The sequence below is a fragment of the Actinomadura sp. J1-007 genome (genome assembly GCF_009793335.1).
Lineage (GTDB): Bacteria > Actinomycetota > Actinomycetes > Streptosporangiales > Streptosporangiaceae > Spirillospora > Spirillospora yumaensis.
This window is the reverse complement of sequence record NZ_WING01000002.1, coordinates 170,546-226,968: the sequence shown is the minus strand read 5'-3', so window position 1 is coordinate 226,968 and position 56,423 is coordinate 170,546. Positions and strand designations below refer to the sequence as shown.

At 72.8% G+C, this 56,423-nt stretch carries 52 protein-coding genes, 3 pseudogenes and 1 riboswitch (2 of these 56 running past the window's edge); of the genes and pseudogenes, 29 read left to right on the top strand and 26 right to left on the bottom strand.

Annotated elements, in window-relative coordinates; genetic code table 11:
- Positions 1-636, top strand: partial view of a histidine phosphatase family protein gene (locus GEV43_RS35040; protein WP_309240098.1) — the 3' portion only. The gene continues 84 nt to the left of window position 1, outside the view; the window shows 636 of its 720 coding nt (coding positions 85-720); its start codon lies off the left edge, out of view; it ends in the stop codon at positions 634-636.
- Between the two features lie 49 nt (positions 637-685).
- Here GEV43_RS35040 and GEV43_RS35035 read toward each other — a convergent pair whose 3' ends face one another.
- Positions 686-2,068, bottom strand: coding sequence for a helix-turn-helix domain-containing protein (locus GEV43_RS35035; protein ID WP_160825088.1), 1,383 nt, complete (start codon positions 2,066-2,068; stop codon positions 686-688).
- A 711-nt stretch (positions 2,069-2,779) separates the two neighbouring features.
- Between GEV43_RS35035 and GEV43_RS35030 the strand changes: the two genes are divergently transcribed.
- From GEV43_RS35030 to GEV43_RS51940, 6 genes and pseudogenes are all read left to right on the top strand, one after another.
- A complete protein-coding gene (locus GEV43_RS35030; protein WP_160825087.1) occupies positions 2,780-2,959 on the top strand; it encodes a hypothetical protein in 180 nt (59 codons plus the stop codon).
- 71 nt (positions 2,960-3,030) lie between these two features.
- Complete coding sequence (locus GEV43_RS35025) at positions 3,031-3,945, top strand: hypothetical protein (RefSeq protein ID WP_160825086.1); 915 nt, start codon at positions 3,031-3,033, stop codon at positions 3,943-3,945.
- Entirely contained in the window at positions 3,932-4,180 is a 249-nt protein-coding gene (locus tag GEV43_RS47065; protein ID WP_164717251.1) for a hypothetical protein, read from the top strand. Before GEV43_RS35025 ends, GEV43_RS47065 begins: the two co-directional genes overlap by 14 nt.
- Entirely contained in the window at positions 4,102-4,689 is a 588-nt protein-coding gene (locus tag GEV43_RS35020) for an SDR family oxidoreductase (protein ID WP_309240097.1), read from the top strand. Before GEV43_RS47065 ends, GEV43_RS35020 begins: the two co-directional genes overlap by 79 nt.
- Before the next feature lie 33 nt (positions 4,690-4,722).
- A pseudogene (locus GEV43_RS35015) lies at positions 4,723-5,754 on the top strand (threonine aldolase family protein); the annotation flags it as partial.
- Positions 5,755-5,943: 189 nt separating this feature from the next.
- Positions 5,944-6,552, top strand: a complete 609-nt coding sequence (locus GEV43_RS51940) for a beta-ketoacyl synthase N-terminal-like domain-containing protein (protein ID WP_241684147.1) — start codon at positions 5,944-5,946, stop codon at positions 6,550-6,552.
- On the opposite strand, the gene GEV43_RS51935 is transcribed toward GEV43_RS51940, so the two are convergent.
- On the bottom strand, positions 6,449-6,850 hold the full coding sequence (locus GEV43_RS51935) for a hypothetical protein (protein WP_241684146.1): 402 nt from the start codon (positions 6,848-6,850) through the stop codon (positions 6,449-6,451). The genes GEV43_RS51940 and GEV43_RS51935 overlap by 104 nt on opposite strands.
- Between GEV43_RS51935 and GEV43_RS56575 the strand changes: the two are divergent.
- Positions 6,774-7,132 (top strand): annotated as a pseudogene (locus GEV43_RS56575) (hypothetical protein). The gene GEV43_RS51935 and the pseudogene GEV43_RS56575 overlap by 77 nt on opposite strands.
- A gap of 85 nt (positions 7,133-7,217) precedes the next feature.
- On the opposite strand, the gene GEV43_RS35005 reads toward GEV43_RS56575, so the two are convergent.
- On the bottom strand, positions 7,218-8,225 hold the full coding sequence (locus tag GEV43_RS35005) for an MCE family protein (protein WP_160825084.1): 1,008 nt from the start codon (positions 8,223-8,225) through the stop codon (positions 7,218-7,220).
- A 271-nt stretch (positions 8,226-8,496) separates the two neighbouring features.
- Between GEV43_RS35005 and GEV43_RS35000 the strand changes: the two genes are divergently transcribed.
- Positions 8,497-9,474, top strand: coding sequence for an oxygenase MpaB family protein (locus GEV43_RS35000; RefSeq protein ID WP_160825083.1), 978 nt, complete (start codon positions 8,497-8,499; stop codon positions 9,472-9,474).
- Here GEV43_RS35000 and add read toward each other — a convergent pair.
- On the bottom strand, positions 9,471-10,469 hold the full coding sequence (gene add / locus GEV43_RS34995; protein ID WP_160825082.1) for an adenosine deaminase: 999 nt from the start codon (positions 10,467-10,469) through the stop codon (positions 9,471-9,473). The two genes, GEV43_RS35000 and add, sit on opposite strands and share 4 nt — an antisense overlap.
- A 198-nt stretch (positions 10,470-10,667) precedes the next feature.
- Between add and GEV43_RS34990 the strand changes: the two genes are divergently transcribed.
- Positions 10,668-11,768: a lysylphosphatidylglycerol synthase domain-containing protein gene (locus GEV43_RS34990; protein WP_160825081.1), complete on the top strand. Its 1,101-nt coding sequence runs from the start codon at positions 10,668-10,670 to the stop codon at positions 11,766-11,768.
- Positions 11,769-11,772: 4 nt separating this feature from the next.
- Here the strand turns inward: GEV43_RS34990 and GEV43_RS34985 are convergent, their stop codons facing one another.
- Both GEV43_RS34985 and GEV43_RS34980 read right to left on the bottom strand, forming a co-directional pair.
- Entirely contained in the window at positions 11,773-12,582 is an 810-nt protein-coding gene (locus GEV43_RS34985) for an amidohydrolase family protein (RefSeq protein WP_160825080.1), read from the bottom strand.
- The gene (locus GEV43_RS34980) at positions 12,572-13,147 is read right to left on the bottom strand and encodes a TetR/AcrR family transcriptional regulator (protein WP_160825079.1); all 576 of its coding nucleotides are present in this window, start codon (positions 13,145-13,147) and stop codon (positions 12,572-12,574) included. Before GEV43_RS34980 ends, GEV43_RS34985 begins: the two co-directional genes overlap by 11 nt.
- 777 nt (positions 13,148-13,924) lie before the next feature.
- Between GEV43_RS34980 and GEV43_RS34975 the strand changes: the two genes are divergently transcribed.
- Positions 13,925-14,965: an alpha/beta fold hydrolase gene (locus tag GEV43_RS34975; RefSeq protein WP_206681548.1), complete on the top strand. Its 1,041-nt coding sequence runs from the start codon at positions 13,925-13,927 to the stop codon at positions 14,963-14,965.
- Positions 14,966-15,390: 425 nt separating this feature from the next.
- Here GEV43_RS34975 and GEV43_RS34970 read toward each other — a convergent pair whose 3' ends face one another.
- Entirely contained in the window at positions 15,391-15,834 is a 444-nt protein-coding gene (locus GEV43_RS34970; RefSeq protein WP_160825078.1) for a MerR family transcriptional regulator, read from the bottom strand.
- Positions 15,835-15,869: 35 nt separating this feature from the next.
- Entirely contained in the window at positions 15,870-16,145 is a 276-nt protein-coding gene (locus GEV43_RS34965; protein WP_160825077.1) for a hypothetical protein, read from the bottom strand.
- Between the two features lie 475 nt (positions 16,146-16,620).
- Here GEV43_RS34965 and GEV43_RS34960 point away from each other — a divergent pair, with 475 nt between their 5' ends.
- Together GEV43_RS34960 and GEV43_RS34955 are read left to right on the top strand one after the other, a co-directional pair.
- Positions 16,621-17,295, top strand: a complete 675-nt coding sequence (locus GEV43_RS34960) for a methyltransferase domain-containing protein (protein ID WP_160825076.1) — start codon at positions 16,621-16,623, stop codon at positions 17,293-17,295.
- Positions 17,296-17,534: 239 nt separating this feature from the next.
- The gene (locus GEV43_RS34955) at positions 17,535-18,029 is read left to right on the top strand and encodes a cupin domain-containing protein (RefSeq protein WP_160825075.1); all 495 of its coding nucleotides are present in this window, start codon (positions 17,535-17,537) and stop codon (positions 18,027-18,029) included.
- A 5-nt stretch (positions 18,030-18,034) separates the two neighbouring features.
- Here the strand turns inward: GEV43_RS34955 and GEV43_RS34950 are convergent, their stop codons facing one another.
- Both GEV43_RS34950 and GEV43_RS34945 read right to left on the bottom strand, forming a co-directional pair.
- Positions 18,035-18,919, bottom strand: a complete 885-nt coding sequence (locus tag GEV43_RS34950; protein ID WP_160825074.1) for a hypothetical protein — start codon at positions 18,917-18,919, stop codon at positions 18,035-18,037.
- Between the two features lie 75 nt (positions 18,920-18,994).
- The gene (locus tag GEV43_RS34945; RefSeq protein ID WP_309240229.1) at positions 18,995-20,329 is read right to left on the bottom strand and encodes an MFS transporter; all 1,335 of its coding nucleotides are present in this window, start codon (positions 20,327-20,329) and stop codon (positions 18,995-18,997) included.
- Positions 20,330-20,717: 388 nt separating this feature from the next.
- Here GEV43_RS34945 and GEV43_RS34940 point away from each other — a divergent pair, with 388 nt between their 5' ends.
- Positions 20,718-21,236 (top strand): TetR/AcrR family transcriptional regulator C-terminal domain-containing protein, encoded by a 519-nt coding sequence (locus tag GEV43_RS34940; RefSeq protein WP_160825072.1) that lies wholly within the window; start codon positions 20,718-20,720, stop codon positions 21,234-21,236.
- 28 nt (positions 21,237-21,264) lie between these two features.
- On the opposite strand, the gene GEV43_RS34935 is transcribed toward GEV43_RS34940, so the two are convergent.
- Positions 21,265-22,005 (bottom strand): alpha/beta hydrolase, encoded by a 741-nt coding sequence (locus GEV43_RS34935; protein ID WP_375539118.1) that lies wholly within the window; start codon positions 22,003-22,005, stop codon positions 21,265-21,267.
- Between the two features lie 183 nt (positions 22,006-22,188).
- Between GEV43_RS34935 and GEV43_RS34930 the strand changes: the two genes are divergently transcribed.
- The 3 genes from GEV43_RS34930 to GEV43_RS34920 all read left to right on the top strand — a co-directional run bounded on the left by GEV43_RS34930 (position 22,189) and on the right by GEV43_RS34920 (position 26,844).
- Positions 22,189-25,137 (top strand): leucine--tRNA ligase, encoded by a 2,949-nt coding sequence (locus tag GEV43_RS34930; RefSeq protein WP_160825070.1) that lies wholly within the window; start codon positions 22,189-22,191, stop codon positions 25,135-25,137.
- Positions 25,138-25,241: 104 nt separating this feature from the next.
- Positions 25,242-25,889, top strand: coding sequence for a hypothetical protein (locus GEV43_RS34925; RefSeq protein WP_160825069.1), 648 nt, complete (start codon positions 25,242-25,244; stop codon positions 25,887-25,889).
- A 37-nt stretch (positions 25,890-25,926) separates the two neighbouring features.
- Positions 25,927-26,844 carry an LLM class F420-dependent oxidoreductase gene (locus GEV43_RS34920; protein ID WP_160825068.1) on the top strand — a complete coding sequence of 306 codons (918 nt, stop codon included), beginning with the start codon at positions 25,927-25,929 and terminating at the stop codon, positions 26,842-26,844.
- 139 nt (positions 26,845-26,983) lie between these two features.
- Here GEV43_RS34920 and GEV43_RS34915 read toward each other — a convergent pair whose 3' ends face one another.
- Positions 26,984-27,361: a VOC family protein gene (locus GEV43_RS34915; protein WP_160825067.1), complete on the bottom strand. Its 378-nt coding sequence runs from the start codon at positions 27,359-27,361 to the stop codon at positions 26,984-26,986.
- Entirely contained in the window at positions 27,358-27,990 is a 633-nt protein-coding gene (locus GEV43_RS34910; RefSeq protein WP_241684144.1) for a TetR/AcrR family transcriptional regulator, read from the bottom strand. Before GEV43_RS34910 ends, GEV43_RS34915 begins: the two co-directional genes overlap by 4 nt.
- 536 nt (positions 27,991-28,526) lie before the next feature.
- A riboswitch (cobalamin riboswitch) is annotated at positions 28,527-28,666 on the top strand.
- Between the two features lie 66 nt (positions 28,667-28,732).
- Between GEV43_RS34910 and GEV43_RS34905 the strand changes: the two genes are divergently transcribed.
- The 4 genes from GEV43_RS34905 (at position 28,733) to GEV43_RS34890 (ending at position 32,635) form a co-directional block, all read left to right on the top strand.
- Positions 28,733-29,647, top strand: coding sequence for an ABC transporter substrate-binding protein (locus GEV43_RS34905; RefSeq protein WP_309240096.1), 915 nt, complete (start codon positions 28,733-28,735; stop codon positions 29,645-29,647).
- Positions 29,648-29,724: 77 nt separating this feature from the next.
- Entirely contained in the window at positions 29,725-30,753 is a 1,029-nt protein-coding gene (locus GEV43_RS34900; RefSeq protein ID WP_160826005.1) for an iron ABC transporter permease, read from the top strand.
- Positions 30,754-30,802: 49 nt separating this feature from the next.
- Positions 30,803-31,627 carry an ABC transporter ATP-binding protein gene (locus GEV43_RS34895; protein ID WP_160825065.1) on the top strand — a complete coding sequence of 275 codons (825 nt, stop codon included), beginning with the start codon at positions 30,803-30,805 and terminating at the stop codon, positions 31,625-31,627.
- A gap of 24 nt (positions 31,628-31,651) precedes the next feature.
- Positions 31,652-32,635: an adenosylcobinamide amidohydrolase gene (locus tag GEV43_RS34890; RefSeq protein ID WP_175250968.1), complete on the top strand. Its 984-nt coding sequence runs from the start codon at positions 31,652-31,654 to the stop codon at positions 32,633-32,635.
- A gap of 187 nt (positions 32,636-32,822) precedes the next feature.
- On the opposite strand, the gene GEV43_RS34885 is transcribed toward GEV43_RS34890, so the two are convergent.
- The 4 genes from GEV43_RS34885 to GEV43_RS34870 form a co-directional block, all read right to left on the bottom strand.
- Complete coding sequence (locus GEV43_RS34885; protein ID WP_160825063.1) at positions 32,823-33,989, bottom strand: MBL fold metallo-hydrolase; 1,167 nt, start codon at positions 33,987-33,989, stop codon at positions 32,823-32,825.
- 190 nt (positions 33,990-34,179) lie between these two features.
- Positions 34,180-35,214 carry a hypothetical protein gene (locus GEV43_RS34880; protein WP_160825062.1) on the bottom strand — a complete coding sequence of 345 codons (1,035 nt, stop codon included), beginning with the start codon at positions 35,212-35,214 and terminating at the stop codon, positions 34,180-34,182.
- Positions 35,215-35,258: 44 nt separating this feature from the next.
- The gene (locus tag GEV43_RS34875) at positions 35,259-36,845 is read right to left on the bottom strand and encodes a class I adenylate-forming enzyme family protein (protein ID WP_160825061.1); all 1,587 of its coding nucleotides are present in this window, start codon (positions 36,843-36,845) and stop codon (positions 35,259-35,261) included.
- A gap of 57 nt (positions 36,846-36,902) precedes the next feature.
- Positions 36,903-37,505, bottom strand: a complete 603-nt coding sequence (locus GEV43_RS34870) for a TetR/AcrR family transcriptional regulator (RefSeq protein ID WP_309240228.1) — start codon at positions 37,503-37,505, stop codon at positions 36,903-36,905.
- Between the two features lie 204 nt (positions 37,506-37,709).
- Here GEV43_RS34870 and GEV43_RS34865 point away from each other — a divergent pair, with 204 nt between their 5' ends.
- Genes GEV43_RS34865 through GEV43_RS34850 form a run of 4 tightly spaced genes read left to right on the top strand, consistent with a single transcriptional unit; the run spans position 37,710 to position 43,352 of the window.
- Positions 37,710-39,314, top strand: coding sequence for a carboxyl transferase domain-containing protein (locus tag GEV43_RS34865; protein WP_160825059.1), 1,605 nt, complete (start codon positions 37,710-37,712; stop codon positions 39,312-39,314).
- A gap of 17 nt (positions 39,315-39,331) precedes the next feature.
- Positions 39,332-41,284, top strand: coding sequence for an acetyl/propionyl/methylcrotonyl-CoA carboxylase subunit alpha (locus tag GEV43_RS34860; RefSeq protein WP_160826004.1), 1,953 nt, complete (start codon positions 39,332-39,334; stop codon positions 41,282-41,284).
- Positions 41,284-42,207, top strand: a complete 924-nt coding sequence (locus tag GEV43_RS34855; RefSeq protein WP_160825058.1) for a hydroxymethylglutaryl-CoA lyase — start codon at positions 41,284-41,286, stop codon at positions 42,205-42,207. The genes GEV43_RS34860 and GEV43_RS34855 overlap by 1 nt, the downstream gene beginning before the upstream one ends.
- The gene (locus tag GEV43_RS34850; protein ID WP_160825057.1) at positions 42,204-43,352 is read left to right on the top strand and encodes an acyl-CoA dehydrogenase family protein; all 1,149 of its coding nucleotides are present in this window, start codon (positions 42,204-42,206) and stop codon (positions 43,350-43,352) included. Before GEV43_RS34855 ends, GEV43_RS34850 begins: the two co-directional genes overlap by 4 nt.
- Before the next feature lie 78 nt (positions 43,353-43,430).
- Here the strand turns inward: GEV43_RS34850 and GEV43_RS34845 are convergent, their stop codons facing one another.
- On the bottom strand, positions 43,431-44,843 hold the full coding sequence (locus GEV43_RS34845) for an amidase (protein ID WP_160825056.1): 1,413 nt from the start codon (positions 44,841-44,843) through the stop codon (positions 43,431-43,433).
- Positions 44,844-45,274: 431 nt separating this feature from the next.
- On the opposite strand from GEV43_RS34845, the gene GEV43_RS34840 reads away from it, so the two are divergent.
- The gene (locus GEV43_RS34840) at positions 45,275-46,729 is read left to right on the top strand and encodes a DHA2 family efflux MFS transporter permease subunit (RefSeq protein ID WP_309240095.1); all 1,455 of its coding nucleotides are present in this window, start codon (positions 45,275-45,277) and stop codon (positions 46,727-46,729) included.
- A 158-nt stretch (positions 46,730-46,887) separates the two neighbouring features.
- Here the strand turns inward: GEV43_RS34840 and GEV43_RS34835 are convergent, their stop codons facing one another.
- Positions 46,888-48,423 carry an AMP-binding protein gene (locus GEV43_RS34835; RefSeq protein WP_160825055.1) on the bottom strand — a complete coding sequence of 512 codons (1,536 nt, stop codon included), beginning with the start codon at positions 48,421-48,423 and terminating at the stop codon, positions 46,888-46,890.
- 59 nt (positions 48,424-48,482) lie between these two features.
- Entirely contained in the window at positions 48,483-48,713 is a 231-nt protein-coding gene (locus GEV43_RS34830) for a DUF397 domain-containing protein (RefSeq protein ID WP_160825054.1), read from the bottom strand.
- 193 nt (positions 48,714-48,906) lie between these two features.
- Between GEV43_RS34830 and GEV43_RS34825 the strand changes: the two genes are divergently transcribed.
- Positions 48,907-49,560 (top strand): ATP-binding protein, encoded by a 654-nt coding sequence (locus GEV43_RS34825; RefSeq protein WP_160825053.1) that lies wholly within the window; start codon positions 48,907-48,909, stop codon positions 49,558-49,560.
- Positions 49,561-50,138: 578 nt separating this feature from the next.
- Here GEV43_RS34825 and GEV43_RS34820 read toward each other — a convergent pair.
- Both GEV43_RS34820 and GEV43_RS34815 read right to left on the bottom strand, forming a co-directional pair.
- On the bottom strand, positions 50,139-51,563 hold the full coding sequence (locus tag GEV43_RS34820) for a trehalose-6-phosphate synthase (RefSeq protein WP_309240094.1): 1,425 nt from the start codon (positions 51,561-51,563) through the stop codon (positions 50,139-50,141).
- A 318-nt stretch (positions 51,564-51,881) separates the two neighbouring features.
- Positions 51,882-52,349, bottom strand: a complete 468-nt coding sequence (locus tag GEV43_RS34815; protein ID WP_160825051.1) for a DoxX family protein — start codon at positions 52,347-52,349, stop codon at positions 51,882-51,884.
- 83 nt (positions 52,350-52,432) lie between these two features.
- Between GEV43_RS34815 and GEV43_RS34810 the strand changes: the two genes are divergently transcribed.
- Complete coding sequence (locus tag GEV43_RS34810; protein WP_160825050.1) at positions 52,433-52,894, top strand: MarR family winged helix-turn-helix transcriptional regulator; 462 nt, start codon at positions 52,433-52,435, stop codon at positions 52,892-52,894.
- Positions 52,895-53,012: 118 nt separating this feature from the next.
- Positions 53,013-54,185 (top strand): FAD-binding protein, encoded by a 1,173-nt coding sequence (locus GEV43_RS34805; protein WP_160825049.1) that lies wholly within the window; start codon positions 53,013-53,015, stop codon positions 54,183-54,185.
- 51 nt (positions 54,186-54,236) lie between these two features.
- Here the strand turns inward: GEV43_RS34805 and GEV43_RS34800 are convergent, their stop codons facing one another.
- The 4 genes and pseudogenes from GEV43_RS34800 to GEV43_RS34785 all read right to left on the bottom strand — a co-directional run.
- A complete protein-coding gene (locus tag GEV43_RS34800) occupies positions 54,237-54,815 on the bottom strand; it encodes an HDIG domain-containing metalloprotein (protein WP_160825048.1) in 579 nt (192 codons plus the stop codon).
- Between the two features lie 3 nt (positions 54,816-54,818).
- Positions 54,819-55,340 carry a YbaK/EbsC family protein gene (locus GEV43_RS34795; RefSeq protein ID WP_160825047.1) on the bottom strand — a complete coding sequence of 174 codons (522 nt, stop codon included), beginning with the start codon at positions 55,338-55,340 and terminating at the stop codon, positions 54,819-54,821.
- A gap of 158 nt (positions 55,341-55,498) precedes the next feature.
- Positions 55,499-56,142, bottom strand: a pseudogene (locus tag GEV43_RS34790) (response regulator).
- Positions 56,133-56,423, bottom strand: partial view of a histidine kinase gene (locus GEV43_RS34785; RefSeq protein ID WP_309240093.1) — the 3' end only. It continues 945 nt past the right edge of the window; 291 of the gene's 1,236 nt are visible here — the last part of the coding sequence; its start codon lies off the right edge, out of view — the gene reads right to left on this strand; the stop codon is at positions 56,133-56,135. The pseudogene GEV43_RS34790 and the gene GEV43_RS34785 overlap by 10 nt, the downstream one beginning before the upstream one ends.

Sequence of the window (56,423 nt, the reverse complement as noted above, 5' to 3'; positions counted from 1 at the left end):
CATCCCGAACGCGACGCCGACATCCCCCTGTCGGAGACGGGGCGGCGGCAGGCCGAGGCGCTCGGCCGGCGGCTCGCCGCCCTCCCCGAGGACGAGCGCCCGACCGCCGTCCTGTCCTCCCCGTTCCTGCGGGCGCTCGACACCGCCCGCATCGCGCTGGCGCAGACGCCGTACGCCGCGTCCGGCGGGCTGGAGCCCCGCGTGGACGAGCGGCTGCGCGACCGCGACCAGGGCGCCTTCGAGGGCCTCACGCACGTGGGCATCCGGCGCCGCTTCCCCGACGAGGCCGCGCGCCTGGCGCGCGTCGGCAAGTTCTACTACCGGCCGCCCGGCGGCGAGTCGTGGACCGACCTCGCGCTGCGGCTGCGCGCCTTCTACCGCGACCTCGCGGCCGAGGAGCCCGGCGGCCGGGTCCTCGTCGTGGCCCACGACGCGATCATCGTGATGTCCCGCTACCTGGTGGAGGAGCTGTCGGAACGGGAGGTCCTCGCCATCGAGAAGGAGCCCGTCGCCAACGCGTCCCTCTCCCGCTGGCGCGGCGACGGCCGTGCGATGCGCGCGGTCACCTACAACGACCGTTCCCACCTGGACGAGGCGCCGGCCACCACGGTGCCCGACGCCTCGGCCTCCTCCTGACCCGTCCGGGCGCGCGCCGGGGCCGGGGGGCGCGGACGGCCGGCGTCCGCTAGGCGTCGCCGTCGAGGAGGCGGGCGCTGCGGGAGGCGACGGCGGCCAGCCGCGGGTCCCCGGCGGGCAGCACGGCGCGGAGCCGTTCGAGCACCTCCGGGTCGGCGCGCCCCGGGTCGGTCTGCGCGTACGCCCACAGCGCGCCGGCGCCGCCGCGGTCGAGCAGGTGCCGCCGGGTGCGGACGGCGAGCTCGTCGCGTTCGGCCCGGATCGCGGGCGCGTCCGAACGGGGCAGCAGCTCGCCGCCGTAGAGCCGCGCCGCGGACACGGCGTCGCCCTCGTCCAGCAGCCGGCGCACGGTGAGGAAGTCGGCGTCGACGGCGCACGACAGCCGGTACGGCTTGGCGCGGACGAGGTCGCCGAGCTGCCCGCGCAGCCGGTGGATCTCCGCGCGGACCGTGACCGGGCTGCCCTCGTCCCCGTACAGGTGGCGGGAGAGCCGGTCGCCGTTCAGGCCCCGCGGGTTGAGCGCGAACAGCGCGAGGATCTCGGCGTGCCGGAGCGTCAGCGGGATGCGCCTGCCGTCGAGCAGGGCGTACGGCTGCTCGGTCCCGAGGAGCGTGAGGGTCAGCAGCGGCCTCGCGCCCGCGCCGCCCGGCGCGCCCGCCACGTTCGGCGCGCCCGGCGTCCCCGTCCGTACGGGCCGGGGGGCGGCCGGGCCGTCGGACGGCCGCAGGACGAACACCTCGCCGAGCGGTTCGGCGATCGCGGGCCGCCCGTCCGGGAGGGCGATCTCGCCGCCCGCGACGGGCACCGCGACGCGCCGCCCGTTCCAGCCGTCCGGCTCGGCGGCCAGGATCCGGCCGGTGGCGGTGGCGAGGACGCCGCGCGCGCCGCGCAGGGCGCGCAGGTGCGGGAGGAAGCGCTCGCGCAGGCGCTCGTCGCGCAGCCGCATCTCCAGTTCGAGCCGCGACTCGGCGAGCCGCGCGGCGGCGCCGACGAGCGCGACCGCCGCCGGATGCAGCGCCTCGACGGTCGCGCTGACGTCGACGCAGCCGATCACCCGCCCGGTGTCGGGGTCGGTGATCGGCGCCCCGGCGCACGACCAGCGGTGCAGAACGTGCGCGACGTGCTCGGACGCGTAGACGTACTCGGGGCGTCCCGTGGCCAGCGGCGTGCCGATGCCGTTCGTGCCGACCGAGCCCTCCGCCCAGCAGAAGCCCTCCAGCAGCCCGATGCGCTCGGCCTGCCGCCGCGCGGTGGGCGGCCCGTCCGTCCACAGCGCGTGCCCGGCCTCGTCGGTGATCACCATCAGGTGGTCGGCCTCGTCCGCGACCTGCCGCAGCAGGTCCCGCAGCATCGGCAGGTGCGGGTCGAGCGGATGCGCCGCGCGCGCGTCGGCGACCCGGTCGCGGTCGTACACCAGGGGCGCGGCCTGCACGCCGGTGTCGACGCCCGCCTCCCGCGACCGCCGCCACGATTCCGAGATCGGCGGGCGCGCCGCGGAAGCGCCGTCCTCGGCACGCGGCCCCGCCCCGCCGGGGCGCGCATGCCCCGCGCCGGGCCATCCGCTCGCCCGAACGGGCGGGAACCCGTTCACCACGTCCCGCGCGCCGCCATCATCGGCCCACCCGGGGCGACCCCGGCCGTCTCCCGCCCTGTCTGCCGACCGGCTCATTCTGTGGCGCTTCCGGACGACCGTTAATCTGGCTGGTCGGGCGCCGGCCGTCCGCGTCATACGGCGCGGGGCCCGCTCCGTGGGGGCCGTGCGCCGCGGCGAGCGCTGTGCGGGGTTCCGGAATCGGGTCTGTGGGGTCCTCGGACGCGCGTGGAACGGGTACCGCCGAGTCCTGCACCGCCATCGGTCTCTTCCTCGGAGTGAGAATCTCTGATCGGTTTGAGGATCGGCCCTAACCCTTTACGGCGCAACCGGTTCCCGGGAACCGGTCAGCCTCGGCGTTCGCACCCAGGGTGACCGGACGGTCGCAACGTGCGTGCAACGTCGCGGCGCCTAACGTACTGCCACCGCCGGGATCCGGCCGCGGCGGCCTGCGGCGTTCCGCCGTCGTGAGCGCGTCCGGGGGGGACGCACACGGGACGGCGCGTCGAGGCCGCCGCGCCGGCGTCCCGGCGGCCAGGGGAGGGATTCACCATGCTGTGCCTGACCTGCCGGCGCGTGCGTCCGGCGGAGACCCGCGCGGACTACACCACCGAACGCGCGCGGCTCATCGTCCAGCACGGCCTGTGCTCGTGCGCGCACCCCCGCGCGCCCCGTGCGCACCGGGTCGCCCGGGACGCTCTCGTTCACCCGAAGGACACCCGTCGACCGTGAACCGTTTCCGCCCGGTTCGCCTAGAGTTTAGGAGGAATCCCCGCGTCAAGATCCCCAAGTAGAGGAGCATCATGACCGTGATCTCGGGTCTCGTCCGCCGCGCCGCCGCGGAGGCGGAGCGCCATCTGCGCGGGGGGCTCGACCACCTCGCCAGACTGGGACGGGACCTCGAACGCACGGCCGGGCTCCGCAGCCTACCGCCCGCCCACGAGGAGCGGATCCGGCGCCTGGAGGAGGCCCTCGCCGACCAGGACGCGGGCCTCGCCGCCGTGCGCGCCGAGCTCGACTCGCTGGTCGTCCAGCTCAACGACCGGCTCCTGCCGCGCATCGACGAGCGGATGGACGACAACGAACGGGACCTGGCGGGACTCGCGACCGGCCTGATCCGGACGGGCAAGGACACCGCCGCCAACCGCGGCCATCTCGAAACCCTCGACCGCCGGTTCACCGACCTGCGCGGCAAGCTCGCCCAGATGGAGCAGCGGGCGGGCCTGTGGCGCGACCTCCAGGCCACCATGGCGCGCCTCGGCGACGACATCGACGCCCTGCGCTCCCGGGTCGAGACCCGTACGGACCGCCCGCTGCCCGTACCCGCGCCGGGGCCCGCGGAGCACGCCGCCGAGGCGACGGACCTCGCCGGGGAGCGCACCGATGGCCGCACCGATGGTCGCGCCGCGACCGAGAGCGTCAAGGAACGCCTGAGCGGCCACCTCATCGAACGCGTCGCCGAGCACGCCGCCGACCGCGTTCCGGGGCACGCGGGCAAGCACGCGGCGGAGCACACGGTCGAACGCGTCGCGGGCCGCGTCCCGAGCGGGTCGGCGAACGTCCCGGCGACGGCGCCTCGTTCGGCACCGGCTCCGGCGGCGACCCCCGCCTCTGACCGTCCCCCACGATGCCCGCCGGGACGTCCCGCGCACCGTTCGAGGGGACGGTTCGCGGGCGGGGGACCGGCGGGACGACAATGGGGGCATGGGCATGACTGAGGGTTCCAACGCCGCTGATCGCGTGGTCGTGGTGGCGGGTGCGAGCGGTCCGGCCGGGCGGGCGGCCGTGCGGCGGCTGGCGGCGGACGGCTCGCGCGTCGTCGCGGCGGCGCGCACGCCGGGGACGTGGGACGAAGACCGCGTCTCCCCGCCGCCGTGGACCTGCTGGACGCCGACGCGACGCGGGCCTGGGCGGACGGCGTCGCCGCCGAGCACGGGCGCGTGGACGGGCTGATCCACCTCGTGGGCGGCTGGCGGGGCGGCGGGTCGTTCGCCGACACCGACCTCGCCGACTGGGCGTTCCTGCACGGCGCGCTGATCCGCACGTTGCAGCACACCACGCTCGCCTTCCACGACCACCTGCGGAAGGCGCCCGCCGGACGGGTCGCGATCGTGTCGCAGCACGCCGCCCAGCGCCCGACGCAGAACGTGGCCGCCTACGCCGCCGCGAAGGCCGCCTCCGAGGCGTGGACGCTCGCGCTGGCCGACTCGTTCGCCCACGCGACGAGCGGGAACGCGGGCGAGGGCGGCGCGGGCGGGGGCTCGGCGTCCGGGGCGTCCGGGCCGGCGGCTAGCATCCTCGTAGTGAAAGCCCTGCTCACGGACGCGATGCGTGAGGAGAAGCCGGACGGCGCGTTCCCCGGGTTCACGCACGTCGACGACCTCGCGACGGTCATCGCGGGCCTCTGGGACCGCCCCGCCAGCGAGCTGAACGGAACACGCCTTGACCTCTCCCACCCCTGACCACGCCCCGGCCCCGCGACTGCCCCCGCCGCCCCGGCGGCGCGCGGATTCGCGAGCGACAACCAGGCGAGCGTCCACCCCGACGTCCTCGCCGCGCTGGCCGCGGTGAACGACGGGCACCAGCCCGCGTACGGCGGCGACACCGCCACCGCGCGCCTGCGCGAGGTGGTCCGCGGCCATTTCGGGGAACGCGCCGAGGTGTTCCCGGTGTTCAACGGCACGGGCGCCAACGTCGTGTCGTTGCAGGCGATGTCGGAGCGCTGGAGCGCGGTGGTCTGCCCCGAGTCGGCGCACATCAACAACGACGAGGGCGGCGCCGCCGAGAAGGTCGCCGGGCTCAAGCTGATCCCGGTCCCCGCGCCGGACGGGAAGCTGACGCCGGACCTGGTCGACCGGTACGCGCGCGGCTTCGGCAACCCGCAGCAGGCCCAGCCGGCCGTCGTGTCGATCACCCAGACCACCGAGCTCGGCACCGCCTACACCGCCGGGGAGATCGCGGCGCTCGCCGCGTGCGCGCACGAGCGCGGGATGCTGCTGCACATGGACGGCGCGCGGATCGCCAACGCGGCGGCGACGCTCGACCTGCCGATGCGCGCGTTCACGACCGACGCCGGTGTGGACGTGCTGTCGTTCGGCGGCACCAAGAACGGCCTGCTGCTCGGCGAGGCGATCGTCGTCCTGCGGCCGGACGCCGTGCGCGGCATGGTCTACCTGCGCAAGGCGGCGATGCAGCTCGCGTCCAAGATGCGGTACCTGTCGGCGCAGCTCGTCGCGCTCCTCGACGGCGACCTGTGGCTGCGCAACGCCCGGCACGCCAACGCGATGGCGGCCCGCCTGGCGGACGCCGTCCGCGACCTGCCGGGCGTGGAGATCCGGTACGCGGTGCAGGCCAACTCCGTGTTCGCGGTCATCCCGAAGGACGTGGCCGAACGGCTCCGCAAGCGGTTCGCGTTCTACACGTGGGACGAGCGGACGGGCGAGGTCCGCTGGGTGTGCTCGTTCGACACCACGGAGGCCGACGTCGACGCGTTCGCCGCCGCCCTCGCCGAAGAACTCTCCACCTGAGCCACCCGCCGCCCGACCGCCACATCGCACGCCCCCGCCGCACGCCCCGCTGTGCGCCCACACCGCACGCCCGCGCCGCACGCCCGCGCCGTGCGGTCGTGTTCGGCGGGATACCAAGCGAGCGCTCAGTTGGTCGCCGGGCTATCGTGGTGCCGAACTCGATTCGGTGCTTAACAGGAGGCGAGCCGGATGGCCAACCGCACCTTCGTCGTCGGCGTGGGCATGACCAAGTTCGAGAAGCCGGGCTCCCGCGACTGGGAGTACCCGGACATGGCCAAGGAGGCCGTCGGCAAGGCACTGGAGGACGCGGGCGTCGCCTACGGCAAGGTGGAGGCGGCGTACGCGGGGTCGATGTACGGGGCCATGGGCCAGCGCGCGCTCTACGAGACCGGCATGACCGGCATCCCCGTGATGACGGTCGCCAATGCCTGCGCGACCGGTTCCAGCGCGCTGTTCCTCGCCCGGCAGGCCGTGCGCGGCGGGCTGGCCGACTGCGCGCTCGCGCTCGGCATGGAGAAGATGCAGAAGGGCTCGCTCGGCGCGGGCGTCGGCAAGTCGAAGGTCACCATCATCGACCACCACCTCAACTCCATGGTCGAGGGCCGCCCGTGGGAGATGGACAAGGCGCCGATGCCGCAGATGTTCGGCAACGCGGGCCGCGAGCACATGGAGAAGTACGGCTCGACCCCGACCACTACGCGTGGATCGGGTGGAAGAACCACAAGCACTCGGTGCACAACCCGTACGCGCAGTTCCAGGACGAGTACTCCCTGGACGACGTCCGGAACGCGACGATGATCTTCGATCCGCTCACCAAGCTCCAGTGCTCCCCCACCTCGGACGGCGCCGCCGCCGCGCTCGTCGTCAGCGAGCGCTTCGTCGACGAGCACGGCCTCGGCGACCAGGCCGTCGAGATCGCCGGGCACCACATCGCCACCGACACCCCCGACAGCTTCGAGGACCACTCGTCCATCCAGGTCGTCGGGTTCGGCTGTTCGCAGCGTGCGGCCCGCAAGGCGATGGACGAGGCGCAGGTCGCGATCGACGACGTGGACGTCATCGAGCTGCACGACTGCTTCAGCGCCAACGAGCTCATCACCTACGAGGCGCTCGGCATGGCGGACGTGGGCGAGGGCCACAAGCTCGTCGACGACCAGGCCACCACGTACGGGGCAAGTGGGTCGTCAACCCGTCCGGCGGCCTCATCTCCAAGGGCCACCCGCTCGGCGCCACCGGCATCGCCCAGTGCGCCGAGCTCACCTGGCAGCTCCGCGGCAAGGCGGGCGGGCGCCAGGTCGAGGGCGCCCGCGTCGCCCTCCAGCACAACATCGGGCTCGGCAGCGCGTGCGCCGTCGCCGTCTACAAGCCCGCGTTCTGACCGGTCGTTCCCGGAGCCCCCGCCCGCCGTCCGCGGCGGGGGCTCCCGCCGTCCGTCCGCGGCGGGCGGGGGCTCCCGCCGTCCGTCAACGCCAGGTGCACAGGTCGACGAAGATCTCGCACAGGTCGACCGACATGATGCCGATGCCCCTGGCCAGGATCGAACCCTCCGGCCCCGGCACGTGCACGACGCCTCCGAGCCCGCTGAAGAACTGATCGAGAACGTTCAGCAGCACGGGGATGTCGCCCTGCCTGCGGCCCATCACCTCCGCGACCCGCCCGAGGCCGTCGATCGTCTCGCCGATGGCGCCGCCCTTCCGCGCCAGCGTGCCGCCGACCCGTTCCGCGAGGCCGGCCGTCTCGTCCAGCAGGCGCCCCAGCCGGTCGGGCCGCCCGTGCACGGCGGGACCGAGCCGGTTCAGGTCCCCGGCGATCCCCGTGACCGTCCCTCCGCGGCCGGCGAACGTACCGGACAGCCCGGTCAGGTCGGACACCAGCGCGCGGAGCTCGGCGCGGCGCGCGTGGAACGCGTCCAGCACCGCCGAACCGTTGACCACGGTCCTGCGCAACGCCGGGCCCTGCCCGTCCAGGCCGCTCCCGAGCGTGCGCAGAAGCGTCTCGACGTCCTCCGGGGCGACGGCGCGCGACAGCTCGTACGCGGGCCCGGCGATGCCGGTCGCCTCCCGCGGATCGACCGTGCGGGCGATCGTCGCGCCGTCCGGGAGCACCCTGCCGGGCGGGCCGGGCTCCAGCGTCAGGTCCTTCGGCCCGAACACCGACACGGGCTCGATCGCCGCCACCGTGCCCGCCGTGACCCGGACGCCGCGTTCGACCCGCATCCCGACCGCGACGCGCCCGTCGGGGAGCAGCCGCGCCGACTCGACGCGGCCGACCGTGACGCCGCGCACCTTGACGTCCGACCTGCCCGGGTCCAGCCCCTGCCCCGCCGTCCTGAACGTCGCGCGGAAGCGGTGCGCGCGCCCGCCCGGCGGCGCCGACGCGACCGCCACGACCACCGCGGCGAGCACCATGACGGCGATCCCGAACGCGGCGTGGAGCGTCCGGCTGCGTTGCGAGAGGTGCTCATCGCTCATGGCGCGGTTCATGGTCGGCTCCCGGCGGGCAACGGCGGGCGGCCACCGGACCACCCCGCCCGGAGCCCGGTCACCGCCCGAGGGACCGCCATTGCACCCGTTCGCCGGGGGCGCGGGCTATGCGGAACGTGACGAAGGTCGCCCCGTCAGGCTGTGACCGGACTCACAAAGCACCGCGCCGACCTGCGGGACGACGATCTGACGTGCGACAAATATTGACTCACGTCTCATCTCGCTCCATGCTGATGAGCAGATGGTCACTGGAGGTGCGATGCCCGCCCCGTTCCCCCGCCCGGCGTTCATCCGCCGCGCCCCCGCCCTCCCACCCGTCGGCACGGCCACCGGAACGGCCGCCGGAACGCGGGGCGCCGCGCCGCCGGCGGCCGGGAAGAACGCGGCCGCGCCGCTCGGCCCCGGCTCCCTGCTGTGGAAGTACGCGTCCGACATGCGCTCCCTGCTGCCGGGCGCCGCCGCCGGGCTGATGCAGCTCCTGCACCCGGGGATCGGCGCGGGCGTGTCCGAGCACTCGGCGTTCTTCGACTCCCCGTTCGACCGGATCCACCGCTCCGTACCGCAGATCTGGGCGACGATCCTCGCCCCCGACGGCGACGCGCGCGGCAGGGGCATCCGCGACCTGCACCGCGCCATCGGCGGCGTCGACGAACGCGCACGCCGCTACCACGCGCTCGAACCCGAGACCTTCTGGTGGGCGCACGCCACGTTCACATGGGAAATCTTCAAGGCCGTCGAGGTTTTCCACCCTGAAACGCTCAGCGCTGAGGAGCACGACCAGCTCTACGCCGAGACCGTCACCTGGTATTCGCGCTACGGCGTCAGCATGCGACCCGTTCCGCCGGACTACGCCGCGTTCCAGTCGAAGTTCTGGCACATCTGCGCGGAACGCCTCGAACTCACGCCCGCCGCGGCGCGCGCCCTCGACATCGCCAAGAACGGCTCGGACACCGTCACGCTCATGCCCGTGGGAGGCAGGGCCGTAGAAAAGGCGGGCCGCATCGTCGCCGAACGCCCGCTCCGCCTCGTCACGTTCGGCTGCATGCCCTCCATCGTGCGGGAACGCTTCGACATCCCCTGGGGCCCGTTGGACCAGGCCCGTTTCTCCGCCCTGGCCCTGACGAACCGGCAGGGCTACCGCATGGTCCCCACCGGCCTCAACCACTGGGCCCTGCGCAGCATGCTCCGCTACATCGGCTCCCAGACCCGCGACCACCGCTACCGCCCGGCCGCCTAGACCTCCGCGTACGCGTGGACGAGGACGTCCCGTACCCGGCGCTTGACGTCCTCCGGGGCGAACGCTGCTTCCAGCGCGTCCAGGTTCATCTGCGCGAAATCCGCCTGCGTCCAGCCGAGAACGTCGCGCAGCCGCTCGTACTCCCGCGTCAGCCGCACGTTCGTGACCGCGCGGGCGTCGGTGCTGATCCCCACCGGAACGCCCGCCTCGCGCAGCCGTCCGACCGGATGCTCCTCAAGAGACGGCACCGCGCTGGTCTGTACGTTGCTCGCGGGGCAGATCTCCAGGTGGACGCGCTCCTCCGCAAGCCGTGCCAGCAATTCCCGGTCTTCCACGCTGTGGACGCCATGGCCGATGCGCCGGGTGCCGGTCTTGTCGAGGGCCTCCCGCACGTTCTCCGGGCCACCGGACTCCCCCGCGTGCACCGTCACGCCGAGCCCTGCCTCCCGCGCCAGCGCAAACGCGGGAACATGCCCGTCCAGAGGGAAACCGATTTCGTCCCCCGCGATGTCGAGCCCCGCCACGGGCCCCGACCCTGCGTGCCGTACGGCGAGGCGAGCCGTTTCGAGACTCCGCTCGGTGTCGTAGTCGCGCAGCGTGCAGAGGATCAGCCGCGCGTCGATCCCCGTCGCCGCCGCCTGCGCGGCCGTCTCCTCCGCCACGTACGCCACGACCTCGTCCCCCGACATGGAACTGTCAGCGGCGTGCACCAGCGGCGCGAACCGCAACTCCACGTACGCGACGCCGTCCCGGGACATCTGCTCGAAGACGTCTTGCACCGCGATCCGCAACGCCCGTTCGCTCTGCAACAGCGCCCGGTAGTTCATCGTGTAGCCGAGGAAGTCCGCCAGCGACGGGCACCGCTCGGGCCCGACGAAGTCGCGCGCGTACCGCTCGCGCGTGATCCGCGGATCGATCCTGCGAACGGCGCCGTAGCTCAGGCAGCAGTCGAGATGACTGTGCAACTCCACCTTCGGAAGGGTCGTGAGATCCATCCGCCCAACGCTAGTCATACGTACCACTCCCCCGCCATCGCATTTCCCGAGTCCCACCTCCCGCCGCGTGCCTTGCGGTCGGGCGGGCGGCGCGAAGGGGCTTCGGGCGGGCATGCCGTTCCCAATCTCTGGTACGCGTTCCTCTGGATGGAACGTCCCGGTCGCATAACCTTCAGCCGGAAGGCCGACAAACAAGGTGTGGAGACCATCGCCGCCGGCGCTGAACGCGCGGCGCCCGCCGAGCGCCCTGTTCTCGGCGGCGACGCCGCGGAACCCGACCCGACCCCCGCGAGCATCCGGCTCGTTCCCCCGAGCCGCGGGGCCTGGCGTGCTTCCCGCGTCCGCTGGGCGCTCGCGGGCGTTCTGCTGACGACGCTCGCCGCGATCCTGATCGTGACCCACGGCCAGGGACCGGTGCGTTCCGCGGTGTCCGCGTTCAGGAACGTGCGGTGGGAGTTCCTGCCCGCGCTCATCGTCCTGTCCGTACTGCACTACGTCTTCGCCGCGATCGCCTTGCGCGGCGCGTCCGGGCGGAGCCTTCCCCTTTACACGACGACGCTGGCGCAGTTCACCGCGGCGGCGGCCAACCGCGTCACTCCCGGCGGCCTCGGGGCGGTCGCCGTCAACACCCGCTACCTCGTCTGCCGCGGCATGCCGCTGCCCCGCGCCGCCGTCGCGGTCGCCGTGCTCCAGGTCGCCGGCGTCCCGGCCGACCTCCTGCTGATGGCGGCCGTCCTCGCGCTCGGCGGCGGCGACGACCGGATGCTCGACGCGATGGGCGAGCACGCCGCGCAGGCCGCCGACCTCGTACCGCCCCTCCCCCTCCTCATCGCCGTCGGCGTGCTCCTCCCCGCGGCCGTGCTGTACGGGCGGCGCGCGATGCGTTCGGCCGTCGTCGCACGGGCGATGGACGGCCTCCTCGAACTGTGCCGCCGTCCCCGCGACCTGGCGCTCACGCTCGCCGCGTCGGCCGCCACCACCTGCGTCATGGGCGCGGCGTTCGGGCTCAGCGTCCTCGCCGTCCCGGGAACGGCCGCCGGGCCGGGCGACCTCCTCCCGCTCCTCGCGGCCTACCTGGTCGGCGCCGCCGCGAGCTCCGCGCTCCCCTCACCGGGCGGCGTCGGGTCCACCGAGGCCGCCCTGCTGGCCGCGCTCGCGGCGCTCGGGGTGGCGGCCGGTCCCGCGCTCCAGGCGGTCCTGCTGTTCCGGGCCGTCACGTTCTGGGCGCCGGTGCCGATCGGCCTGCTGGCCTGCCGGACCCTGCGCCGTTCCCCGCGCCCCGCGCCCTTTACAATGTAGATCACTAAATCGCGAAGACCTTCCGCGCGTTCCCGGACAGGAAGGCCGTACGCGCCGCGTCGTCGAGCCCGAGCTCCTCCAGCCCCCGCAGCGCCCGCTCGGGCGTGATCATCGGATAGTTGGTGCCGAACAGGACTTTGTGGTGCCGGTCCTGCGCCATGTACCGCACCAGCTCCGGCGGATAGCGCCGCACGGTGTAGGCGGACGTGTCGATGTAGACGTTCGGATGCTTGCGGCACACCGCGACCATCTCCTCCGTCCACGGATAGCCGATATGGCCGCCCACGATGACGAGTTCCGGGAAGTCCAGCGCGACCTGGTCGATGTACGGGATCGGCCGCCCGGTCTCACTCGGACGCAGCGGCCCGGTGTGCCCGACCTGCGTGCAGAACGGGATTCCCAGCTCGACGCACTCGGCGAACAGCGGATAGAAACGGCGGTCCGTCGGCGGCAGTTCCCAGAGCCACGGAACGACCCGCAACCCCTTGAAGCCGAGCTCGTTGACGCAGCGCCGCAATTCCCGAACGGCCTCCATCGGCTTCCGCAGATCCACGGACGCGATCCCGTGAAGCCGCCCCTCCGCCGCCGCGACGAACCCCGCCACCTCGTCATTGCTCACCAGGGCGCCCTCGGGCCCGTACCAGGCGCTGATGAGCCCGGCGTCCACTCCCCCGGCGTCCATCGCTGCCACGGTCACCTCGACCGGGACCTCCTCCTCGGGCGGCTCCTGCCCCGTCCACCGCCAGAGCGAATCGAGCATCTCGTGCTTCAGAAACCGGACCGTCCCATGCTGCATCCACGCGTCAACGACCATGTGCCTCTCCCGCGAGCGACCGCCACGCGGCCTCGCCCAGCCTCTCGATCAGCTCGTCCCCGGGCTCGGGGACCGCACCGTTCAGCCACAACCGGCTGAGCTCCTGCGCCGGCCCCAGCCACAGCACGAACGCTGTGACGAGGTCCAGCTCCGGCAGCGCCCCGTAATGCGCGTGCGCCCGCCACCAATTCCGCACCTCACCGAAGAACGCTTTGTTGCGTTCTTTCAGCTCACCGCCCTCCGGCGGCCTCTCCGTGAAAAGAAAGCGCGCCCGCGCGACGTTGTCCATACACCATCCGACATGGAACGCGACCGCGCCGGCCACTCCCCCGCGCGCGTCCGGATGCCGCCGCAGCTCTTCGAGGAACGCCTCCTGATAAAGCCCGATGCACTCGACGAACAACGCCTCCGCGACCTGCTCCTTGCCCGCGAAGTGGTGGTAGAAGCTCCCCACGCTGACGCCGCTCGCCTGCCGTACCCGGCTCAACGTCGTCCCCGCGGCCCCATCCCGCCCGAACAGCTCCAGAGCCGCCCGCAACACCCGATCCCGCCCGTCCACCCCCATAGAACAACATTCTGGCACCTCAGAACATCCTTCGGCCAGCCACACCCCTCCTTCCAGCCACACCCCCTACGAGCCGCCACTCCCCGCCCCGCCCACACCGCCGCCCCCCACCCCGCAGCCCCCGTCCCACAATCCCCTCAACCTGCCGCGCCGTTCCGCCCCGTAGACCTCCGCGCCCCCACAGAGGCGCAAGACCAGACCGTCCAACCACCCTCAGACCTCAACCTGACGCCTCCCCCTCCCCTCACCCACAGAGCTCTGCGCATTCATAAAGGCCGGCGGCTCGGTCCCCAAGACCGTGCTGGTGGCGCCGCCCGCGACGGCGGGATGCTGTGCGTCCGCTCGTTCATCCCCGTACGCCCGCACGCCGCGCTCGGCGTGCTCGGCGAAACCAGACCGTCCACCCCCAACGCCCACGCGGTGGCCCAGCCACGCGGCCACAGGGCCACGCGCCGCCCTCACCACCCTCAGCGCATTGGCCGACGACAATCCGCGACTCGCTCGCATAGCCCGGCTCGTGCCGCCGCCCCATGCTGCGCAAGCCAGGCCGTCGCATCGAGACGGAAGGCCGCCCAAAAGTCACGCTCTCGATCCGCAGCCCCGCCCCTGCCCTGCCCTCACTGAAGGGCAATGACAAAGTCGTCCACCTGATGATCGTCACCTGTCGTCCGAATTACTCGCCGTTATCTAACGCGAAGCGGAAACGGCACCGACATCCAGTCGCTTCCAGACCGTACGGAACGGCCGCATGGAAAAGTGGTGCTGGACCTACCCCCCATGGTGGTGCTGGACCTCTGGGGCGTGAAACGGACCGTTCGTACCGTCGTGCTCATGACGAATGCCGCAAATGAAGAACAAACCAGTGCCACCAGGCGGACGGCTTTGCGCGGGCTGGGACTCGCGGCGGGGGGCATACCGCTGGCCGTCGGGCTCGGTGCCTCGCCGGCCGCAGCAGATCCGCGGCGGGGAATCACCACCTACGTGCTGGTGCACGGTACCCACAGCGCCGGCGCGTTCTGGACGCCGATCGCACGGGAACTGACGCTGCGCGGTCACCGCGTCGTCATGGTGGACCAGCCGCTACATGGCGCGGAGGCGTTCGTGCCGGAGTCGTATCAGCGGCAGGATCTCAAGGCGATGGCAGACGAGCCCTCCCCGCTGAAGGGCCTCGGACTGGACGATTACGAGGCGCGCGTCACCGGCATCGTGCGGCGGGCGGCACGGAACGGCCCGGTGGTGCTGGTCGGGCACAGCCTTGGCGGCGTATCGGTCAGCCGTGTCGGCAACGCGGTCCCGCATCTGCTTCACCACATCTGCTACATGGCGGCCTTCTGCCCCAGTCGCGTCCTGCCCACAGCGGACGCCTGCACGGCGGCACCCGAGAACGCCAATGCCGTCAGCCCGGTCGAGCTGATGGTGGGCGACCCGGACCGGCTCGGTGTACTGCGCCTGAACTTCCGAACGGGCGACAGGCGTCAACTGGCCCTCCTCAAGGAAATGATCTGCGCGGACCTCCCCGACACCGACTTCCGCCGACTACTGGCCGGCATGCAGACCGACGAGCCAATCGCCGCTTACGCCGGTCGAGCGGTCGGCAGGGCTGGGAGCTGGGGGCGCATTCCCCGCACCTACCTGCGTTTCGGCAAGGACCGCACGATCGCCACCGCGCTCCAGGACAGAATGATCGCCGAAGCCGACGTGCTCACACCCGGCAACCGCTTCCGCGTGCACAATTTCGCAGATGCGTCCCACGCCGGTCCGCTGGACCCGACCCCGATCACAGAAGTCCTGGACACGCTCGCAGGCCAGAAGGCATAGGCCACCCGAAGAAACCACAGACCAAAAGTCTCTCTACCCGCCAGCACCAAAACCCCGTCCAGCCCGCAAACAAGCACTCTAGAACGAGGCCAATAGCCCAACCAGGCCATGACAAGCACCCCAGCGAGGCCGATGACCCAACCAGGCCGTGGACAACGTCAACTCCCTACCGGCACCATCCCCACGCACTCTCGTTCGATACGGATCTCCGACCGGCGGCAAGGGCATCGAGAGAATTTCCGCGACCCAGAGCGTGGCGTTCCAGACGGGCCAGCCGGGGAGCCGGGCGACCAGGGCGACGCCCGCGCCGAGAGGGACGAAGTGAAGGGCCTGGACGAGACTGAGCAGGATTCCCAGACAGGCCACCTTGAAATCGCCGGGCATTCGGGGCGAGGCCATGCCATGAGCGAGGCCCATGCCCCGCCTCAGTGGGAGTGGGCCTCTTGAAGCGATGCCCCCGCAAGGCGGGCGGCGAGGATGGCAGTAAAGTTGGGACAGTCGTAGAAGTCCTCGTGCGGGCAGGCCAGCCCGTGCGCGATCGCGGTACGGGCCGCTTGGGCCTGAGCGATCCGTTCGTCGAGCTCGGCGAGCTTGCGCTCCTGGAGTTCCTGCCAGGCGCGGGACTTTTCAGGTCGGGGCGTGACGAGCGCTTTGACCTCACGCAGCGTGAAACCAACATCGCGGAGCAGCAGGATCATCCCGACCAGCTCCACGGACGAGGCCGGATAGCGCCGCTGACCTGAAACCCGGGCCGGGACTGGAATGAGGCCCAGATCCTCCCAGTAACGCAACGCCGACGTGGCGACCCCGGTCGCCTTGGCCAGCTCGCCGATCGTCAATCGCTCGTCCGCCATATTGACTTCAAGCATACTTGAAGCCCTTGGCCGGCAACCACGACAACGAATCACTCAAGCAACACCCCATCACCTCGCCTGCAAGCCAATCCGACCAACCGGATAGCGCGGCCGGGCCAGATGTCGCGGCCGCCCGGATGGCGCTGCCGGTCGGATGGCGCTGCCGGTCGGATGGCGCTGCCGGTCGGATGGCGCTGCCGGTCGGATGGCGCTGCCGGTCGGATGGCGCTGCCGGTCGGATGGCCGTACGGGTGATAGCCGGACAGGTCATCGCGGGCGCTGACCGTACGGGCGCTGACCGGATGGATGCTGGTCGAGCGGGTCATGTCCGAACGCATCCTGGCGGGTACTGGCCGCACGGGTCATGGCCGCACGGGGTCATGGCAGGTGCTGGCCGTACGAGTGCTGGCCGCACAGGCCATCGCGGTCCTGGCCGGACGGGTCAAGGCCGCACGGGTCACCGCGGGTGCTGACGTACGGGTCAAGGCCACACGGGCCATCGCGGGTCCTGGCCGTACGAGTGCTGGCCGCACAGGCCATCGCGGTCCTGGCCGCACGGATCAAGGCCACACGGGTCACCGCGGGTGCTGACGTACGGGTCAAGGCCGTACGGGTGCTGGCCGCACGGATCCTGGCCGGACAGGTCACCGCGGGTGCTGGCCGCACTGGTCCTGGCCAGACAGGCCATCGCGGGTGCTGGCCGTACGGCTCCTAGCCGGACAGGTCACCGCGGGTGCTGGCCGCACGGGTCATGGCAGGTGTCCGCTGGGCGGATCATGGCTGGGCGGGTCATCGCGGGTGATGGCCGGACGGGTGATGCCCGAACGAGTCAAGGCCACACGGGTCATGACAGGTCCCCGCGGACGGGTGCTGGCCAGACGGGTGTCCTCCGGGTACTGGCCGGGCGAGTCCTGGCTGACGGGGCATGGCTCATCGCGGCTTCAAGCTGAAGCGCAACCTCTAGGTGGTGTGTTCCCTCCTCGACATGCGCCCCGGCGCCGGGGACTGGAAATCGGCTTTGGGCCGGGCATCGCCCTCGCCGAGGTGGTCTGCCGTGCCGCTCGCGGGAGCGTCTACGGCGTCGACCATTCCGACGTCATGGTCAGCCAGGCCGCCGAGCGGAGCGTGGCTGGCATCCGCGCCCGACAGGGCGAACTCGCACGCGCTTCAGCCGACCGTTTGCCGCACTTCGGCGAGCTGTTCGACGCGAGCGTCGCCGTGAACTTCCTCGGCTTCTGGTCCGACGCGCCCGACCTGCTCAGCGAGTTGCGCGGGCTGCTCCGTCCGAGCGGGCGCATCGGGCTCGCCGGTTCGCCCCGCCGCCCCGATGCGATTGCCGGCATCACTGTGCAGGCTGATCGCGAACTTCACGACCTTCTCACCCGGTCAGGCTTTACCCAGGTCCGCTTGGGAAGTGGCCTCGTACCGCCGGGCACCTGCGTTCTCGCCGCCGATCCGTCAGGTGAGCGGCCCTGACGACGTGGTCTTCAGCGAGCCGATACCCCGTTGAGAGCTTGGCTCGGCGGGGGGAACCGCTCTGCGGGACGTTTCGTTGGGAGCGGGCTCGTTGTTGAGGGGGCGTTGATTGGGTGGCTTATCTACTCCCTTCGTTGTATGCGCTGCCGCGATTCGTCGGGTTAGCGTGCGGTTGTGGCCGGACGGCGCGGGGGGCGGGGTTCCGGGGTGCGCCGGTTGGCGCGGGAGGGGATGGCCTCATGACCGATCGAACGTTCGAGGTGCCTGGCGGGATCACCGCGCATGTCCTGCGGAGCACACGTGAGACGGACGGTGCGCTCTTCCAGGTGGAGATCGAACTGGCCCCCAAGGCCAAGGGGCCGCCGCCGCACGTTCACATCGGGCAGGAGGAGTCGTTCACTGTTACGGAAGGCGTCCTTTCGGTGCGGTCGGGCAGGGAGTGGCTTCGTCTAGCGGCTGGGGAGACCGCGACTGTGCCGTCCGGTACGGTGCACGCTTTTCGGAACCGCACGGCGGAGCCGACGCGCATGGTCACGGAGATGACGCCGGCACTCGTCTTCGAGCACATGCTGCGGGTTCAGTCGGAGTCGCGCGTGCCTCCCCTTCTGCGGATCGCCGCGATCAATCATGGGCCGGACGCGTCGTTCTTTCTCGCCGGGCTCCCGATCGCGCTCCAGCGTCCTATGTGGAACGTCCTAGCCGTGATCGCGAAACTCGCGCGGCGGGATTTCTAGCCTTCTCACCACGCGCGTCTCGGGCGGGACAGGCGTGCGAGGTGGGCGGCTATGCGTTGCATGACAGCGTCGTCCGGTTGCCAGCCTCGGTGGAGCAGGGCGGTGAGCAGGGCTTCCAGGTAGGGGCCCGGGCGGGCGAGGAAGTCCTTGGTGACGGGGATGACCTCCCATCCCATCTGGGTGGCGAGCCACCGGCGGCGGTGCGCGTCGTGGGTGCGGGCGCGGATGCCGGTGTGATGGCGCTCGCCGTCGTACTCCAGGCCGACGCGGAACTGCTCGTAGCCCAGGTCGATGTAGAGCGGTCCGCCCCGGGGGCCGGGCACGGGGACCTGTGTCGCGGGGCGGGGGAAGCCCGCTTCGACGACGCGCACCCGGACCCAGCTCTCCCCCGGCGATCCGGCGCCCCGGTCGCCGAGCCGCAGCACCTCGCGCAGGCGTCTGGCGTCGCGGTAGCCGGGGAGGGCGCGGGCCATGGCCTTGAGGTCGTCGTGGTCGACGCCCCGGCGGAGGAACTGGTCGAGGGCGGCGACCGCCTCGTGGCGCGGGAGCCAGCGGGCGCAGTCGAGGGCCGTCCGGTCGAGGGACGTGACGCGCACTCCGGACTCCTCGACGATGTGGCCGCTCGGGAGCTCGGCGTCGAACGACGTGCCGGGGCCGGTGAGCTCGACGTGGCTGCCGGCGGCGGTCGTGCCCGGAGCCAGGACGTCGAGGCGCCAGATCCAGGCCGCGGTGCGGCGGGCCACCGCGATCTCGGGCGGCAGCAGGCGGGAAGCGAGAGCGGCCCGGACCGTGAGGGGCAGCGGACGGGCGGCCTCGCGGGTCGGGACGGCGCCGGGTGTGATCGGGACGAGGTGGGCATCGGCTGCTCGCTTCCAGGTCGAGGGGGCCATGTCCATCGATGATGGGTCCCGCCGTCAGGTCGGGCCAAGCCGGAATCGAGGCTGTGGATAACTTCCCCGACAAGATCATGTCGCTTGCCCGGGGCGGCGGATGAGCAGGTACGTCAGCGTCGCGCCAGCGAGAGCGACGACGGCGGCTACGGCGAACAGGTCGTTCAGGCCGTTGGCGAAGCCTGCGGGTGTCGGAGCCCGGCCGCTCAGGACGGCGCCGTACGCCGCGATGCCCACGGCGGAGCCGACCTGCATGACGGTGTTGTTGACGCCGGAGGCCATCCCGAGCCGCCGCTCGTCGGCGATGTCGACCGCGAGTCCGCCGAGGGTGGGGAGGGCGATGCCGCAGGACAGGCCGGCGAGTGCCAGCCCCGGCGCGAGGTGCGTCCAGGACGAGCCGGACGTCAGGCCGTGCATCAGGGCGAGTCCAGCGGCCAGGGCCAGCAGCGCTCCGGCCACGAGGAGCCCCTTCGGCAACCGGTCCATGAACGCTCCCGCCAAGGGGCCCGCCACGAGGATCGGCACGACGAGCGGGAGGAACGACAGGCCGGTCTCCAGTGCCGAGTAGCCCAGTTGCTCCTGGAACCACAGCGAGAGGTAGACGAGCAGGGCGAAAACGCTCGCCTGGACGGTGAACGAGCCGATCTGCGTGCCGGTGAACGCGCGCGTGCGGAACAACGAGAGTTCGAGCATCGGCTGGGTGCGCAGCCGTTCCACGAGGACGAACGCGGCGAGCGCAGCGGCGGAGAGGGCCAGCATGGACAGAATCCGGACGCTGCCCCAGCCGAAGTCCTCGCCGCGCAGGAGCGGGAGGACGAGGAACGTGAGCGCGACGGCGAGGAGGACCGTCCCGCCGAGGTCGAGACGCCGGTGCTCGTCCAAGCGCTCCGCGCGGGGCAACCTGCGAAGCCCGATGGCCAGGGTCGCCGCGGCGACGGGCAGGTTGACGAGGAAGATCCAGCGCCAGCCGAGCCCGGAGACCAGCGCGCCGCCGACGACGGGGCCGAGCACGACGGCCAGCCCCGCCGCGGTGCCGCGCACGCCGAACGCGACGCCCCTCCTGCGCCCTTCGTAGCACTGGGCGATCAGCGCGAGCGTGGTGGCGAACATGAGCGCGCCCGCGAGCCCCTGCACGGCGCGGGCGGCGATGAGCACCGACATGCCGGGCGCCAGGCCGCACGCGAGCGAGGACGCCGCGAAGAGGGAGACCCCGGCCAGGAACGCGCGCCGCCTGCCCCAGCGGTCGGCGAATGAACCGGCTGTGAGCTGGAACGCCGCCATGGCGAGCGTGTACGCGTTCATCACCCACTGCACGGCGCCCAGTCCCGCGTGGAACTCCTCGCGGATGTCGGGGACGGCCACGGTGGTGACCGTCGCGTCCAGCATCAGCATGAACACCGCCGCGACGATCGCGACCAGCGGCCACCACGAGTCGGCGTCCGGCGTCCCGGGCTCCGGCGGCCCGGCGGTCGGGCCGGCCCCGTCGCATCGCGCCCGCGCATCCGGCGACGGTTATCGGATCTCTGATCCGCCACGGCATCCTCCCTAGCAGTTGTAGAGGGAACCTAACAGTGCTAGGCGTCCCTTGCAATGCTAGATTGGCGGAGGCTCGAAGGGGGCGCATGGCCAGGGACGACATCGGGTTCCCGCGCGAGGAGGCGCGGACGCCGCCGCGGCTCGACCGCGGCGAGATCGTCCGCGTCGCGCTGGATCTCCTGGGCGACGAGGGGTTCGACGCGTTCAGCATGCGGAGGCTCGCCACGGCGCTCGACATCAAGTCCCCTCGCTGTACTGGCATGTGCGCAGCAAGGAAGAGCTGTTCGATCTGCTGGTCGACACCGTTATCGGCAAATGCGAGTTGCCGTCCGACGGGGAACGCGCGTGGCAGGACCAGATCGTCGGTATCGGGCTCGAACTCCGCAGGGTTCTGCTCGACCATCCGGCGGCGACCAGGCTGCTTTCGGGACGGCTCCCGTTCGGCCCGAACGGGCTCCGGTTGGCCGATCACGTCATCGGAGTCCTGCGTCGCGCCGGGCTCGGCGACAAGATGGCGGGCTACGGCTACGTGATCCTGATCTTCTATGTCACCGGGTTCGCCGTGCAGGAGATCGCGTTCGGCAAGGGTCCGTCGAACGCGGCGCGCATGGAGGAGGTCCAGGCGTACCTGCAAGGGCTCTCAGCGGAGCGCTATCCCGATCTGGTGGCCGTGGCGGGAGAACTGCTCGCCCCGCGCCTGACCGACCGTTTCGAGTTCGGTCTGCACGGCATCATCGACGCGTTGGCGGCGGAACGGGCCGCGGTCGCTGAGAAGTCTTGATACGCGCCGCGTCGGCGTGGCGGGAGTGTTACGCGTGTGACGCGGCCCAGGTCCCTATGCGCTGGACGAGGTTCTGGGTGGCTGCGACCTCGGCGTGGCCGAAGCCGGGTTCCACCCACAGTTCCCTGGGGTCGCGGGCGGCGGCGTACAACTGCTGAGCGTGTTCCAAGGGCAGGAACGGGTCGGCGTCGCCGTGCACGACCAGCAGCGGGACGGGCGCGATCCGCCCGGCCACCTCGTGCGGCGCTTCGGGCACCGGGTCCCATCCTTTCGGCGCTATGCGGGTGCCTCGCGCCATCCGCACGGCCAACCGCCCTACACGTCGTTCGATCGCCCAGTGAACGCGCCGCATCGGCACGGTGTCCCGGTAGTACCAGCGTGCGGGTGCGGACACCGACACGACCGCCTCCACGCCCGAAAGCAGTGCGGCGTGCCGTACGGCGACGGCGCCGCCCATGGAGAATCCGGTGACGGCGACGCGCTCGTACCCGCGCCGACGGGCGGCGGCCACCGCGGCGTCGATATCGAGGATTTCGCGGTCGCCGACGGTGGAGTGCCCGCCCGACCGGCCGTGTCCGCGGAAATCAAGCCCGATCACACCGCCGTAGCGGTTGAGGACGCCCGCGATGCGGCGCAGGGTCGGCTGCCGCCAGGAGCAGGTGAAGCCGTGGGCGAGCACGAAGCACAGCGCGCCGTCGCCCGGCAGGTGCCCGGCGTCGATCCGCACGGCGTCGCCGGTGTAGAGGGTCAGGGGTTCGGGCTTCCGCACGTGCCCCATCATCGACGATCGCGCCGAAGGCTGGTGGGGCGGCCCGTGCTTTGGCTACCCTTGCGCCATGACCGTTCTCCGGAGCCTTCTTATCGAGCCGCGCTGACGCCTTAAGTCAGCGCGGTGCCCCTCATTTCCTGAGGGGCTTTTTCATTTTCCGGGAACCCACGCCGATGAGGGGCCATGAACCAGCAGGAAGAGCCAGCGAGCGACGCAGGCACCGACGACCGCCCACGCTTCCGCTACGACGCGCGGCTCGCCAACGAAATCGAGCTTCGCTGGCAGGAGCGCTGGGAGGCGGACGGCACGTTCGACTCGCCCAACCCGAACGGCCCGCTCTCCGCGGGTTTCGAGGCGATGGCGGGGCGTCCCAAGTTCTACGCGCTCGACATGTTCCCCTACCCCAGCGGCGCAGGACTTCATGTGGGCCATCCGCTCGGCTACATCGGCACGGACGTTCTCGCGCGATATCTGCGGATGACCGGCCACCACGTGATGCACACCTTCGGATACGACGCGTTCGGGCTGCCCGCTGAGCAGTACGCGGTCGACACGGGACGGCACCCGAGGGAGACGACGCGGCTCAACATCGCCACCATGCGGAGGCAGCTCCGGCGGCTGGGCCTCGGCCACGACACCCGCCGCGAGGTCGCGACCTCCGACCCCGCGTACTACCGCTGGACGCAGTGGATCTTCCTGCGGCTCTTCGACAGCTGGGTGGACGAGCGGACGGGCCGGGCCCGGCCGGTCCGCGAGCTCGTCGCCGAGTACGCGGACGGACGGCGCGCCACGCCCGACGGCCGGGCCTGGTCCGAGCTGCCGGAGCCGGAGCGCCGCCGGATCGTGGACGGGCACCGGCTGGCGTACGTGTCCGAGGAGCCCGTGAACTGGTGCCCGGCGCTCGGGACCGTACTGGCCAACGAGGAGGTCACCGCCGACGGCCGCAGCGACATCGGGAACCATCCCGTCCACCGCCGGCCGATGCGGCAGTGGATGCTGCGCATCACCGCGCTCGCCGACCGCCTGGCGCGCGACCTGGACGACGTGGACTGGCCACCGTCCCTGAAGCGGATGCAGCGCAACTGGATCGGCGCGGCCGACGGCGCGCGCGTCGAGTTCCCGACGGCGGACGGTTCCGGAACGTCGATCAGCGTGTTCACCACCCGGCCGGACACGCTGGCCGGCGCGACGTACGTGGTCGTCGCCCCTGAACATCCCCTCGTGCCGCGTTTGGTGGCGGACGCCTGGCCCGCAGGGACGCCGCGGGCGTGGCGGTACGCCGAGGCGGACACCGGCGGGGAGTGGGGCCCTCGCCAGGCCGTCGCCGCCTACCAGGAGGCGGCGGCGCGCAAGAGCGACCGTCGGCGCGCAGCCGGGGAAGAGGGGAAAAGCGGCGTCTTCACCGGTGCCCGCGTCGTCAATCCGGCCACCGGGGAGCCGATCCCCGTTTTCGTCGCCGACTACGTGCTCGCCGGGTACGGCACCGGCGCGATCATGGCCGTTCCGGCCCACGACCAGCGCGATCTGGACTTCGCGCGCCGTCACGGCCTGGACGTGCGCGAGGTCCTGGAGCCGCCCGCCGGCTGGTTCGCCGAGCACGGCGTCGCGGAGGACCGTCCCGCCTCCGAGTGGCCCGCCGCGTTTAACGGGGACGGCGCGTACCTGGAGGCGCCCGGTCCGAGGCTGAGGGGGCTGAGCGTAGGCGACGGGAACGGCGCCGCGGTCGCCTGGCTGGAGGAGCGGGGCGCCGGACGGAGCGCGCGGGAGTACCGGCTGCGCGACTGGCTGTTCTCCCGGCAGCGCTACTGGGGAGAGCCGTTCCCGATCGTGTACGACGAGCACGGTCTGCCGGTCGCGCTCCCGGAGGAGGCGCTACCCGTACGACTGCCGGAGATGACTGAGTTCCGTCCCGAGCCGCAGCCGGACGAGACGAGCGAACCGGTTCCGCCCCTGGCCAGGGTCGCGGACTGGGCCACCGTCGAACTCGACCTGGGCGACGGGCCGAAACGGTACCGGCGGGAGCTCAACACGATGCCGCAGTGGGCCGGGTCCTGCTGGTACTACCTGCGCTACCTCGATCCGCGCAATGAGGAGGCGTTCGTCGATCCTGGCGTCGAGCGCTACTGGATGGGGTCGCCCAACGCCGCGCGCCCCGGCGAAACCGCGCGTCCCGGCGACGGCGGCGTCGACCTCTACGTCGGCGGGGTCGAGCACGCGGTGCTGCACCTGCTGTACGCGCGGTTCTGGCACAAGGTGCTGTACGACCTCGGCCACGTCTCCACCAAGGAGCCGTTCCGGCGGCTGTTCAACCAGGGCTACATCCTGGCCGACGCGTTCACCGACGAGCGAGGCATGTACGTCCCCGCAGCGGAGGTCACCGAGAACGACGGAAAGCCCTCCCACGGCGGACGTCCCGTCGCGCGACGCTCGGGGAAGATGGGCAAGAGCCTGAAGAACGGCATCAGCCCCGATGCGATGTACGAACGCTACGGTGCCGACACGCTGCGGCTGTACGAGATGGCCATGGGCCCGCTGGACGCTGATCGGCCATGGCGGACGAACGACGTCGTAGGCGTCCACCGGTTCCTGCAACGTCTCTGGCGCAGCCTGATCGATGAGGAGACCGGCGCCCCGAGAATCGTCGAGACACCTCCGGACGACGACACCCTCCGGAAACTCCATCAGACCATTGGAATCGTGCGTCACGACTTCGCCGGTATGCGTTTCAACACCGCTATCGCCCAGCTGATGGAGCTGACGTCCCACGCTTCCAGGATCGCGGCCCGGAAAGGTATGCCGCGTGCCCTGGCGGAGCCGCTCGTCCTGATGGTCGCGCCGCTCGCCCCGCATATCGCCGAGGAACTGTGGCATCGCCTGGGCCATGCGGAATCCCTCACCTATGCGCCGTTCCCGGAGGCCGACGAGTCCCTGGCCGCCGAACCGGCCGTGACCGTACCCGTCCAGTTCAACGGGAAGACCCGCTTCACCATCGAGATCCCTGCCGGAGCGGGACGCGAGGAGACCGAAACGCTGCTTTCCGAGCACGCCGACTACGCCAGGCACCTCGGTTCGATGACCGTGAACCGGGTCGTCATCGTTCCCGGCAAAATCGTCAACGTCGTCACCCGCTGACCTGGCGGAGACGACGCGCCCCGCCGGACCGTGCTGCGTTTGTGCCCCGGACCGAGGAAAGACAGGGTGGACGAGGACGATCCCTTCCAGCGGAGGACTGCGACATGGACAGCACGGCTCCCGCCCCGGAGACACTGGCGACGACCCGCCGCGCGCTGCACGGCGTGGCCGAACTGGTCCTGGCGGGCCCGCAGCACCGCCGGAGCGAGACGATCCGGCTGACGATCAGGCCCGGCGGCTTCGGCACGGTGGCCGAACCGGATTTGCGCGTCGAGGGCGCCGAACTCGTCGCCGCCGGACGGCGGATCCCGCTGAACGGCGCCACGTGCACCACGCTCGCCGCCGCTGCGGGAGTGGAGGCGGGGCCGCCCCGCGGCCTCTACGAGGACGGCAGCGGGATGTCCCCGGACGAGGTGGTGGGCGTGGAGGCCGCCGCGGCCGAATACCTCGCGCAGTGCTACGCCCGGGGCGAAGAGGCTCTCCTGCGCCTGGCGCCCGACGTGAGGCCGGTGCTGTGGCCGGAGCATTTCGACCTGGCCATCACCGTGGACGAGGTCAACTACGGCGTCTCCCCCGGCGACGGCTACCTGTCCGAGCCGTACGCCTACGCGGGGCCGTGGCGACTCCGCAGCGGAGCGTTCTGGAACGCCCCGTTCGGCGCGGCCCGTCCGCTGCGCGATATCCCCGGCACCACGGCTCTGCACGATTTCTTCATGGAAGCCCGCGACCGCGCCGCGACGGATCCGTCCTAGGATCGGGGTCCGGGCTCGTGATCTTGGAGGTTTACCTGTGCGGATCGGCATCCTGCTGAACGAGCGTGGCGGGCCTCGGGCGCTCGACATGCTGACCGACGACATGCGGCGGGCCGCCGACGAGGGCTTCTCCTCGTGCTGGCTCTCCAACATCTTCGGGATGGACGCGCTGACGGCGCACGCCGTGGCGGGCAGCCGGGTGCCGGGGATCGAGCTCGGCACCGCCGTCGTGCCCACGTACCCGCGGCACCCGACGACGCTGGCGCAGCAGGCCCGCACCGTGGCGCTCGCCCTCGGACCTGGCCGGCTGACGCTCGGCATCGGCCTGTCGCACCAGATGATCATCGAGGACATGTTCGGGTACGACTTCGCGCGCCCGCTGCGGCACATGGACGAGTACCTGTCCGTGCTGCTGCCGCTGCTGAACGGGGAGCCGGCGTCGTTCGCGGGCGAGACGGTGAAGGCCGAGATCGAGCTGTCGGTGCCCAACGAGGGCCGCGTGCCGGTCCTGCTGGCAGCGCTCGGGCCGAAGATGCTGAAGCTGGCCGCGGAACGCACCGACGGAACGGCGCTGTGGATGACGGGCCCGGCCACCGTGCGCGACCACATCGCGCCGACCATCACCGCGGCCGCCGAGGCGGCGGGGCGCCCCGCCCCGCGGGTGATGTGCATGCTGCCGGTGTGCGTGACCGACGACCCCGACGGGGCGCGGAGCCGCGCGGCGGAGCTGTTCGAGGTGTACGGGAAGCTGCCGTCCTACCGGGCCATGATGGACCGGGAAGGCGCCGAAGGCCCCGCCGATCTGGCCATCGTCGGGGACGAGGACGCGGTCGGCGAACGCATCGAGACGCTCGCGGCGGCGGGCGCGACCGATTTCGTGGCCGCCGAGTTCGTGCCCGGCGAGGACGCAGCCCGTACGCGGGCGTTCCTGAAGAAACTCACCGCCGGCTCCTGAGCGCGGGCTTGCGGCCAGGGCGGTGCCGTCTCCGCCGCGATCATCAGCCCGGTCGGCGCGGTCAAGGGCGCCGACCGCGCGTGGACGATCGGGGACGGCGGCACCGGCGAGGTCTCGACGCGGCTCTGCGAGGAGCCGGTCATTCCGGGGAGATGAGTTCGTAGAGGTTGCCGCTCCCGTCGCCGAAGTACAGGCCGCGGGCGCCGAGCGGGTGGTCGTCGGCGACGCGCCCGTTGGCGGTCCGCCCGGGATGGTCGCCGAACGGGACGCCGCGTTCGCGCAGCCGACGGAGGACGGCGTCGAACGTCGCCGGATCGACGTCGAACGCCAGGTGGTGGCCCTGCGGCGACGGCGCGGTCATGAACTCGACGGTGAACGACTCCGTCACCCGGATCGGGACGAAGTGCCCGGCGTACGGATGCGGGCCGGTGTACTCCAGCCCCATCACGTCGGCGAAGAAGCGGGCGGCCCCGTCGTTGTCGGAGGCGGTCACTATGGTGTGGTTCAAGCTGATCACGCGGGGTCTCCGTCCTTGAGGGCGCCGTGCAGGAAGACGTCCAGGTAGTCCTCCAGCGGCGGGGTGGAGGCGTCGGGGCCCGCGGGCGGCCGGGCGCGGGTGAAGACCGCGCCCATGAACATCTCGGCGATCTGCTCGGCGGGCAGGCGCAGCGAGTCGCGTTCGGGGCCGAAGAGGTCGGCGATGGCGTCGCGGGTGCGGGTCATGGCGCTCTCGCGGTCCAGGGTGGCGTCGGCGTGCTCGCCGCCGCCGTGCCGTCCCCGGTCGCGGCGGCCGGTGGCGTGCAGCGCGCCGATGACCATGCCCATCCGGGCGAGGTACGCTTCGATGGCGGCGGCGGCCTCGGTGAGCCGGTCGGCGAGCGGCTGGTCCATGGGCACCTCGGCGATCTCCGCGAGGACGTGGTCCGCCCGCAGCGCCTCGGCGACGCAGGCGTCCAGCAGCTCGTCCTTGTCGGCGAACACGCGGAAGATCGTCGCCTCGCCGATGCCCGCGGCGCGGGCGATCTGCCCGGTGGTCACGGCGGTGCCGTGCTCGGCCACCAGCGGCAGGGCGGTACGGACGATCATCTCGCGGCGTTCGGCCGGGGTCATTCCGGGCGCCCGGCGCCGCACGGGTTCGGTCTCCATGCCTCCCGACGATACGGAGTGAGTCCTCACTCCGTCAACCCGAAGTGAGCCCTCACTCCGCTCCGCGAGCGCGGAACGCGACACCCACGGCATGCCCGTGCCCTCCAGCCGAAGTGACCCGTCTCTCCAGCCCCACCGGGCACGGAAGGAGACCTATGGCGTGCCCCGGCCATCTGGCCGACGTGAAGCTCACTGCCGACCTCGCGGGCACAGGACGGCGCTCGCGGCATGCCCGTGCCAGCCAGCCCAGATGAAGGCTCACTGCCGCCCCGCGGACACAGGACAGCGCCCACAGCGTGCCCGTGCCAGCCAGCCCAAATGAAGGCCCACCGCCGACCTCGCGGACACAGGACGGCGCTCGCGGCATGCCCGTGCCAGCCAGCCGAAGTGAGGCACACTGCCAGCCCCGCGGGCACAGAACGGCGCCCACGACATGCCCGTGCCAGCTAGCCCAAATGAAGGCTCACTGCCGGCCCTGCGGACACGGGGCGGGGCTCGCGGCGTGCCCGTTCTGGCCCGTTCGTCGGGGGTGGTGGGAGGACTAAGTGGCGGGAGGCGGCTGATAACGTGCAGTTCACGCGTGCAGGAGCGAAGTCCGGTGGGAACCCGGCGCTGTCCCGCAACTGTGATGCCCTTCGAGTGGCCGAGCCAGGTCGCCTCCGTGCGCGCCGACGACTCTCGACCTCGTGGAAGGCGATCCGTCATGGGCGGGCCGCGGCTTCCCGCAGCCATGGAGGCTCCTGTGAGACCCGTACGTGCCCTGGGCGCGGCATTCGCGATCGTGATGCTGGCCGCCGGCTGTGGCGGTGGCGACGACTCGTCCGGCTCGGGCGGCGGGGGCGTGACCGTCCGGGCGGCGAACGGGCAGGTCACGATCCAGGGCACGCCGAAGCGGATCGTCTCGCTGTCGCCGACCCACACCGAGACGCTCTTCGCGATCGGCGCGGGCGCGCAGGTCGTCGCGGTCGACGACTACTCCACCTACCCGGCGAACGCGCCCCGCAAGAAGCTGTCGGGGTTCAAGCCGAACGCCGAGGCGATCACCGCGTACAAGCCCGACCTGGTCGTCCTGTCCGACGACATGGACGGCATCGTCAAGGCGCTGGAGAAGATCAAGATCCCGGTGCTGCTGGAGCCCGCCGCCAAGAGCCTGGACGAGGCGTACGACGAGATCGGCGACCTCGGCAAGGCGACCGGGCACGCGGAGCAGGCCGCGAAGGTCACCGCCGACATGCGCGCCCAGATCCAGCGGACGGTGGCGTCGGCGGCCAAGGGCAAGGGGCTCAGCTACTACCACGAGCTCGACAACCAGCTCCACACGGTGACGTCGAAGACGTTCATCGGGCAGGTGTACGGGCTGTTCGGGCTGCGCAACGTCGCGGATCCTGCGGACAAGGCGTCGGGCGGCTATCCGAAGCTGTCCCGCGAGTACCTGCTCAAGCAGGACCCCGACCTCATCTTCCTGGCCGACACCCGTTGCTGCGGGCAGAACACCGCGTCCGTCGCCAAGCGCCCCGGCTGGTCGTCCCTCGGCGCACTGAAGAAGCGCGGCGTCGTGGAACTGGACGATGACATCGCCTCGCGCTGGGGCCCGCGCCTGCCGCAGTACGTCGCGACGATCGGCGGCGCCGTCCGGTCGGCGTCGGCCGGTCGGTGAGACCCGGACGCCTCGGCGGCCCCGGACCGGACGGCCGCGCGTGGAGCGTGCCGGTCCGGGAGGGGCGGAACGGCCCGGTGTCGGCCCGGCTGCGCGCCCGGCCGCTGCTGATCACGGCAGGGCTGCTGGTCGCGACCCTGCTGGCGGGCCTGCTGGTCGGGGCGGCCGACCTGCCGTTCACCGGGGTGGTGAAGGCCCTGGTGGACCGGATCCCGTTCGTCCATCTGGACTCTGGTCTCGGGCCCGTGGAGCGCAACGTGCTCTTCGAGCTCCGCCTCCCGCGCGTTCTGCTCGCCGCGCTCGTCGGCGGGATGCTCGCGATGGCGGGGGCGGGATATCAAGGCGTGTTCCGCAATCCCCTGGCGGACCCGTACCTGCTCGGCGCAGCGGCCGGGGCCGGAGTGGGCGCGACGCTCGTGATCGTGCTGATTCCCGGCGATCCGGGGTTCGGGGTGCCGTTGGCTGCGTTCGTGGGGGCGCTGTCGGGGGTTTTCCTGGCGTACGTGCTCGGCAGCACGGCGGGACGGATGAACGGCGCGGCCACGCTGGTCCTCGCGGGCGTCGCGGTGTCGTCGTTCCTCGCGGCGATGCAGACGTTCATCCAGCAGATCAAGGCGCAGGAGCTCCAGCGGATCTACTCGTGGATCCTCGGCGGCGTCGGGACGGCCGACTGGCAGCAGATCTGGATGGTCGGCCCGTACGCGCTGGCCTCCACGCTCGTCCTGCTCGCGCACGGGCGGCTGCTGGACGTGCTGAGCGTCGGCGACGAGGAGGCGGCCTCGCTCGGCCTGTCGGCGTCGCGCGTGCGGCTGACGGTGCTGATCGCCGCGTCGCTGGCGACGGCGTGCGCGGTCGCGGTGAGCGGGCTGATCGGATTCGTCGGGATCGTGGTGCCGCACGTGGTTCGGCGGCTCGCGGGCGGCTCGTACCGGGTGGTGCTGCCGCTGTCGCTGCTCGGCGGCGCCGCGTTCCTGGAACTGGCCGATCTGGTCGCGCGGACGGCCGTCGCCCCTGGAGAACTGCCGCTGGGCGTCGTGACGGCGTTCGTCGGCGGGCCGTTCTTCGTGCTCGTCCTCCGCGCAAGCCGCAAACAGGTGGAAACGTGACCTCCAAGCTCTCGTCCCGGGAACGGGCCGCGCGCGGGCGGGGGGCGTCGTGACGGTCAAGGTGCGCGGGCTGGACGTCGCGCTGGGCGGGCGCCCCGTTCTGAACGGCGTCTCGGTGAGCGTGCCCGCCGGGACGTGGACGGCGGTGATCGGGCCGAACGGCGCGGGCAAGTCCACGCTGCTGCGGGCGATCCTCGGACTGGTGCCGTCCCGGGGCGAGGTCACGGTCGCCGGTGAGGACCTCGGCGCGCTGAAACCGAGGCACCGGGCGCGGGTCGTCGCGTACGCGCCGCAGACACCGAACCTGCCCGTCGGGATGACGGTGTTCGACTACACGCTGCTCGGCCGTTCCCCGTACATCCCGCATCTCGGGCGCGAGAGCTCCGCCGACCGCGCCGTGGCCGCCGAGGTGCTGGGACGGCTCGACCTGACCGGCCTCGCCGCGCGCCCCCTCGACCACCTGTCGGGCGGCGAACGGCAGCGGGTCGTCCTCGCGCGCGCCCTGGCGCAGCAGACGTCGGTGCTCCTGCTGGACGAACCGACGACCGCCCTGGACATCGGCCACCAGCAGCAGGTGATGGAACTGGTCGACCAGCTCCGGCTTGCGGACGAGCTGACCGTCGTGACCACGATCCACGACCTGACGCTCGCCGCGCAGTACGCCGACGACCTCGTACTCCTGTCCGGCGGACGGGTCGCGGCGGCGGGCCCGCCGGGCGAGGTCCTCACCCGTTCCGCCGTCGCCGAGCACTTCGGCGCGCGCGTGCGCGTCTCCCCCGGCCCGGACGGCCGCCCCGACCTCTCACTCGAACGCCCCGGACGCCCGGAACGTTCGGGAGGTTCGGAATGTTCGGCCGGGTCTGCGGACTCATGACAGCGTCGCGGGACGGGAGCCGCCGTGGAACTTGAACTGGTGTGGCGCGAGGAGGACGGCGCGCGGCTGGCGTCCACGGTGTGGTGGGCGGGCCCGGGGATACGGACGATTTCGTCCGCCATGCTCGGCGGCGGCATCGGACCCGCGTCGTGGGTCCTGAACGCGCAGGTCCCCGGCGCCTACTCCCGTATGGATCCCGTTGAGCACCTGCGCGAACTCGCCGCGGCGTACGGACTCGAAGGCCCAGGCGTCGGCATGCTGACGGCCGCCGCCGTATACCGCACCGTCATCCGAACGGACGGAGCCGTAACGGCCTCCGCCACAGTAGGACTCCGCGTCCCGACCTGGGCCGCCGCCCCCGAAAACGCCCTCGACCCCGAACTGGCCCCCCTGAACGCCGATCCCACCGATCCGCCCGCCCCTGCCGACGCCGCTTCGTCCGTTCCGCTGGTCCCGCCGGCACGCGGCGCGAAGACGCCGACGGCGACCGGCGCCGAAGCCTCAGACGCAGACGCAGACGCAGGCGCAGAGGCAACGGCCAGCGCGAGCAATACAGGCAGCGCAGGCATCGCGAGCGCAGCGGATGCTTCGGGCGGTGCCGACCCTGCGGACTTCACGAGCCGTACGGACGCCACGAACGCTGTAGTCCGTACGGACGCCGCGAGCGCTGTGGTCCGGGCGGACGGTGCGGGGGATGTGGGCCGTACGGGGTGGACGCCGGGGACCGTGAACATCGTCGTGAACGTTCCCGTGGCATTGACGGACGGCGCTCTCGTCAACGCCGTCGTCACGGCGACGGAGGCGAAGACGCAGGCGCTGCTCGAAGCGGGATATCCCTGCACTGGGACGGCCTCCGACGCGGTCTGCATCGCCGTCCGTACGGACGGGGACGCGGAGCCGTTCGCCGGTCCCCGTTCGGAATGGGGCGCACGGATCGCGAGGGCCGTGCACGCGGCCGTGTACGAGGGCGCGCTCGGCTACGGCGCCTGGCTCCGCGCCCGTTCGTAACGGCACCCCACGTGCCCCGAACCCGGCCCGCCACTCCCCTCGCCAAACGACCAGAGCGACCGTCGGCAGTGGCCGCCGTCCCCGGTTCCCCGGCCTCCCCGCCCGACCGCTTCGAGGGCACGCCGGAACGGGCTGAGCGGGGGGCGTCCTCCCGGACAGGGAGCGGACGAGCGGGGGGCCGTGCGGGTCAGTGGTTGTGGTGGCGGTGGTGGCGGACGCCGATGTTCATCAGGTCGCGGCCCACGACGAGGTCGCCCTTGAAGTGGGTGCGGGCGCCCTTGCGCCACTCGCGGTCGGAGACCATGTCGGAACGGGCCGGGCCGAGGTGGCTGAGGACGAGCGTTCCGACGCCGGCGCGCGCGGCGACCTCGCCGACCTTGACCACGTCGGTGTGACCCTCCTCCAGGTGCTTGATGAACGCCTCGTCCGAGCCCTTGTCCTTGTAGTAGCCCACGCTCACGGCCTCGTGGACGAGGACGTCGGCGCCGCGCGAGAACGCGATGAGGTTCTCGTTGTAGCCGGTGTCGCCGGAGAAGACGACCACGCCGTCCGGGGTGGTGACGCGGTAGGCGAACGCCGGGAACACCAGTCCGTGCGAGACCAGGATCGTCTCGACCGTGATCGTTCCGTCGGAGAAGAGCTTGATCGGCGCCATCTTCGGCGCGAGGTCGTCGATCGGGTTCGCACCCGTCCCGGAGACGTCGATCTCGTGGATGCGCAGGAACTTCGACGGATCGGGCATGTTCGCCTCGCGGCCGAGGATGTTGAAGTGGTACGCGAAGCCGTCGAGCGAGTCGGCGAACAGGTCCTTCAGCCCAGGCGTCGGGTTGTCGGGGTTGACGTTGGGCGTCGGGCGCGGCTTGCCCCACTGCGGCGGCAGGGCGCCCGCGCGGCCGGGGCCGTACAGGTCGATCGGCGGGACGAGGGCGTCGCCGTCCGGGCTGACCAGGCCGAGCAGCAGGTACTGGAACAGGTCGGCGGTGTGGTCCGCGTGCAGGTGCGTGACGAACATGCCGCGCAGCCTCTTGAACTCCAGCCCGGCCCGGACGTACTGGCTGACCGAGCCTCGGCCCGCGTCGAACAGGTACGTGCGGTCGCCGACGACGAGCGCCGTCGAGATCCCGAAGCGGTCGGCGTTCGGAACGGGCCCGCCCGCGGTGCCGAGCAGCACGAGACGGGTCCGGAACCGGCCCTTGCCGAGGGGCCACCGGCCACCCGAGGCGGGACCGGCGGCGTGCGCGGCCGCGGCGGGGGCCAGCGCCGCCGCGGCGGCTGCGCCGGTGGCGACCGCGCCGCCCTGGAGCAGGCGTCGGCGGCTCGGGACGGCGGGGCGGGACTCAGGGTCGGTAGGCACGGCGGCTCCTCATAGAACTGAAACTAAACTCAGTTTCAAGCCCGTCCGTTCTACCGAGGCGCGCCCGCGCGGGTCAAGAGCCCAGAGCAGCCCAACGTCCTGATCTCTGACGTCCCGCCATCTCGCCGGCTCAGGGTTTGAGGGGACGGCGGCGTGGAGCGGTGCAGGCCGGAGGCCGCCGGCGCGTTGGTCAGTCGGGACGAGGTCGTTTGTGGCCATTGGTGGGGCTGCCGTTGGTGCGGCCTAGGGGTCGGATGTCGTTGCGGGTGGTGCGCGAGTCGTTGAGGGACGCGGGATTCAGGTCGGCCAGGGAGTGCAGGCCGGTGGGCGGCTCCTCGTCGATCCGGCGGACGCCGTTCGCGGCGCGTGGAGCGGTGGCGGACGGGACGCCGGACGCGGACGGGGCGCTGGACGCGGGCCGGAACTCGGCGTCGCGGTCGGCGGTCAGGGCGGCCAGCGCGGCGCGGTGGTCCTCTACGACCCGGGACAGGCGCCGGTTGTGCTGTTCGAGGTCGTGCGCGCGGGCCTGCATCTGGTCGCGGTCGGCGACGGCCTGTCCGCGTTTGGCCTCGGCGTCGCGGACGGCGGCGCGCAGGTCCTCGGCGGCGAGCCGGGCGGCGGAGGCCCGTTCGGCCCGTTCCTCGGCCTCGGCCGCCTCGCGGCGCGCCTCCTCGCGTTCGTCGCGGGCGCGGCGCGCGTCGGCGAGCGCGGAGGCGGCGTCCCGTTCGGCGGTCTCGGCGCGGTTCCGGGCGGACGCCGCCTCGCGCCAAGCGGTCTCGGCCTGTTCCTGGGACGCGGCGCGCTCGCGCTGCGCCACGGCGACCTGTTCGGCCGCGCGCGCCCGCGCGTCGGCGACGCGCCGTTCGACGCCCGCGACGCTCAGCTCCGACGCGAGCGAGACGGCGAGGTGGTCGGCGGCGCTTTCGAGGCGTTCGACCATCTCCCAGGCCCAGGCGACCTGCCCCGTGAGGCCCGGCGCCTCGCGGCGGTCGCGCGCCGCCGCCTCGCACGCGCCGCCGCCGTCCGGGCAGTAGCGGACGGTGCGCGCGCCGCGGCCCGGCTGCGGGACGGGACGTCCGCAGCCCACGCAGAGGGGTTCACCGGCGCGGGCGTCGGAGGGCGGCCCGTACGCCGCGGCGACCGGCTCGGCGGACGAGGAGGACGAGGAGGGCGAGGAGGACGGGTCGGGGGTCTCGTCGAACGGAGCGACCTTCTGGTCCTTCATGTGCCGTGGTACGCAGCGGGCGACCGGCGCGTTCGACGTGCGCGTCAGGCGGCTCCGGAGCGGGACGCGCGCAGCTCGCGCTTGAGGATCTTGCCGGTGCTGTTGCGCGGGAGCGCGTCGGCGTACTCCAGCGACTTCGGGCACTTGAAATGCGCCAGGCGGTCGCGGGTCCAGGCGATGAGCGCCTCCGGCGGAGGCGGCGGCCCCTCCTCTCCACCGGCCCCGGCCTCCGCGCCGGCGCCGACCGCTTTGGCGGTGCGGGACGGGACGACGATCGCGTGGACGGCCTCGCCCCAGCGCGGGTGCGGGACGCCGATGACGGCGACCTCCGCGACCGCCGGGTGCTCGGCGAGGACGGCCTCGACCTCGGCCGGGTAGACGTTCTCCCCGCCGCTGATCACCATGTCCTTGGCGCGGTCGAGGACGTGCAGGTAGCCGTCCGCGGTGATCCGCACGATGTCGCCCGTCCGGTACCAGCCGTCCCCGTCGAACGCGGCGGCGGTGGCGGCCTCGTCGTTCCAGTAGCCGGGGAACAGGCCGTCGCCCCGCACGTGCAGCTCGCCGGGCTCGCCCGCCGGGACCTCCGCGCCGTCCGGGCCCGCGACGCGCACCTCCCAGCCGAGCACGATCTGGCCCGCGCTCGCCAGGACGGGCGCGTCGGGGCGGTGGTCGTCGGGGTGCAGCAGGCTCACGAACCCCAGGCACTCGGTGCTCCCGTAGATCTGCCGGAAGCGGCAGCCGAGGGTGTCGATCGCGGCGCGCAGGGACGCGGGCGTGATCGGCGCCGAGCCGTACTGGATCTCGCGGAGGGAGCCGAGGTCGGGCCGCTCCGGACGGGACCGGACCTCCGCCACGAGCATGTCGATCAGCGAGGGTCCGGCGGTGAAGAACTCGACCCGGTCGCGCTCGAACGCGTCCACGACGGCCTTCGGCTCGAACCCCGCGTGCACGATCAGCGTCCCCGCGGTCAGCAGGCACTGCATCGCCTGCGCGAACCCGGCCAGGTGGAACAGCGGCATGATCTGGAGGTGCCGGGACCCGGCGACCTGGTCGCCGATCTCGATCGCGAAGCCCGCCAGCGAGCGCATCAGCGACCCGTTGACGAGCGGGATCAGCTTCGGGCGGCCCGTGGTGCCGCTGGTGTGCATGAGCCCGAAGACCCCGGCGGACGAGAGCCGTTCGGCGGGACGGGGCGGCGGCGGGGCGTCGAGGGCGGCGGACGGCGTCCAGCCCTCAGGCGCGGAACGGCCGATCGCGACGCGCGTCCCGAACGGGTGGCCGCTCTCCTCCACCATCCCGCCGAACCCGGGGTCGGCGACGACCGCGACCGGCGCCGCCAGGTCGCACAGGCCGGCGAGCTCGCGGCCCGACAGCCGCCAGTTGACGAACAGCGGGATCGCGCCGGCGCGCATGAGCCCGAGGGCCTGCACGAGGAACGCGGCGCTGTTCTTGGCGACGACCGCGACCACGTCGCCGTCGCCGACGCCCCGCGCGGCCCAGCCTCCGGCGGCGCGTTCGAGGGCGACCGCCAGCTCGCCGTAGGTGAGGGCGGTCCCGCGGTCGTCGCGGACGGCGGTCTGGTCGCGGCGGCCCCGCGCCCGCCACTCGACGACGTGCACCCAGCTCTGCATGCGCCCTCCAAGAAACTGAATCTGAAATCAGTTTTATCTTGGTGGCGGCCCGGAGCGCTAGCCCCCGCCCGGCCCGGTCCCCGCGGCGGCGCCCGGGACGGCGTCCCCCGGATGACCTCGGCTTTCGGTGCGCGCGCCGTCCAGCGCGGCCCTCGCCATGGACCGCAGCAGCTCGGCCATCGGCCCGGCGCCGAGGCCGGCGGCGCTGTGCGGGGTGGAGTTGAGCAGGCCGAAGCAGGCGTGCACGGCGGCCCGGAGGTGGTCGTCGGAGCGCCCCGGGCTCAGCCTCCGCAGCACCCCGACCCATTCCTCCACGTAGGCGCGCTGGATGCGGCGGACCCGGTGGCGCTGCGGCTGGGGCACGTTGTCCAGCTCCCGCTCGTGGACGGTGATCAGCGCGGGGTTCTCCAGGGCGAACGAGACGTGCCAGCGCAGCAGCGCGTCGAGCGCCTCGCCGGGGTCGGGCGCGGCGGCGCGGCGGGCGCCCTCGGCGCGGAGCCGCTCGCTGATGTCGAGCAGCATCTCGGCGAGGACGGCCTCCTTGCCGCTGAAGTGCCGGTACAGCGCGGGCCCGGTCAGGCCGACGGCGCGGCCGAGGTCGCCGATCGACACGCCGTGGAAGCCGCGTCGCGCGAACAGCTCGGCCCCCGCCGCCAGGATCTCGGCCCGGCGCGGGTTGGCGGGCGCGCCGGGGCCCGCGGGGGCCCCGCGGCGGCCGGCTCGTCCGCGCGCGGGCTCCCGGCGGTGCGCGGCGCGGCGGGCTCGGATGTCATGATGGAAGTCTAGACTGGCATTGTTAATGCCGGTTAACATCGGCGGCGCATGACCGAGTTAATGACCCTTAACTGTCGACGAGGACGGGTGATGGGCGGACCTGAGCTGGCCACGCGGGCCGATCCGGGCGGCGCGGCGTTCAAGCGGAACGCCGAGCACAACGAGGCCCTCGCCGCGGAGCTGCGCGAGCGCGTCGACCGGGCGGGGCGCGGCGGCCCTGAGCGCTCCCGCGAACGGCACGTCGCCCGCGGCAAGCTGCTCCCCCGCGACCGGGTGGACGCGCTGCTCGACCCGGGCTCGCCGTTCCTGGAGCTGTCCCCCCTCGCCGCGAACGGGATGTACGGCGACGAGGCGCCCGGCGCGGGGATCATCACCGGCGTCGGCCGGGTCTCCGGCCGCGAGTGCGTCGTCGTCGCCAACGACGCGACCGTGAAGGGCGGCACCTACTACCCCGTCACGGTCAAGAAGCACCTGCGCGCGCAGGAGGTGGCGCTGCACAACCGGCTGCCCTGCGTCTACCTGGTCGACTCCGGCGGCGCGTTCCTGCCGCGCCAGGACGAGGTGTTCCCCGACCGCGAGCACTTCGGCCGGATCTTCTACAACCAGGCGACGATGTCGGCGCGCGGCATCCCGCAGATCGCGGCGGTGCTCGGGTCGTGCACGGCGGGCGGCGCGTACGTCCCGGCGATGAGCGACGAGGCGGTGATCGTCCGGAACCAGGGGACGATCTTCCTCGGCGGCCCGCCGCTGGTGAAGGCCGCGACCGGCGAGGTCGTCACGGCCGAGGAGCTCGGCGGCGGCGAGCTGCACTCGCGCACGTCCGGAGTGACCGACCACCTCGCCGACAGCGACGCGCACGCGCTCGGGATCGTCCGCGACATCGTCGGCACGCTCGGCCCGCGCGCGCCGCGCCCGTGGGACGTCGCCGCGCCCGAGGAGCCCGCGGCCGACCCGTCCGAGCTGTACGGCGTCGTCCCGCCCGACCCGCGCACGCCCTACGACGTGCGCGAGGTGATCGCGCGGATCGTGGACGGCAGCCGGTTCCAGGAGTTCAAGAAGGAGTACGGCGCGACGCTGGTCACCGGGTTCGCGCGGATCCACGGGCATCCGGTCGGGATCGTCGCCAACAACGGCATCCTGTTCGGCGAGTCGGCGCAGAAGGGCGCGCATTTCATCGAGCTGTGCGACCGCCGCAGCGTCCCGCTGGTGTTCCTCCAGAACATCACCGGGTTCATGGTGGGCCGCGAGTACGAGGCGGGCGGCATAGCCAAGCACGGCGCGAAGATGGTCACGGCCGTCTCGTGCGCGCGCGTGCCGAAGTTCACGGTCGTCATCGGCGGTTCGTTCGGCGCGGGCAACTACGCGATGTGCGGCCGGGCGTACTCGCCGCGCTTCCTGTGGATGTGGCCGAACGCCCGCGTCTCGGTGATGGGCGGCGAGCAGGCGGCGTCCGTCCTCGCGACGGTCCGCCGCGACCAGCTCGGCGACGCCTGGTCCGCCGAGGACGAGGAGGCGTTCAAGGCGCCGATCCGCGAGCAGTACGAGGCGCAGGGCAACCCCTACTACTCGACCGCGCGGCTGTGGGACGACGGGGTCATCGACCCGCGCGACACCCGGCGCGTGCTCGGGCTCGGGCTGTCGGTCGCGGCGAACGCACCGCTGGAGCCGGTCGGCTACGGCGTCTTCCGGATGTGAGGTCTGCTCCCTTGGCCATGTTCGAGAGCGTCCTGATCGCCAACCGCGGCGAGATCGCGGTCCGGGTCGCGCGCACCCTGCGGCGGCTCGGGGTCCGCTCGGTCGCGGTGCACTCCCGCGCCGACGCGGGCGCCCCGCACGTGCGCGCGGCCGACGAGGCGGTGCTGATCCCGTCCTACCTGGACGGCGACGCGATCGTCGAGGCGGCCCGCGCGACGGGCGCGGAGGCGGTCCACCCCGGCTACGGCTTCCTCTCCGAGAACGCCGCGTTCGCCCGCGCCTGCGCTGACGCCGGCCTGACGTTCGTCGGCCCGCCCGCCGCCGCGATCGAGGCGATGGGCGACAAGATCCGCGCGAAGCGGACCGTGGCCGCCGCCGGGGTCCCGGTCGTTCCCGGACGGGACGAGCCGGGCCTCACCGACGCCGAACTGGAGGCCGCCGCGCTGGAGGTCGGCCTGCCGGTCCTGCTGAAGCCGTCGGCGGGCGGCGGCGGGAAGGGCATGCGCCTCGTCCGCGACGCCGCCGACCTGCCCGAGGCGATCGCGTCGGCGCGGCGCGAGGCGTCCGCGTCGTTCGGCGACGACACCCTGCTCGCCGAACGGTTCGTGGAGAACCCCCGGCACATCGAGATCCAGGTGTTCGCCGACGCGCACGGCAACGCCGTCCACCTGGGCGAGCGCGAGTGCAGCCTCCAGCGCCGCCACCAGAAGATCGTGGAGGAGGCCCCGTCGCCGCTGCTCGACGCCGCCGCCCGCGCGCGCATGGGCGAGAGCGCCGTCGCCGCCGCCCGCGCCGTCGGGTACGTCGGCGCGGGGACGGTCGAGTACATCGTCTCCGCCGACCGTCCCGGCGAGTACTTCTTCATGGAGATGAACACCCGCCTCCAGGTCGAGCACCCGGTGACGGAGCTGGTCACGGGCCTGGACCTGGTCGAGCTCCAGCTCCGCGCCGCCGCCGGGGAGCCGCTGCCGCTCGCCCAGGGGGACGTGGCGCTGGACGGGCACGCCGTGGAGGCCCGCGTCTACGCCGAGGACCCGGCGCGCGGGTTCCTGCCGACCGGGGGGCGCGTCCTCGCGCTGTCCGAGCCGTCCGGCGAGCACGTCCGCGTCGACTCGGGCCTCGCGGAGGGCGCCGAGGTCGGCGGGGCGTACGACCCGATGCTCGCCAAGGTCGTCGCGTGGGGCCCGGACCGCGCGGAGGCGCTGCGCCGCCTCGACCGGGCACTCGCCTCGTACGCGCTGCTCGGCGTGCCGACGAACGTGGCGTTCCTGCGCGCGCTGCTGCGCCATCCGGCGGTCGCCGCGGGCGACCTCGACACGGGCCTGGTCGAGCGGTCCCTGGACGGCCCGGACGGCCTCGCCGCGCCCGCGCCCGTCCCGGACGAGGTCCTCGCCGCCGCCGCGCTCGAACGGACCCGCGCGCTGGAGACCGCCGACCCCGACCCGTGGGAGATCCCGGACGGCTGGCGTCCCGGCGCGCACGCGTGGACGCCGTGGATCGTCACGCCGTCCGGCGGCGACCCCGTCGAGGTCCGCGTGCGGGGCCGCGCGCAGGGCGCGCAGGTCCGGGTCGGCGACGGCGCGCCCGTCGCCGCGTCCCTCGACGGGACGGTCCTGACCTACGGCGGCCGGACGGTCCGGTTCGCGTTCGCGCGCGACGGCCGCACGCTGTGGGTCGGCCGCGGCGGCGCGGCGTGGGCGCTCACCGAGCACGTCCGCGCGGACGACGCGGGCGGCGCCGCCGCGGCGGGCGACGGGGTGCTGCGCAGCCCGATGCCCGGCACGGTCCTCGCCGTGAAGGCCGCCGAGGGCGACCGGGTCGCCGAGGGCCAGCCGCTCGTCGTCGTGGAGGCGATGAAGATGGAGCACACCGTGACCGCGCCGGTCGCGGGGACCGTGACCCGGCTGCCGGCCCGCGCGGGCGCCCAGGTCGCCCTCGACGCGGTGCTGGCCGTCATCGAGGAGGGCTGATGCGCGTACCCATGGACGGGCTCCCGGAGCGCGTCACGATCTACGAGGTCGGCCCGCGGGACGGCCTCCAGAACGAGAAGGCGGTCGTGCCCGTCGCGGCGAAGGCCGAGTTCGTCGCCCGCCTCGTGCGGGCCGGGCTGCGCACGGTCGAGACGACGAGCTTCGTGCACCCGAAGTGGGTCCCGCAGCTCGCCGACGCGGAGGAGCTGCTGGCCGTCCTGCCGCGCGAGCCGGGCGTGCGCTACCCCGTGCTCGTCCCGAACGAGCGCGGACTGGACCGGGCCCTCGCGCACGGCGTCACCGAGATCGCGGTCTTCGGCGCGGCGACCGAGACGTTCGCCCGCCGCAACCTCAACCGCACGGTGGACGAGTCGCTCGCCATGTTCGCGCCCGTCGTCGCGCGCGCCCGCGCCGAGGGCCTGTGGGTGCGCGCCTACGTCTCGATGGCGTGCGGCGACCCGTGGGAGGGCGACGTCCCGATCGAGCAGGTCGTGTCGGTCGCGACGCGGATGATGGACCTCGGCTGCTCGCAGCTCTGCCTCGGCGACACCATCGGCGTCGGCACGCCCGGCCAGGTCACCGCGCTGATCGAGGCGCTCGGCGCCGCGGGCGTCGCGCCGTCCGACCTCGGCGTCCACTTCCACGACACCTACGGGCAGGCCCTCGCCAACACGCTCGCCGCGCTCCGCGCCGGGGTCACCACCGTGGACGCCTCCACCGGCGGCATCGGCGGCTGCCCGTACGCCGAGAGCGCGACCGGCAACCTGCCCACCGAGGACCTGGTCTGGATGCTGGACGGCCTCGGCGTCGAGACCGGCGCGGACCTGTCCGAGCTCGTCGCGACGAGCACCTGGATGGCGTCCGTGCTCGGCCGCCCCAGCCCCTCCCGCGTTGTCCAAGCCCTGGCGAAGGAGCCATCATGATCGACTTCACGCTCTCCGGCGAGCAGGAGGAGCTGCGCCGCACCGTCGAGCGCTTCGCCCGCGAGACCGTCGCCCCGGTGATCGGCGACCTGTACGAGCGCGGCGAGTTCCCGTACGAGATCGTCGCGGCGATGGGGAAGATGGGGCTGTTCGGCCTGCCGTTCCCGGAGCAGTACGGCGGGATGGGCGGCGACTACTTCACGCTCTGCCTCGCGCTGGAGGAGCTGGCGCGGGTCGACTCCTCCGTCGCGATCACGCTGGAGGCGGGCGTCTCGCTCGGCGCCATGCCGATCCACCGCTTCGGGACCGAGGCGCAGAAGGCCGAGTGGCTGCCGCGCCTGGTGACCGGGGAGATCCTCGGCGGGTTCGGGCTGACCGAGGCGGGCGGCGGCTCCGACGTCCCGGGCGGGATGCGCACCACGGCCCGGCTCGACGGCGACTCGTGGGTGATCAACGGCTCGAAGTCGTTCATCACCAACTCCGGCACCGACATCACCGCGTTCGTCACGGTCACGGCGCTGACCGGCGAGCGGGAGATCTCCACGATCCTGGTGCCGAGCGGGACGCCCGGCTTCACCGTCGCGCCGAAGTACTCCAAGGTCGGCTGGTCGTCGTCCGACACCCGCGAGCTGTCGTTCGACGACGTCCGGGTGCCCGCCGCCAACCTGGTCGGCGAGCGCGGCCGGGGCTACGCGCAGTTCCTGCGCACCCTGGACGAGGGCCGCATCGCGATCGCCGCGCTCTCCGTCGGCCTCGCCCAGGGCTGCGTGGACGAGTGCCTGCGCTACGTCGGGGAGCGGCAGGCGTTCGGCAAGGAGATCGGCCGCTACCAGGCCATCCAGTTCAAGATCGCCGACATGGAGGCGCGGGTGCACACCGCCCGCCTCGCCTACTACGCCGCCGCCGCGAAGATGCTCAGGGACGAGCCGTTCAAGAAGGAGGCGGCGATCGCCAAGCTCGTCGCGTCGAACGCGGCGATGGACAACTCCCGCGAGGCGACGCAGATCTTCGGCGGCTACGGCTTCATGAACGAGTACCCGGTCGGCCGCTTCTACCGCGACGCCAAGATCCTGGAGATCGGCGAGGGCACCTCGGAGGTGCAGCGCATGCTCATCGCCCGCTCCCTGGGCCTCCCGACGACCTGACCCGCGCCGCACCGACGGCGACGCGGCCGGGCCCCGGCGGCTCGTGCCGTGCGGCGGGCACGAGCCGCCGGGGCCCGTTCAGGCGCCGGTGAGGACGCTGGGTTTGCGGTCCTTCCAGGGGACGGCCTCCTCCAGTTGGGCCGCCACCTGGAGCAGGAGGTCCTCGCGCCCGTGCGCGGCGACGAGCTGGACCCCGATCGGCAGCCCCTCCCGGCTCTGCCCGAGCGGCAGGCTGATCGCCGGGTTGCCCGAGACGTTGAACGGCGCGGTGAACGGCCCGTACTCGAACAGCCGGCGCAGCCACGAACGCGCCGTGTGCCCCGGATCGTCGTAGGCGAGGGCGCCGTGCGGTGCGGGCGGCCGCGCGAGCGTCGGGGTGACCAGCAGGTCGTACCTCGTGAAGAACAGCCCGACCGGGCGCGTCGCCCGGTGCTGGGCGGCGACGCCCGCGAGGACGTCCAGCGCCGTCGCCGCCTCCGTCTCGGCCAGGAGCCGCCGCGACACCGCCTCCAGGAGCGAGCGGTCGAGCCGTTCCGGCGCCTTCAGCATCGCCCCGGCCGCGAACACCGACAGCATCATCGCCTCGACCACGTCATCGGGCTCGACGCCGGGGGCGTCCTCGGCCACCTCGTGCCCGATCCACTCCAGCACCTTCCCGGCGTTGACGGCGACGGCCGCCACCTGCGCGTCCACCGGCGCGGCGGCGGCCGTCGAGACGGCCACCCGCAGCCGCCCCGGGTCGGTGCGGATCATCTCGGCGTACGGGCGCGGCGGGGGCGGCGCCTCGTACTTCTCGCCCACGGGCGCCGCGGCGACGGCGTCGAGCAGGTGCGCGGCGTCCCGCACCGTCCGGGTCACCGCGAACTCGGCGGACTGCCCGAACGACGCCTCGCCCACCGCCGGCCCGCACGGCACGCGGCCCCGCCCCGGCTTCAGCCCGACGACCCCGCAGCACGACGCCGGCACGCGGATCGACCCGGCGCCGTCGTTCGCGTGCGCCATCGGGACGGCCCCGGCCGCGACGAGCGCGGCCGACCCGCCGCTGGACCCGCCCGCGCCGCGCCCCGGCGCCCACGGGTTGCGGGTCGTCCCGTACCGGCGCGACTCGGTCGCGAAGCTGAACGCCATCTCGGGCACGGCCGTCCGCCCGAGGACCGCCAGCCCGGCCGCGCGGAACCGCGCCATCAGCTCGTGGTCCTCCCGCGCGACCGCGCCGCGCACCGCACGGCTCCCCACGGTGAACGGCACGCCCCGCGCGAACGGCCCGCCGTCCTTGATCAGGAACGGCACCCCGGCGAACGGCCCGTCCGGCGCGCGGTGCGGCATCTCGCCGGGGGCGAACGGCGGGCCGGCCAGCGCGTTCAGCGCCTCGTCGGCGCGCGCGAGCGCCCGCCGCGCCACGTCCTCGACCTCCGCCGCCGTCACCTCGCCTCCGCGGATCAGCCCGCGCAGGGCGACGGCGTCGAGGTCGGCGTACTCGTACGGTTCCAAGCCCCCAGCGTCCCCCACCCGCCCCAGCCGCCTCCACCGGATTTCCGCCCGCGGGCGGCGATGACTTCCGGCGGTGAGCCCGGTCTGTACGGATGCCAGGTGAGGGTGCGGTGTCGCGTGCGTCACAGTCGTTTGACCTGAAGTCCCGTTGAGGTCAGACGATATATCGCGTGGAGCAGCAGCGACGCGCTCAGATTGTCGGACCCTCCTGGAATACTCCGGATCCTGGTGAAGTTAAACCGTTCGCGAAAGTGTCAGTCTCTGCAGTATTTTGCTGCGGTATCCCCCAGAGCACTGTTCGACGGCCCCTGCATGCCTGACGGGCGTGGGCCCCTACCGATTGGAAGAGTGAGTTGACCGCTCCCGCGTCTCCGCAGACGAAGGACGGCCCACTGGAGGCACCGTCCCCTGGTGGAGGTCTTGATCGCGGCGTGCTCGCGGTGGCCATGGTCGTCGTGCTCGGCGCGATCATGTCCATCCTGGACGTGACCGTCGTCAATGTCGCCATCAATGACCTCGCCAAGGAGTTCGAGACTCCGCTGTCGACGATCCAGTGGGTCGCGACGGGCTACACGCTGGCGCTGGCCACGGTGATCCCGATCACCGGCTGGGCCGCGGCCCGGTTCGGCACCAAGCGCCTCTACATCATCTCCATCGTGCTGTTCGTCCTCGGCTCGATGCTGGCCGGCCTCGCCTGGTCGGCCGAGTCCCTGATCGCCTTCCGGGTCCTCCAGGGCCTCGGCGGCGGCATGATCATGCCGGCCGGCATGACGATCCTGACCCAGGCGGCCGGGCCGCAGCGGGTCGGCCAGGTGATGAGCGTCGTCGGCATCCCGATGCTGCTCGGCCCGATCCTCGGCCCGATCCTCGGCGGCTACCTGGTCGACGACGTGTCCTGGCGCTGGATCTTCTTCATCAACCTGCCGATCGGCATCATCGCCCTGGTCATGGCGGTCCGGATCCTCAAGCCGGACGCGCCGAAGCGCGGCGAGCGGCTCGACGTGCTCGGCCTGCTCCTGCTGTCGCCCGGTCTCGCCACGCTGATCTACGGCCTGGCCAAGGGCGCCGAGATGAAGGACTTCACCAAGCCCGAGGGGCTCGTCCCCACGCTCATCGGCGCGGTGCTGGTCATCGCGTTCGTGTTCCGCGCGCTGAAGGCCGCCAACCCGCTGATCGACCTGCGCCTGCTCAAGCGCAAGTCGGTGGCCGCGGCGTCGGGCACGATGCTGCTGTTCATGGCCGCGTTCATGGGCGCCATGCTGCTCATGCCGCTCTACTACCAGACGGTGCGCGGCGAGAGCGCCCTCGCCTCCGGCCTGCTGCTGGCCCCGCAGGGCCTCGGCGCGATGATCACGATGCCGATCGGCGGGCGGCTCACCGACAAGATGGGCCCCGGCCGGGTCGTCTTGGTCGGCCTGGTCGTGGTCGTGCTGTCGATGGGCGGCTTCGCCTCCCTGCTGGCGGCCGACACCTCGTACTGGGTGCTCGGCGGCACGCTGTTCGTGATGGGCCTCGGCATGGGCATGACGATGATGCCCACCATGGCCGCGGCCATCCAGACGCTGGTGCACGACGAGGTGCCGCGCGCCAGCACGATGCTCAACATCATCCAGCAGGTCTCGGCGTCCATCGGCACCGCGATGATCTCGGTGCTGCTGGCCAACCAGCTCTCGTCCAACCTCGGCGGGGGCGGCAGCAGCGTCGGGTCGGCCGAGGCCGTCCCGCCGGAGGTCATGAAGAAGATCGCCGGCCCGATGGCCGACGCGTTCCAGCACACCTACTGGTACGCGGCCGCGGCGCTGCTCCTGGCGTTCCTGCCGGCGCTGCTGCTGCCGCGCAAGAAGCCGGACACCCCGGCGACCGACGCGCCCATGCCGATGCACTAGAACGGCACGGACCGCACCGGGAGACCGGTCGAAGCCCCGGCCAGGGCTCTTCGGAGCCTCGGCCGGGGCTTCGGCGTCCAACGGCGCCGGACGCCGGATCTCCGCCGCTCCGGCCCGTCCGCGCTGCGCGCCACGCCCTCCGGGCGTCCGTGCGTCCATCACGCGGGCGTGGGGCTCTGGTCCTTCCAGTACTCGTCCTTCAGCAGCCGTTTGTAGAGCTTCCCCGTCGGGTGCCGCGGCAGTTCGGCGCGGAAGTCGACCGTGCGCGGGCACTTGTAGTGGGCGAGGTGCTCGCGGCAGTACGCGATCAGCTCGGCCTCCAGCGCCGGTCCCGCCTCCTCGGGGTCGGCGGGCTGGACGACGGCCTTGACCGCCTCGCCCATCTCCGCGTCCGGGACGCCGAAGACCGCGACGTCGGCGACCTTCGGGTGGACGGCCAGGACGTTCTCCGCCTCCTGCGGGTAGATGTTCACCCCGCCGCTGATGATCATGTACGAGCGGCGGTCGGTGAGGTAGAGGAAGCCGTCGGCGTCGACGTATCCGACGTCGCCGAGCGTCGACCAGCCGCGCCCCCACGGGTCGCGGGACGCTGCGGTCTTCTCCGCGTCGCCGTGGTACTCGAACGTGGGCCCGCCGCCGAAGTAGAGCGCGCCGGCCTCGCCGGGCGGCAGCTCGTTGCCGTCCTCGTCGCAGACGTGGATCTCGCCGAGCAGCGGACGCCCGACGGTGCCCTTGTGCGCGAGCCAGTCGTCCGACCCGGCGTAGACGAAGCAGTTGCCCTCGGTGCCCGCGTAGTACTCGTGCAGGATCGGCCCCCACCACTCGATCATCCGCTCCTTCACCGGAACGGGGCAGGGCGCGGCGGCGTGCACGGCGCACCGCAGGCTGGAGGTGTCGTAGCGGGAGCGGACCTCGTCCGGCAGCTTCAGCATCCGGATGAACATGGTCGGCACCCACTGGCTGTGCGTGACGCCGTACCTCTCGATCGCGGCGAGCGCGCCCTCGGGGTCGAACCTCTCCATCACGACCACGGTCGCGCCGGCCCGCTGGAAGTTGAGGCAGTAGCGCAGCGGCGCCGCGTGGTAGAGCGGCGCGGGCGACAGGTAGACCGAGTCGCCGTCCGGCCGGAACAGCAGCGTGATCAGCTTGAACAGCGGCCCCTCGGTGCCCATCGGGACGAGCGGCAGCGGCGGCTTCACGCCCTTCGGGCGGCCGGTGGTGCCGGACGAGTAGAGCATGTCCATGCCCTCGACCTCGTCGGGGACGGGCTCGGCGGGGTACGCGGCGACGCGTTCCTCGTAGGAGTCGAACCCCGGGGCCGTGCCGCCGAGCATGAGGCGCAGCGGCACGTCCGGAGCGGCCTGGGCCGCGGCCTCCACCGACTTTCCGGCGATGAAGGCCCGGGCCTCGCAGTTTCCCACGATGTAGGCCAGCTCTTCGGGTTGGAGCCGGGAGCTGACGGCCGTGTAGTAGAGCCCGGACCTCTGGGCGGCCCAGGCGATGGCCAGGTAGAGCGGGTGGTTCTCCAGCATGAACGCGATGTGGTCCCCGGGGCGCAGACCCTCGGCGCGGAGGAGTTGCGCGAGCCGGTTGGCCTCATCGTTCAGTTCCCGGTAGGTGACGACCCGGCCGGAGCCCGCCATGATCACGGCGGGCTTGTCGGGCGTCTGCGCGGCGATCTGCCCCAGGTGCATGCCACCGCACGGTACCGGGCCGGACGACGAAATGAAATGCCGTTCGGTTTACCGGCGGATCAGACGAGCATGTGATCGAAGTCGCCGTCCTTGGCGCCGCCCACGAAGGCCTCGACCTCCTCACGCGTGTAGACGAGAACCGGACCGTCGGGGTACCGGGAGTTGCGGACCGCGATCTCCCCGGTGGGGAGTTCGGCCATCTCGACGCAGTTGCCGGACGGGTTGCTCCGTCGGCTCTTCTGCCATACGAGCTCCTGTCGCCAGAAGTCCGTCAGCCCGTCGCCGTCCATCTTTGCCCCCTCAAGGCGTCTCCGCCTCCCCATCGGGAGGCCGCGATCTCGCCCCACCCCACACAATGGTACGAGATGCACGTGCATTCGTTCTTGCATCTGTGAGTGCAGACGGTCTTGCATCTGCACGACTTGGGGAGCAAGATAGCGAACGCTCGCCGGTGACCGACCCGCACGCCTCTGGGGTTTGACAATGATCGTTGACCAGGCAGACGACATCGCGGCGCCAGCCGCCACGCACGGGCGCCGTCCGCGCACCGCGATGGCCGATCACGCGCCCTGGCAGGACGCCCACCGCGCGGCGCCCTCGCACGGCGCCCACGCGAACGCCCCGGTGGCCACGGCCGCCCCGGTGCCCTCGCCCGGCCTCGCGGGCTTCTGGCCCGTCCCGCACGCGGGCACGCCCCGCACCGCGCGGTGCGTCCTCCCCGCCGAGATCACCGCGCCGAAGTCCGCCCGCGACTTCGCCGGCGACACGCTCCGCGGGTGGGGCCTCGGCGACGGTCCGGAGACCGGGGACGTCGTCATCGCGGTCTCCGAACTGGTGACCAATGCCTTGCGCCACGGACTGAAAGACCTGCCCCAGCCGCTGCCCGTGAGCCCGATCCAGCTCGTCCTGCTCGGCCACCCGCGGCGCCTGGTGATCGTCGTCACCGACCCCGGCGCCCGCACGCCCGAGCCGATCGCGCAGGACCCGGAGCGCTTCGGCGAGGGCGGCCGCGGCCTCCTCGTCGTCGGCGCCGTCAGCGACGCGTGGGGCTGGGCCCGCCTCGCCACCGGCGGCAAGGCCGTCTGGGGCGCGTTCGACCTCGCCATCCCCCCGGACGACGACGCCGCGACCGCCTGACCGCGGCCACCCGAACAACGAGACAAGCCGCCGGACATCGGACGCCCAGCGCCGGACGCCCGGCGCCGGACGGCCGACGAAGCAGGCGCCTCGACGAGCGAGCGTCCGAACGCGGGGAGCGACCGACGCGGCGAGCGCCGACAGACGTACGCGCCGCTCCCGAACGCGACGGGCTGACCCCGGCCCCGTCCAGGCGCGCCACAACACCCGCGCGCGCAACGTCCGCAGGCACAACGGCCGCGCGCGACGTTCACGCGCACCACGCCCCGCCCGCACGCGCGACACCCCACGCGCGCACGCGGATCGGTCCGGGCGGTGCGGAGCGGTGGAGCAGCGACCACCGCCGGGACAGAACACCCCAGAGCGGCTCAGAGGGCACCAGAGCGCCTCGGCCGGACACGCCGTCCTGACCACGGGGTCACGGGCGTCCGTCCGCTCAGCCGGCGCTCAGGGCCGCACGAAGGGCGGACGGGAGCCGCGGACCGGAAGCACGCGGGGCCGTTCCGAGCGGAATTGTTCGCGGACAGCGTCCCGGGCGGTCCGGGACGTCCGCGCCGTCCGGGAAGCCGGCGCGGGGGTTACTGGAGGGTGGCGGGGGGCTGCTCGGCCGGCTGGGCGGGGCGTTCGAGCTCGCTGAGGAAGTCGTGGGCCCAGCGGTCGACGTCGTGCTCGGTCACGCGGCGGCGCATGGCGCGCATCCGGCGGGCCTGCTCGGGCGGACCGGCGTTCAGGGCGGCGAGGAGAGTGTCCTTGAGGCCGTCGATGTCGTACGGGTTGACCTGGAACGCGCCGCGCTTGAGCTCCCCGGCCGCGCCGGCGAACTCGCTGAGGACGAGCGCGCCGCGCAGGTCGCCGCGGCACGCGACGTACTCCTTGGCGACGAGGTTCATGCCGTCCCGCAGCGGCGTGACGACCATGACGTCGGCGGCGAGGTAGAGCGCGGCCAGCTCGGCGCGGTCGTACGAGCTGTGCATGTAGTGGACGACCGGGAAGCCGATCTCGCCGTACTCGCCGTTGATCCGGCCGACCTGCTGCTCGATCTCCTCGCGCAGGAGCTGGTACTGCTCGACGCGTTCGCGGCTCGGGGTGGCGATCTGCACGAACACGGCCTGCCCCGGCTTGAGGTGCCCGTCCTCGAACAGCTCGCCGAACGCCTGGAGCCGCTGCGCGATGCCCTTGGTGTAGTCGAGCCGGTCCACGCCGAGGCAGATGGTCGCGTCGCCGAGGTCGGTGCGGATCTCCTCGGCGCGCTCGCGCACGTCGGGCCGGTTGACCAGGTCGTTCAGCTCGTGCACGTCCACCGAGATGGGGAACGAGCGGGCGCGGACGACGCGGTCGCCCCAGAACACGTCCTGCCGGTTGTAGCGGGCTTCGAGGAGGCGGCGGCACAGCCGGACGAAGTTCTGCGCGGCGCCCTGGAGCTGGAAGCCGACCAGGTCGGCGCCCAGCAGCCCTTCGAGGATCTGGCGGCGCCACGGGAGCTGCCAGAACAGCTCCAGCGGCGGGAACGGGATGTGCAGGAAGAACCCGATCCGCAGGTCGGGGCGCAGCCGCCGGAGCATCGCCGGGACGAGCTGGAGCTGGTAGTCCTGCACCCACACCATGGCGTCCTGCGCGGCGACCTTCGCGGTGGCCTCCGCGAACCGCTCGTTGACGCGGACGTAGGCGTCCCACATCGCGCGGTCGTAGACGGGGTGCGCGACGACGTCGTGGTACAGCGGCCACAGCGTGGCGTTGGAGAAGCCCTCGTAGTAGAGCTCGACCTCCTCGGCCGTCTGCTGGACGGGCACCAGGTGCATGCCGTCCTCCTCGAACGGCTCCAGGACCTCGTCGGGCGCGCCGGCCCAGCCGATCCAGGTGCCCTCGCGCCGCCGCATCAGCGGTGCGATCGCGCTGACGAGGCCGCCGGGGCTGCGCCGCCACGCCGGCTCGCCGTCCTCGCCCTCGATCCGGTCGACCGGCAACCGGTTGGCCACCACCACGAACTCACTGCCGCGCGACACCACAGACCCGCCTTCCCAGGAAACCGTTGACGATCACATGCCCAGAAACGGTCATCTGGAACATCTTGTCATTGTGACGTTAACGGCGTGTGTCGGGGTACCGGCAGGCGGGCCTACTCCGCGCACCTCCCTGGCCATAGGGCTTCGGTGCGGTACCGCGCGGGGCGCGGCGGACGGCTCGGAAGGCGCGTGGCCGGTCAGGGATGGGCCGCGCGGACCGTTCGCCGCCGGACCGTGCCGCCCGTTCCGCCCCGTCCCGTCCCGTCCGGGCTCGGGTCACGGGCGTGCGCCGGACGGGACGGGACGACGGGTGGCGGGTCAGGCGTCCACGGCGGTGCGGGAGCCGTCGGCGGAACGGGCGTCCGTCCGCCGGTCCCACAGGACGGAGTCGAGGGAGAGGCGTCCGGCGCCCGTGAAGGCGAGGAGCAGGGACGCGGCGCCGAGGATGAGGACCAGCTCGTAGCCGCCCTTGTCGGCGAACAGGCCGTGGTCGATGTGCGCGAACCAGAGCGCGCCGGCCATGTCGAGGGCGAGCAGGATCCCGGCGACGGGGACGACGACGCCGAGGATCAGGGCGATCCCGCCGACGAGCTCGACCCACGTGGCGTAGGTGGCCGACAGCGCGGGGAACGGGATGTCCATCCCCTCGAACATCTTGGTGACGCCGGAGTGCCCGACGTCGGTCAGCTTCTGCCACCCGTGCGCGACGAAGATCACGCCGAGGGCGAGCCTGCCGAGCAGCAGGCCCGCGTCGGGCAGGTAGGGGAACCGGCGGGCGGGGAGCATGGCACGTCCTCTCGTAAGTCGTTCAAATCTTAACTACCTCCACGCTAACAGCCTTTGGTTCAAAACCAAACTAAACTGGGGCGATGAGCGACGACCCCGATGCCCTGGGACCCCGGGAGCTGCGGGCCTGGATGGGGTTCCTGGCCGCGGCGCATCTGCTGGACCACGAGATCGAGCACCAGCTCAAGGCCGACGGCGGGCTCTCGCACGGCGACTTCGAGGTGCTGGTCCGCCTGGCCATGGCGCCCGACGGGCGGCTGAGGATGTCGGACCTGGCGCGCGAGGCGATGGTCTCCAAGAGCCGCCTGACCTACCAGGTGACGCAGCTCGAACGCGCGGGACTCGTCCGGCGGACGGCGTGCGAGAGCGACCGGCGCTCGGTGTGGGCGGAGCTGACGGACGAGGGCCGCGCCGCGCTGGAGAAGGTCCGTCCGGGCCACCGGCGCGTCGTGCGCGAGAGCCTCATCGACGTCCTGACGCCGGAGGAGCTCGACGTGCTCGGCGGAGCCCTCACCCGCGTGGCCGACCGCCTCCGCAGCCGCTGACCGGTCCGAGCGGTCCGAGCGGTCCGAGCGCTCCGAGCGGTCTGCGCGGTCTGCGCGGTCCGAGCGGTCCGGGCCGTCCAGCGTGCCGGGCGGGTGATCTCGGTGGCACGATGGCACGATGCGCGGCTCGAACGGCGACGGGACGTTGGGCCGGACCTTGGGCGGGGCCGGGGCGGTCGGCGACTTCGGCGACTTCGGCGGTGTGGTACGGCGGACGCCGCGCGCGGTCGTTCGCCCGGGTTCGGCGCGGGAGGTCGCGGAGGCCGTGCGCGAGGCGGCGGCGAACGGCCTGGACCTCGTCGCGCGCGGCTGCGGGCACTCGACGGACGGGCGGTCGCTCACCGGCGGAACGGCGCTGGACCTGCGCGGGCTGGCGTCCGTTCGGGAGGTCCGCGACGGCCGCCTGGTCGTGGACGCCGGGGCGACGTGGCGCGAGGTGCTGGAGGCGACCCTGCCGTACGGGCTGACGCCGCCCGTCCTCACCGACTACCTGGACCTCACCGTCGGCGGGACCCTCGTCGCGGGCGGCGTCGGCGGAACCTCGCACGTGTACGGGACGCAGGCGGCCGGCGTCCTCGCGCTCGATGTCGTGACCCGCGCGGGCGAGGCCGTGACGTGCTCGCCGGACGTGCGACCGGACCTGTTCGACGCCGTGCGGGCGGCCGGGACGGACGCGCACGGGATCATCACGCGGGCGACGCTCCCGCTCGTCCGGGCGCCGGAGTCCGTGCGTTCGTACCGCGTGACGTATCCGGACGCCGCGCGGCTGCTGGACGCGCTGCGGCACGTGACGGCCGATGACCTCTCCGGACAGGCCAAGCCCGAACGCGTGGGCGGATGGCGGTTCGAGTTGACCGCGACCGTGTACGGCGGGGCGCGGACGCCGGACGGGCTCGTTCTCGCGGACGTCGAGGAGGTGGAGGAGCTGCCGTTCCTGGCGTTCGCCGACCGGATGCGTCCGGACGTGGAGGAACTCGTCGCGCTCGGCGAATGGGCCCGTCCGCACCCGTGGGGGATGGTGCTCCTCCCGCGCGCGCACGCGGCGGAAGTCATCACCCGCACGCTGGACGAGACGGCGGCCGTGGACGTGGGGCTGAGCGGCGTCGTTCTGGTCAAGGCGTTCGTCGGCGGCGGGGTGCCGATGCTGCGCGCGCCGGACGATCCGGTGCTGTTCAGCATGTTGCGCACCGCGTCCCCTGGCTGCCGTACGCATCGGGAGATGGCCGCCGCTAACGATGCGCTGCTGCACCGCGCCCGCGCCTTCGGCGGCGGCCCGTACCCAGCCGCCTGACCCCGGCGGCCCACTGCGTTCCATCCAACTCGGGGCGGTGGGGCGCGGGGTTCAGGTGGGGTAGGCGTTCTGGAACGCCAGGCGGTCGTCGGCTCCGGCGGCCAGGCGGTCGCAGAGGTCGTCCAGGGCCATGAACGCCTCCCAGGGCTCCTCCCCCGACGCGGCGGCGAGACGGCCGACGACGAGGCGCTCCAGGTCGTCCACGCGCTTGGCCTTCCAGACCTTGTCTGCGAGGGAGACGAGCAGGTCGTCGATGCCGACGTCCGGTCCGTTCCACGACGCGTGCGTGCGCGCGAACCGGGCCAGCCGCTCCTCCACGCCGTGCTCGCGCAGCAGCGCGTACCCGGCCCCCTCGTGCTCGGAGCCGGGCCCCGACAGCTCGGCGGCGTGCCGCGCCTTGCCGATGTCGTGCGTCGCCGCCCCGAACAGCACCGCGTCGGCGTCGGCGCCGACGGCCGGGTACCGCTCGTCCACCCAGGCCACGATCTCGGCGGCGACGTCGTGGACGGCGCGCAGGTGCGCGGCGAGGCGCGGCGGCGCGCCCACGTCCTCCAGCAGCCGGACGGCGCGCTCGGGCAGCGGGCGGAGCCCCGGGTCGGTCAGCGCGCCGCGGAGCGCTCGGGAGCGCACGGGTCAGCGCTGCGCGAGCGCGACGACCTCGGCGTCCGGCAGCGCCGCCAGCGTCTTCCCGGCCAGCAGCAGCTTCGACCTGCGCAGGCCGCTGCCGACCACCACGTCCCCGGCCGCGACGACGGCCTCGTCCACGAGGACGGGCCATCCGGCGGGCAGGCCGACGGGCGTGATGCCGCCGTACTCCATCCCGGTCAGCTCCGTCGCCTCGGCCATCGGCGCGAACGACGCCTTGCGCGCGCCCAGGTGCTTGCGGACGACGCCGTTCACGTCGGCGCGGTCCGTGGCGAGGACCATACAGGCCGCGTACGACACCTCGCCGCCGCGCTTGGCCGCGACGATCACGCAGTTGGCGCTGGCCTCCAGCGGGACGCCGTACCGCTCGCAGAACGCGGCGGTGTCGGCCAGCTCGGGGTCGATCTCCGCGACCCGCGCGTCCGGCGCCGTCCCGAGGGCCGCCGCGACCGGCCCGGCGAGCAGGTCCGCCCGTTCCGCCGCGGGACCCCATTCCAGACTGCCGACCATCCGTCTCTCCCCTTCGCGTCGTCGTTCCGCGTCCCGGGCCGCCGCAGCCGCCCGGGGCCCACCCTGCCACGCCCACGATCATGATGCCGCCCGCCCCCGCGCGTCGCCCGCCGGGCGGCCGCGCGCGCCGCGGTTCCCGGCGGGCCGGGGTGGCGGGGTCAGGCGCCCAGGTAGCGGAGGACGGCGAGGACGCGGCGGCTGTAGCCGGGGGCGTGCGACAGGTCGAGCTTGTCGAAGATCGCGTTGACGTGCTTCTCGACGGCGCTCCGCGAGATGTGCAGGTGCGCGGCCGTCGCCGCGTTGGTGTGGCCCTCCGCCATGTGGCCGAGGACGTCGCGCTCGCGCGGCGTGAGGCGGCTCAGCGGGTCGGCGTGCGGGGAGCGCGCGAGGAGCCGGCGGACGACCTCCGGATCGAACGCGGCGCCGCCCGCGCCCACCCGGTCGAGGGCGTCGAGGAACTCGTCCACCTGCGCGACCCGGTCCTTCAGCAGGTAGCCGACCCCGGCGGTGTCGGCGGTGATCAGCTCGGTCGCGTACCGCTTCTCCACGTACTGCGACAGGACGAGGACGCCGACGCCCGGCCGGCGCCGCCGGATCTCCAGCGCCGCCCGCAGTCCCTCGTCGGTGTGCGTCGGCGGCATCCGGACGTCCACCACGACCACGTCGGGGGACACCGCTCGACCTCCTCCAGCAGCGCGTCGCCGTCGCCGACCGCCGCCAGGACCTCGTGGCCCTCCTCCGCGAGCAGCCGGACGAGGCCCTCCCGCAGGAGCGTCGAGTCCTCCGCCAGGATCACCCGCACGGCAGCTCCGCGTCGATCACCGTGGGCCCGCCCGGCGGGCTGTGCACGGTCAGCGTGCCGTCCAGCGCCGCCGCGCGCCGCGCCAGCCCGGCCAGTCCGCCCCCGGAGGGATCGGCTCCCCCGTCGCCGTCGTCCTCGATCCGCACGCTGACCATCCTCTCGCGGCCGCCGCTCCCCCGCCGCCCGCCGGGCCCGTGCCCGTCCGGGCCCGCGTGCCCGGGGCCCGACGCGGGTCCGGGCGCCGGCGCGGACCGGTCGAGCTCGCGCACGCGGACGTGGAC

Coding starts and splice junctions, on each gene's coding strand:
- GEV43_RS34930 (WP_160825070.1), top strand. CDS start 22,189: ATGAACCAGCAGGAAGAGCCAGCGAGCGACGCAGGCACCGACGACCGC.
- GEV43_RS34830 (WP_160825054.1), bottom strand. CDS start 48,713: ATGGACGGCGACGGGCTGACGGACTTCTGGCGACAGGAGCTCGTATGG.
- GEV43_RS34850 (WP_160825057.1), top strand. CDS start 42,204: ATGATCGACTTCACGCTCTCCGGCGAGCAGGAGGAGCTGCGCCGCACC.
- GEV43_RS34815 (WP_160825051.1), bottom strand. CDS start 52,349: ATGCTCCCCGCCCGCCGGTTCCCCTACCTGCCCGACGCGGGCCTGCTG.
- GEV43_RS34825 (WP_160825053.1), top strand. CDS start 48,907: ATGATCGTTGACCAGGCAGACGACATCGCGGCGCCAGCCGCCACGCAC.
- GEV43_RS34970 (WP_160825078.1), bottom strand. CDS start 15,834: ATGCTTGAAGTCAATATGGCGGACGAGCGATTGACGATCGGCGAGCTG.
- GEV43_RS34960 (WP_160825076.1), top strand. CDS start 16,621: ATGGCCGGACGGGTGATGCCCGAACGAGTCAAGGCCACACGGGTCATG.
- GEV43_RS34855 (WP_160825058.1), top strand. CDS start 41,284: ATGCGCGTACCCATGGACGGGCTCCCGGAGCGCGTCACGATCTACGAG.
- GEV43_RS34805 (WP_160825049.1), top strand. CDS start 53,013: ATGCGCGGCTCGAACGGCGACGGGACGTTGGGCCGGACCTTGGGCGGG.
- GEV43_RS34965 (WP_160825077.1), bottom strand. CDS start 16,145: ATGACCCGCTCGACCAGCATCCATCCGGTCAGCGCCCGTACGGTCAGC.
- GEV43_RS34975 (WP_206681548.1), top strand. CDS start 13,925: ATGGTGGTGCTGGACCTCTGGGGCGTGAAACGGACCGTTCGTACCGTC.
- GEV43_RS34910 (WP_241684144.1), bottom strand. CDS start 27,990: ATGGAGACCGAACCCGTGCGGCGCCGGGCGCCCGGAATGACCCCGGCC.
- GEV43_RS34980 (WP_160825079.1), bottom strand. CDS start 13,147: ATGGGGGTGGACGGGCGGGATCGGGTGTTGCGGGCGGCTCTGGAGCTG.
- GEV43_RS47065 (WP_164717251.1), top strand. CDS start 3,932: ATGGGCATGACTGAGGGTTCCAACGCCGCTGATCGCGTGGTCGTGGTG.
- GEV43_RS35025 (WP_160825086.1), top strand. CDS start 3,031: ATGACCGTGATCTCGGGTCTCGTCCGCCGCGCCGCCGCGGAGGCGGAG.
- GEV43_RS34860 (WP_160826004.1), top strand. CDS start 39,332: ATGTTCGAGAGCGTCCTGATCGCCAACCGCGGCGAGATCGCGGTCCGG.
- add (WP_160825082.1), bottom strand. CDS start 10,469: ATGGATCTCACGACCCTTCCGAAGGTGGAGTTGCACAGTCATCTCGAC.
- GEV43_RS35030 (WP_160825087.1), top strand. CDS start 2,780: ATGCTGTGCCTGACCTGCCGGCGCGTGCGTCCGGCGGAGACCCGCGCG.
- GEV43_RS34955 (WP_160825075.1), top strand. CDS start 17,535: ATGACCGATCGAACGTTCGAGGTGCCTGGCGGGATCACCGCGCATGTC.
- GEV43_RS34795 (WP_160825047.1), bottom strand. CDS start 55,340: ATGGTCGGCAGTCTGGAATGGGGTCCCGCGGCGGAACGGGCGGACCTG.
- GEV43_RS34950 (WP_160825074.1), bottom strand. CDS start 18,919: ATGGCCCCCTCGACCTGGAAGCGAGCAGCCGATGCCCACCTCGTCCCG.
- GEV43_RS34925 (WP_160825069.1), top strand. CDS start 25,242: ATGGACAGCACGGCTCCCGCCCCGGAGACACTGGCGACGACCCGCCGC.
- GEV43_RS34985 (WP_160825080.1), bottom strand. CDS start 12,582: ATGGTCGTTGACGCGTGGATGCAGCATGGGACGGTCCGGTTTCTGAAG.
- GEV43_RS35005 (WP_160825084.1), bottom strand. CDS start 8,225: ATGAGCGATGAGCACCTCTCGCAACGCAGCCGGACGCTCCACGCCGCG.
- GEV43_RS51940 (WP_241684147.1), top strand. CDS start 5,944: ATGGCCAACCGCACCTTCGTCGTCGGCGTGGGCATGACCAAGTTCGAG.
- GEV43_RS34810 (WP_160825050.1), top strand. CDS start 52,433: ATGAGCGACGACCCCGATGCCCTGGGACCCCGGGAGCTGCGGGCCTGG.
- GEV43_RS34875 (WP_160825061.1), bottom strand. CDS start 36,845: ATGCAGAGCTGGGTGCACGTCGTCGAGTGGCGGGCGCGGGGCCGCCGC.
- GEV43_RS34835 (WP_160825055.1), bottom strand. CDS start 48,423: ATGCACCTGGGGCAGATCGCCGCGCAGACGCCCGACAAGCCCGCCGTG.
- GEV43_RS34865 (WP_160825059.1), top strand. CDS start 37,710: ATGGGCGGACCTGAGCTGGCCACGCGGGCCGATCCGGGCGGCGCGGCG.
- GEV43_RS34880 (WP_160825062.1), bottom strand. CDS start 35,214: ATGAAGGACCAGAAGGTCGCTCCGTTCGACGAGACCCCCGACCCGTCC.
- GEV43_RS51935 (WP_241684146.1), bottom strand. CDS start 6,850: ATGAGCTCGTTGGCGCTGAAGCAGTCGTGCAGCTCGATGACGTCCACG.
- GEV43_RS35000 (WP_160825083.1), top strand. CDS start 8,497: ATGCCCGCCCCGTTCCCCCGCCCGGCGTTCATCCGCCGCGCCCCCGCC.